This window comes from Desulfobacter vibrioformis DSM 8776 (genome assembly GCF_000745975.1).
In the GTDB taxonomy this organism is placed as follows: domain Bacteria; phylum Desulfobacterota; class Desulfobacteria; order Desulfobacterales; family Desulfobacteraceae; genus Desulfobacter; species Desulfobacter vibrioformis.
The window spans coordinates 1-57,671 of the sequence record NZ_JQKJ01000023.1; the positions used below are offsets into that span (position 1 = coordinate 1).

53 protein-coding genes and 1 pseudogene are annotated in these 57,671 nt (G+C 49.6%); 31 read left to right on the forward strand and 23 right to left on the reverse strand.

Annotation, left to right across the window (positions count from 1 at the left end; translation table 11 throughout):
* Window positions 1-154 (reverse strand): annotated as a pseudogene (locus tag Q366_RS21765) (IS4 family transposase); the annotation flags it as partial.
* Window positions 155-529: 375 nt separating this feature from the next.
* On the opposite strand from Q366_RS21765, the gene Q366_RS14215 reads away from it, so the two are divergent.
* The 14 genes from Q366_RS14215 (at window position 530) to Q366_RS14280 (ending at window position 15,066) form a co-directional block, all read left to right on the forward strand.
* Window positions 530-2,425: a polysaccharide biosynthesis protein gene (locus tag Q366_RS14215; RefSeq protein WP_035240160.1), complete on the forward strand. Its 1,896-nt coding sequence runs from the start codon at window positions 530-532 to the stop codon at window positions 2,423-2,425.
* 18 nt (window positions 2,426-2,443) lie between these two features.
* Window positions 2,444-2,854: a hypothetical protein gene (locus Q366_RS14220; protein WP_035240162.1), complete on the forward strand. Its 411-nt coding sequence runs from the start codon at window positions 2,444-2,446 to the stop codon at window positions 2,852-2,854.
* Window positions 2,844-3,257 carry a GxxExxY protein gene (locus Q366_RS14225; protein WP_245619972.1) on the forward strand — a complete coding sequence of 138 codons (414 nt, stop codon included), beginning with the start codon at window positions 2,844-2,846 and terminating at the stop codon, window positions 3,255-3,257. The genes Q366_RS14220 and Q366_RS14225 overlap by 11 nt, the downstream gene beginning before the upstream one ends.
* 83 nt (window positions 3,258-3,340) lie before the next feature.
* A complete protein-coding gene (locus tag Q366_RS14230; protein ID WP_035240164.1) occupies window positions 3,341-3,634 on the forward strand; it encodes a nucleotidyltransferase domain-containing protein in 294 nt (97 codons plus the stop codon).
* Window positions 3,631-4,035 (forward strand): HI0074 family nucleotidyltransferase substrate-binding subunit, encoded by a 405-nt coding sequence (locus Q366_RS14235; RefSeq protein WP_035240166.1) that lies wholly within the window; start codon window positions 3,631-3,633, stop codon window positions 4,033-4,035. Before Q366_RS14230 ends, Q366_RS14235 begins: the two co-directional genes overlap by 4 nt.
* Before the next feature lie 183 nt (window positions 4,036-4,218).
* A complete protein-coding gene (gene gmd / locus Q366_RS14240; protein ID WP_035240168.1) occupies window positions 4,219-5,304 on the forward strand; it encodes a GDP-mannose 4,6-dehydratase in 1,086 nt (361 codons plus the stop codon).
* Window positions 5,305-5,313: 9 nt separating this feature from the next.
* A complete protein-coding gene (locus Q366_RS14245; protein WP_035240170.1) occupies window positions 5,314-6,267 on the forward strand; it encodes a GDP-L-fucose synthase family protein in 954 nt (317 codons plus the stop codon).
* A gap of 606 nt (window positions 6,268-6,873) precedes the next feature.
* Window positions 6,874-7,410, forward strand: coding sequence for a hypothetical protein (locus tag Q366_RS14250; protein ID WP_156968183.1), 537 nt, complete (start codon window positions 6,874-6,876; stop codon window positions 7,408-7,410).
* Window positions 7,411-7,769: 359 nt separating this feature from the next.
* Window positions 7,770-9,743: a proton-conducting transporter transmembrane domain-containing protein gene (locus Q366_RS14255; protein WP_035240174.1), complete on the forward strand. Its 1,974-nt coding sequence runs from the start codon at window positions 7,770-7,772 to the stop codon at window positions 9,741-9,743.
* A gap of 36 nt (window positions 9,744-9,779) precedes the next feature.
* Window positions 9,780-10,700 carry a respiratory chain complex I subunit 1 family protein gene (locus Q366_RS14260; protein WP_035240176.1) on the forward strand — a complete coding sequence of 307 codons (921 nt, stop codon included), beginning with the start codon at window positions 9,780-9,782 and terminating at the stop codon, window positions 10,698-10,700.
* Window positions 10,697-11,350, forward strand: coding sequence for an NADH-quinone oxidoreductase subunit K (locus Q366_RS14265; RefSeq protein ID WP_035240178.1), 654 nt, complete (start codon window positions 10,697-10,699; stop codon window positions 11,348-11,350). The genes Q366_RS14260 and Q366_RS14265 overlap by 4 nt, the downstream gene beginning before the upstream one ends.
* 3 nt (window positions 11,351-11,353) lie before the next feature.
* Entirely contained in the window at window positions 11,354-12,796 is a 1,443-nt protein-coding gene (locus Q366_RS14270; protein ID WP_035240179.1) for a proton-conducting transporter transmembrane domain-containing protein, read from the forward strand.
* On the forward strand, window positions 12,793-14,307 hold the full coding sequence (locus Q366_RS14275; protein ID WP_035240181.1) for a hydrogenase large subunit: 1,515 nt from the start codon (window positions 12,793-12,795) through the stop codon (window positions 14,305-14,307). The genes Q366_RS14270 and Q366_RS14275 overlap by 4 nt, the downstream gene beginning before the upstream one ends.
* Before the next feature lie 18 nt (window positions 14,308-14,325).
* Window positions 14,326-15,066, forward strand: a complete 741-nt coding sequence (locus Q366_RS14280) for an NADH-quinone oxidoreductase subunit B family protein (protein WP_035240183.1) — start codon at window positions 14,326-14,328, stop codon at window positions 15,064-15,066.
* A 76-nt stretch (window positions 15,067-15,142) separates the two neighbouring features.
* On the opposite strand, the gene Q366_RS14285 is transcribed toward Q366_RS14280, so the two are convergent.
* Genes Q366_RS14285 through Q366_RS14320 form a run of 8 tightly spaced genes read right to left on the reverse strand, consistent with a single transcriptional unit; the run spans window position 15,143 to window position 20,992 of the window.
* A complete protein-coding gene (locus tag Q366_RS14285; protein ID WP_035240185.1) occupies window positions 15,143-15,910 on the reverse strand; it encodes a ComFC family protein in 768 nt (255 codons plus the stop codon).
* Window positions 15,910-16,737 carry a 23S rRNA (guanosine(2251)-2'-O)-methyltransferase RlmB gene (rlmB, locus tag Q366_RS14290; RefSeq protein WP_051958070.1) on the reverse strand — a complete coding sequence of 276 codons (828 nt, stop codon included), beginning with the start codon at window positions 16,735-16,737 and terminating at the stop codon, window positions 15,910-15,912. The genes Q366_RS14285 and rlmB overlap by 1 nt, the downstream gene beginning before the upstream one ends.
* Window positions 16,737-17,297 carry a guanylate kinase gene (gene gmk, locus Q366_RS14295; RefSeq protein ID WP_035240187.1) on the reverse strand — a complete coding sequence of 187 codons (561 nt, stop codon included), beginning with the start codon at window positions 17,295-17,297 and terminating at the stop codon, window positions 16,737-16,739. Before gmk ends, rlmB begins: the two co-directional genes overlap by 1 nt.
* Window positions 17,298-17,300: 3 nt before the next feature.
* A complete protein-coding gene (locus Q366_RS14300) occupies window positions 17,301-17,573 on the reverse strand; it encodes a DUF370 domain-containing protein (protein WP_035240189.1) in 273 nt (90 codons plus the stop codon).
* Window positions 17,574-17,591: 18 nt separating this feature from the next.
* Window positions 17,592-18,476 (reverse strand): YicC/YloC family endoribonuclease, encoded by an 885-nt coding sequence (locus tag Q366_RS14305; protein ID WP_035240190.1) that lies wholly within the window; start codon window positions 18,474-18,476, stop codon window positions 17,592-17,594.
* Between the two features lie 12 nt (window positions 18,477-18,488).
* Complete coding sequence (locus Q366_RS14310; protein WP_035240192.1) at window positions 18,489-19,028, reverse strand: DUF4416 family protein; 540 nt, start codon at window positions 19,026-19,028, stop codon at window positions 18,489-18,491.
* The gene (locus Q366_RS14315) at window positions 19,025-19,213 is read right to left on the reverse strand and encodes a Trm112 family protein (RefSeq protein ID WP_035240193.1); all 189 of its coding nucleotides are present in this window, start codon (window positions 19,211-19,213) and stop codon (window positions 19,025-19,027) included. The genes Q366_RS14310 and Q366_RS14315 overlap by 4 nt, the downstream gene beginning before the upstream one ends.
* Window positions 19,214-19,237: 24 nt before the next feature.
* On the reverse strand, window positions 19,238-20,992 hold the full coding sequence (locus Q366_RS14320; RefSeq protein ID WP_035240195.1) for an ABC transporter ATP-binding protein: 1,755 nt from the start codon (window positions 20,990-20,992) through the stop codon (window positions 19,238-19,240).
* Between the two features lie 66 nt (window positions 20,993-21,058).
* On the opposite strand from Q366_RS14320, the gene Q366_RS14325 reads away from it, so the two are divergent.
* Window positions 21,059-22,402: a 3-deoxy-D-manno-octulosonic acid transferase gene (locus Q366_RS14325; RefSeq protein ID WP_084691840.1), complete on the forward strand. Its 1,344-nt coding sequence runs from the start codon at window positions 21,059-21,061 to the stop codon at window positions 22,400-22,402.
* A 63-nt stretch (window positions 22,403-22,465) separates the two neighbouring features.
* Here the strand turns inward: Q366_RS14325 and Q366_RS21335 are convergent, their stop codons facing one another.
* Both Q366_RS21335 and Q366_RS14330 read right to left on the reverse strand, forming a co-directional pair.
* Window positions 22,466-22,567, reverse strand: a complete 102-nt coding sequence (locus Q366_RS21335) for a MetS family NSS transporter small subunit (protein WP_156968184.1) — start codon at window positions 22,565-22,567, stop codon at window positions 22,466-22,468.
* Complete coding sequence (locus tag Q366_RS14330; protein ID WP_035240196.1) at window positions 22,564-24,036, reverse strand: sodium-dependent transporter; 1,473 nt, start codon at window positions 24,034-24,036, stop codon at window positions 22,564-22,566. Before Q366_RS14330 ends, Q366_RS21335 begins: the two co-directional genes overlap by 4 nt.
* 101 nt (window positions 24,037-24,137) lie before the next feature.
* On the opposite strand from Q366_RS14330, the gene Q366_RS14335 reads away from it, so the two are divergent.
* From Q366_RS14335 to Q366_RS14350, 4 genes are all read left to right on the forward strand, one after another.
* Window positions 24,138-24,326, forward strand: a complete 189-nt coding sequence (locus Q366_RS14335; RefSeq protein WP_035240199.1) for a hypothetical protein — start codon at window positions 24,138-24,140, stop codon at window positions 24,324-24,326.
* Between the two features lie 323 nt (window positions 24,327-24,649).
* Entirely contained in the window at window positions 24,650-25,648 is a 999-nt protein-coding gene (locus Q366_RS14340) for an OmpP1/FadL family transporter (RefSeq protein WP_245619973.1), read from the forward strand.
* On the forward strand, window positions 25,645-25,872 hold the full coding sequence (locus Q366_RS22000; protein ID WP_245619974.1) for a hypothetical protein: 228 nt from the start codon (window positions 25,645-25,647) through the stop codon (window positions 25,870-25,872). Before Q366_RS14340 ends, Q366_RS22000 begins: the two co-directional genes overlap by 4 nt.
* Before the next feature lie 415 nt (window positions 25,873-26,287).
* The gene (locus Q366_RS14350; RefSeq protein ID WP_035240205.1) at window positions 26,288-27,073 is read left to right on the forward strand and encodes a hypothetical protein; all 786 of its coding nucleotides are present in this window, start codon (window positions 26,288-26,290) and stop codon (window positions 27,071-27,073) included.
* Between the two features lie 28 nt (window positions 27,074-27,101).
* Here Q366_RS14350 and Q366_RS14355 read toward each other — a convergent pair whose 3' ends face one another.
* From Q366_RS14355 to Q366_RS14390, 8 genes are all read right to left on the reverse strand, one after another.
* Window positions 27,102-28,400: a metallophosphoesterase family protein gene (locus Q366_RS14355; protein ID WP_035240208.1), complete on the reverse strand. Its 1,299-nt coding sequence runs from the start codon at window positions 28,398-28,400 to the stop codon at window positions 27,102-27,104.
* A 231-nt stretch (window positions 28,401-28,631) separates the two neighbouring features.
* Entirely contained in the window at window positions 28,632-29,678 is a 1,047-nt protein-coding gene (locus tag Q366_RS14360) for an ABC transporter permease (RefSeq protein ID WP_035240211.1), read from the reverse strand.
* Window positions 29,679-29,799: 121 nt separating this feature from the next.
* Window positions 29,800-30,828, reverse strand: coding sequence for an ABC transporter permease subunit (locus tag Q366_RS14365; RefSeq protein ID WP_035240214.1), 1,029 nt, complete (start codon window positions 30,826-30,828; stop codon window positions 29,800-29,802).
* Window positions 30,829-30,844: 16 nt separating this feature from the next.
* Window positions 30,845-33,490: an alanine--tRNA ligase gene (gene alaS / locus Q366_RS14370; protein ID WP_035240217.1), complete on the reverse strand. Its 2,646-nt coding sequence runs from the start codon at window positions 33,488-33,490 to the stop codon at window positions 30,845-30,847.
* Between the two features lie 30 nt (window positions 33,491-33,520).
* The gene (recA, locus tag Q366_RS14375) at window positions 33,521-34,573 is read right to left on the reverse strand and encodes a recombinase RecA (RefSeq protein ID WP_035240219.1); all 1,053 of its coding nucleotides are present in this window, start codon (window positions 34,571-34,573) and stop codon (window positions 33,521-33,523) included.
* A 17-nt stretch (window positions 34,574-34,590) separates the two neighbouring features.
* Window positions 34,591-35,055, reverse strand: coding sequence for a phosphatidylglycerophosphatase A family protein (locus tag Q366_RS14380; protein WP_035240221.1), 465 nt, complete (start codon window positions 35,053-35,055; stop codon window positions 34,591-34,593).
* A gap of 23 nt (window positions 35,056-35,078) precedes the next feature.
* Complete coding sequence (gene larC, locus Q366_RS14385; protein ID WP_035240223.1) at window positions 35,079-36,287, reverse strand: nickel pincer cofactor biosynthesis protein LarC; 1,209 nt, start codon at window positions 36,285-36,287, stop codon at window positions 35,079-35,081.
* Window positions 36,284-37,429 carry a M20/M25/M40 family metallo-hydrolase gene (locus Q366_RS14390; RefSeq protein ID WP_035240225.1) on the reverse strand — a complete coding sequence of 382 codons (1,146 nt, stop codon included), beginning with the start codon at window positions 37,427-37,429 and terminating at the stop codon, window positions 36,284-36,286. Before Q366_RS14390 ends, larC begins: the two co-directional genes overlap by 4 nt.
* A gap of 527 nt (window positions 37,430-37,956) precedes the next feature.
* On the opposite strand from Q366_RS14390, the gene Q366_RS14395 reads away from it, so the two are divergent.
* From Q366_RS14395 to Q366_RS14420, 6 genes are all read left to right on the forward strand, one after another.
* Window positions 37,957-38,493, forward strand: coding sequence for a DUF2975 domain-containing protein (locus Q366_RS14395; protein WP_035240227.1), 537 nt, complete (start codon window positions 37,957-37,959; stop codon window positions 38,491-38,493).
* Window positions 38,494-38,529: 36 nt separating this feature from the next.
* Window positions 38,530-38,757: a helix-turn-helix domain-containing protein gene (locus tag Q366_RS14400; RefSeq protein WP_035240229.1), complete on the forward strand. Its 228-nt coding sequence runs from the start codon at window positions 38,530-38,532 to the stop codon at window positions 38,755-38,757.
* Between the two features lie 613 nt (window positions 38,758-39,370).
* Window positions 39,371-39,895, forward strand: a complete 525-nt coding sequence (locus tag Q366_RS14405; protein ID WP_035240231.1) for an acyloxyacyl hydrolase — start codon at window positions 39,371-39,373, stop codon at window positions 39,893-39,895.
* Window positions 39,896-40,224: 329 nt separating this feature from the next.
* Window positions 40,225-42,237: an LTA synthase family protein gene (locus Q366_RS14410; protein WP_245619975.1), complete on the forward strand. Its 2,013-nt coding sequence runs from the start codon at window positions 40,225-40,227 to the stop codon at window positions 42,235-42,237.
* A gap of 13 nt (window positions 42,238-42,250) precedes the next feature.
* Window positions 42,251-42,928: a response regulator transcription factor gene (locus Q366_RS14415; RefSeq protein WP_035240233.1), complete on the forward strand. Its 678-nt coding sequence runs from the start codon at window positions 42,251-42,253 to the stop codon at window positions 42,926-42,928.
* On the forward strand, window positions 42,925-44,310 hold the full coding sequence (locus tag Q366_RS14420) for a sensor histidine kinase (protein ID WP_035240235.1): 1,386 nt from the start codon (window positions 42,925-42,927) through the stop codon (window positions 44,308-44,310). The genes Q366_RS14415 and Q366_RS14420 overlap by 4 nt, the downstream gene beginning before the upstream one ends.
* 431 nt (window positions 44,311-44,741) lie before the next feature.
* On the opposite strand, the gene modC is transcribed toward Q366_RS14420, so the two are convergent.
* From modC to modA, 3 genes are read right to left on the reverse strand one after another with little or no spacing between them, the layout of a single operon-like run.
* Window positions 44,742-45,476, reverse strand: coding sequence for a molybdenum ABC transporter ATP-binding protein (modC, locus tag Q366_RS14430; RefSeq protein ID WP_051958071.1), 735 nt, complete (start codon window positions 45,474-45,476; stop codon window positions 44,742-44,744).
* Complete coding sequence (modB, locus tag Q366_RS14435; protein WP_035240239.1) at window positions 45,476-46,174, reverse strand: molybdate ABC transporter permease subunit; 699 nt, start codon at window positions 46,172-46,174, stop codon at window positions 45,476-45,478. Before modB ends, modC begins: the two co-directional genes overlap by 1 nt.
* A gap of 6 nt (window positions 46,175-46,180) precedes the next feature.
* Window positions 46,181-46,960, reverse strand: coding sequence for a molybdate ABC transporter substrate-binding protein (gene modA / locus Q366_RS14440; protein ID WP_051958072.1), 780 nt, complete (start codon window positions 46,958-46,960; stop codon window positions 46,181-46,183).
* A 224-nt stretch (window positions 46,961-47,184) separates the two neighbouring features.
* On the opposite strand from modA, the gene Q366_RS14445 reads away from it, so the two are divergent.
* The 6 genes from Q366_RS14445 to Q366_RS14470 all read left to right on the forward strand — a co-directional run bounded on the left by Q366_RS14445 (window position 47,185) and on the right by Q366_RS14470 (window position 55,162).
* Entirely contained in the window at window positions 47,185-48,309 is a 1,125-nt protein-coding gene (locus Q366_RS14445; protein ID WP_035240241.1) for a substrate-binding domain-containing protein, read from the forward strand.
* 318 nt (window positions 48,310-48,627) lie between these two features.
* Window positions 48,628-50,067 carry a circularly permuted type 2 ATP-grasp protein gene (locus tag Q366_RS14450; protein ID WP_035240243.1) on the forward strand — a complete coding sequence of 480 codons (1,440 nt, stop codon included), beginning with the start codon at window positions 48,628-48,630 and terminating at the stop codon, window positions 50,065-50,067.
* Between the two features lie 104 nt (window positions 50,068-50,171).
* Complete coding sequence (locus tag Q366_RS14455) at window positions 50,172-51,155, forward strand: alpha-E domain-containing protein (RefSeq protein WP_035240244.1); 984 nt, start codon at window positions 50,172-50,174, stop codon at window positions 51,153-51,155.
* A gap of 38 nt (window positions 51,156-51,193) precedes the next feature.
* A complete protein-coding gene (locus Q366_RS14460) occupies window positions 51,194-54,604 on the forward strand; it encodes a transglutaminase family protein (RefSeq protein WP_035240246.1) in 3,411 nt (1,136 codons plus the stop codon).
* Between the two features lie 62 nt (window positions 54,605-54,666).
* Window positions 54,667-54,957 carry a BrnT family toxin gene (locus Q366_RS14465; protein WP_035240248.1) on the forward strand — a complete coding sequence of 97 codons (291 nt, stop codon included), beginning with the start codon at window positions 54,667-54,669 and terminating at the stop codon, window positions 54,955-54,957.
* Window positions 54,932-55,162: a CopG family transcriptional regulator gene (locus tag Q366_RS14470; protein WP_035240250.1), complete on the forward strand. Its 231-nt coding sequence runs from the start codon at window positions 54,932-54,934 to the stop codon at window positions 55,160-55,162. The genes Q366_RS14465 and Q366_RS14470 overlap by 26 nt, the downstream gene beginning before the upstream one ends.
* A gap of 71 nt (window positions 55,163-55,233) precedes the next feature.
* On the opposite strand, the gene priA is transcribed toward Q366_RS14470, so the two are convergent.
* Entirely contained in the window at window positions 55,234-57,663 is a 2,430-nt protein-coding gene (gene priA / locus Q366_RS14475; RefSeq protein WP_051958073.1) for a primosomal protein N', read from the reverse strand.
* Between the last annotated feature and the right edge of the window lie 8 nt (window positions 57,664-57,671).

The window sequence follows — 57,671 nt, forward strand, 5'->3', positions numbered from 1 at the left end:
CAACCTTTTTATTTTTCACAATGCCCTGGTATAAATTTTTGTTGTGAAATGCCAGGTTAAACAGGGCTGTAAAAATGGCAAGCGGTGATGCCCCTTTCGTTTTAACGATTCCTGATTGATTCAATAACGTACCGATTTTAAATTTTGAAAAGAAATCATTGAGTACGCCAATCTGTTCTGAATTTGTTATTTGATTTTGTAGGTCGGTAAGGGTAGTATTCATTTTGACGAATTTCCTTTGTCTGAAATGTTTGTTTAGTGGTAAATGAAGCATATCATATAAAGCAGAATTCGTCAATTTAAATTGTAAATTCAATTGGTTATAATTTTATTCACTGTTGTTTTTAAGCACCGAAAGTTGAGTTACTACTATTTCAAATAACTATTTGAAATAGTAGTAACTGTCCCGGCTTAAAACGATAGCCGGAGCATCCATGACCACCCAAAATTCAGGCCGTGTCATCCATACCATATTGGGGACATGTTTTTCGTCTTGTCATAGAAAATAGAATCAACAGGCTGGAAAAGAATGGAACAGAAATTATCAAAATATACGAATTTAGCGACCATTATTCTTATTGATGCTGTATTGATTAGTATGTCGTGGTACAGCGCTTTTTTGCTGCGGTTTAATTTTGATATTCCTATTGAAAGTTCCGGCATGGTCTTTCGGATGATGCCGGGGGTCGTCATGGTTAAGCTGATTATTTTTTATTTTTTCCATGCATACCAGGGGATGTGGCGGTACACGAGCATCACTGATTTGCTCAATGTCATCAAGGGGGCTGTTTTAAGCAGTTTGATTATTTTATCCCTTATGCTTTATACCCATTATCTGAGAGGATGGCCCCGATCTGTTTTTGTGGCAGATGTAGTGCTTACAATACTCTTTGTCTCCGGGGCAAGGGTCTGCCTGCGCCTGTATTTCGAGATGACAGGAGAAGACCACCTGAATGATAAAGTTGCAAGGTGGTTTACGGATAAAGCTAAAAAAAGAAAAAACAGCGTCAATTTGTTGATTATCGGTGCCGGAGACAGTGGAGAAAAATTATTCAGGGAGATCCGGGATAATCCGAGACTGAATTTCCATATTGTTGGATTTATTGATGATGACTATTTAAAACAGAATAAAATGATCCACGGAGTTCGGGTGTTGGGCCGGGTTGAAGAGTTGCCAGAGTTGGCAAAGAAAGTCAATGCTCAGGAACTTCTCATTGCCGTTCCTTCTGCAACTTCAGAGCAGATGCGAACCATTGTGGAATGCTGCAAAAAAACAAAACTTCCCTTTAAAACCCTGCCCGGGTTAGGGGAGCTGATTAATGGGAAAGTAACCCTTAATGCGGTCAGGGACGTGGCATACAGGGATCTGTTGGGCCGGGAGACGGTCCATCTTGAAGAAAATCTGATCGGTGAATATATCCGCCGTAAAACTGTTTTGGTCACCGGAGCCGGGGGGTCCATCGGTTCTGAACTATGTCGTCAGATCTGCCGGTTTAATCCGGAAAGACTTGTTTTGTTTGAACAGGCTGAAAGCCCTTTATATGATATTGATCTGGAGCTGAAGCGGGCCTTTCCTTATATTGAAATTGTTCCGGTGTTGGGTGATATCCGGAGCCTGAAACGGTTAACGAAAACATTTAAGTGGTTTAAGCCCCATAACGTATTTCATGCTGCCGCATACAAGCATGTCCCCATGCTGGAGATTCAGCCGTGGGAAGCGATTCTTAACAATATCGGCGGGACCCGGAATGTAGTTAATACAGCGTTGGCGTCCGGTGTGGAAAGATTTGTCATGGTGTCTACGGACAAGGCGGTCAGGCCGACAAATATCATGGGGACGACAAAACGTGTGGCAGAGCTTCTGGTTCAGGGTCAGAACTGCGATGACAGGGTGTCTACAAGGTTTATTACCGTCAGATTCGGAAACGTGGTCGGCAGTGTCGGCAGTGTTGTTCCTCTGTTCAAAAAGCAGATTGAGCAGGGCGGGCCTGTTACCATTACCCATCCTGAAGTGACCCGTTATTTTATGACCATACCCGAGGCCAGTCAGCTGATTCTCCAGGCAGGTGCCATGGGAAAGGGAGGCGAGACATTCATTCTTGAAATGGGGACTTCCGTAAAAATTTTAGACATGGCCAAAGATCTGATCAGGCTTTCCGGATTTGAGCCTGAAAAAGATATCCCCATTGAGTTCATCGGCCTGAGGCCGGGTGAAAAACTTTACGAGGAATTGATTACCCAAGGGGAAGATATTGTTCCGACAGCCCACAAAAAAATTATGGTGTTGTCCGGTACCAGCTGTGAGTTAGATCAATTGAATGAGGATATTGATCATATCCTTGATATGGCAAAAAAACAGGATGACAAGAAAATCAGAGTCATGTTAAAAAAAATTGTCCCGGAATATCAGCCCGCAGACAATTAACCAGGAGAATACAAAATCATGCTTCAGGCTAAAAAACATTTTGGGGTTGGACTGGTTGCAGGAATTATTTTAGCGACCTTGTTTTTTCAATTCTTTGCCCCACGGTATGAAATTCTTAAATTGGACCAGATGGTTATTAAACAGGATAAGTGGTCCGGGGATTCGTGGCGGCAGGAGGGGCACAAGTGGATAGAAATTGAAGATTCGGACCAGGACTGGAAACCGCTTGATATGGTGTTGATTGAAGCATTGAAACTATCCGATAATCATCAGTTAAATCCAATCGCATCTTTAAAAAAGAAATATCCTGTGTTAAAGGAATTCTCCGATCAAGATATTATGGAAAGGATTAAAACGATATACGCCCAGAAAATTATGGTGGATCTTTATTTTGACAAGATTGGGTCAGGGAGTACTGTTGAAAACTGAACCACGGAAAACACGGAAGAACACGGAAATGAGTTTACTTTTTGAAGAAGAAACTTATTTGATTCGTGGTGCTGTCTTTGAGGTCTACAAAGAAATGGACTGCGGGTTCCTGGAAGCAGTTTACCAGGAGTGTCTGGAAAAGGAGCTAAGCAAACGGGGCATCCCATTTGTTGCTCAGCAGGAGATCCAGTTGATGTACAAAGGCGAACCGCTTCATCAGACCTACAAGCCGGATTTGATTTGTTACAACAAAATCATAATGGAGTTGAAAGCGGTTAAGAATATTGTTCCCGAACATAAAGCACAGGTTATCAACTACCTGAAAGTAACGAACTTGAAATTAGGATTACTGATCAACTTTGGCAGTCACCCCAAAGTTGAGCTTGAGCGCTTTGCGCTCTAACTTTCAGTGCGTTCCGTATCTTCCGTGGTTAAAAGCCTGTTTACTTCCACCATGCCGGCACTGGACAGGAACTTGTATTTGAAGTGAGATTTGACGAAATTGTCGAACATGTTGCAGGGATAGTAAAAGAAGAATTGGACAGCAATTATAAACTGTTTTTATTCGGATCCCGCGCAAAAAATAAACATGATGAAAAATCAGATATAGACATTGGGATACTATCAGACAAACCGATCACAGCAAAGCAGATGCTGACGATACAGGAAAAACTGGAACAGATACCTACCTTATTAAAAATTGATTTTCTTGATTTTAATTCAGTAGGAGATGATTTCAAAAAAACAGCACTCAAACATATTCAGGAAATAAAAGGGTGAGTTCAGATAAACTGAATAGAAATCTAATAAATCTTAAAAAAGCGCTGAATCGTTTTGAAGAGGCAATACAGGAGTCTGAATCATCAATTGTCATGGATGCGACTGTCCAGCGGTTTGAATTTACATATGAATTGACATGGAAAACTTTAAAGACCTTTTTAGAAGATGTCCATGGAATTCGAACAGTTTCCCCAAGACAGGTGTTTAAAGAAGCATATGCACTTGACCTGATCAAAAAAGAAGAAGTATTTCTGGAAATGATTCAATCAAGAAATTTATTATCCCATACATATAATGAAGAGCAGGCAAAAGTTATATACGAAAAATGCCCGGCATATTTAATAGCCATGAAAAATCTATTTAAGCAAATTTACATTGATGACCCCGGACAATACAGCTAAAAATATTTATAAGAAACTAGAGACAAGATACAGGAAACAAGAAGGAGAAGCGCCTAGGGGCGCCCTTTTTAGCCCTGCATTGTTGCTGTTTTTAGTTTCATTGTTCGTTGTGGGCCTTACGCCCATGACTGTTATTAGGTATTTTCCTGCTTTGTGCGTTGTCTGTAACAGGAGGAGTAACCATTGAAACGAGCATTAATAACAGGAATAACAGGTCAGGATGGCGCATATCTGGCTGAATTTCTTTTAAAAAAAGGATATGAAGTCCACGGTATCAAGAGAAGAGCCTCTCTTTTTAATACCGACAGGATAGATCATCTGTATCAAGACCCCCATGATCCGGATAGGAGGTTTTTTCTCCATTATGGGGATTTAACAGACTCCACAAATTTGATCAGGATTATTCAACAGGTTCAACCGGATGAAATTTACAACCTGGCTGCCCAGAGCCATGTGGCGGTTTCTTTTGAATCTCCGGAATACACAGCAGATACCGATGCACTTGGAACCCTGCGTATTCTTGAAGGCATTCGCCTGCTGGGGTTGGAAAGAAAAACCCGTTTTTACCAGGCATCCACCTCTGAGTTATTTGGCGAGGTGCAGGAAATTCCCCAGACAGAACAGACGCCGTTTTATCCCAGAAGCCCTTATGCTGTTGCCAAGATGTATGCGTACTGGATAACGGTTAATTACCGGGAAGCCTATGGGATTTATGCCTGTAACGGGATTCTGTTCAACCATGAATCTCCCCTGCGGGGTGAAACCTTTGTGACACGTAAGATAACAAGGGCCATGGCAAGAATAAGCCTTAATCTTCAGGACTGTCTCTATCTTGGGAATTTAGATGCAAAACGGGACTGGGGCCATGCAAAGGATTATGTCAAAATGCAGTGGCTGATGCTCCAGCAGGAAGAGCCGGATGATTTTGTCATTGCAACGGGTGAGCAGCATTCTGTAAGGGAATTTGTAACACTGGCAGCAAAGGAACTTGGTATTGAGATTGTATGGAAAGGCAGCGGTATTGATGAAAAAGGCTATGATGCAGCATCCGGTAAGGTGATCGTTGTAGTTGATCCTAAATATTTCAGGCCCACAGAGGTTGAAACGCTCCTGGGTGATCCGTCAAAAGCTGAAAGAATACTGGGCTGGACACCTAAGATACCATTTGAGAAACTTGTTGCTGAAATGGTACGCCAGGATTTGACGGAAGCTCAAAAAGATGATCTATGCAAAAAAGCTGGATTTGAAATATTTGATTATAATGAATAGGCAGCACTAATGGATACGCATTCAAAAATATTGATCACAGGCCCACGTGGACTTGTGGGGTCGGCTATTGTTCGCAGATTGAAAAAGGAAGGATATGCCAATCTTCTTACACCGGTCCATTCAGATTTGGAGCTGTTGGATCAAGGGGCTGTGAGTGATTATTTTGAAAGTGAAAAACCGGAATATGTTTTTCTTGCAGCCGCAAAGGTGGGGGGGATCCTGGCCAACAATACCTATCCGGCGGATTTTATATATGAAAATCTGATGATTCAGAATAATATCCTGCATCAGAGTTATCTCCACCAGGTAAAAAAATTAATCTTTCTTGGATCCTCCTGTATTTATCCTAAGCTTTGTCCCCAGCCCATGAAAGAAGCGTATTTAATGACAGGGCCGTTGGAACCTACCAATTCTGCCTATGCAGTTGCCAAAATCGCAGGCATTGAAATGTGCTGGGCCTATAACAGACAATATGGAACCTGTTTCCTTCCGGTGATGCCCACAAACTTATATGGTCCCAATGATAATTTTGATCTGGATACCTCCCATGTTCTCCCTGCCCTGCTCAGGAAATTCCATGAGGCAAAATTGGAGAACAGAAATTCTGTAACCATTTGGGGGACGGGTCATCCAAAAAGAGAATTTCTCCATGTGGATGATCTGGCTGATGCCTGTGTGTTCCTTGCAAACAGCGATTCCGGACAGGTGGATTATGCTGAAAAGCCATTGTTCAATATTGGAACAGGTAAGGATTTGAGTATATTTGAGCTTTCTCAATTGATAAAAGATATCACAGGATTCAATGGAAAGATTGTTTTTGATCCTTCAAAACCAGATGGTACACCAAGGAAGTTACTCGATATTTCAAAAGTGAATACTTTGGGCTGGAATGCGGATATCTCGTTGAAAGATGGATTGGAAAGCGTTTATCAGTGGTACATAAAAGAACATTGCCAATCATGAAAGGCGTCCTGAGTCAATGCCATAAACTTAAGTATTCAGATTTTATTTTACCACGAAGAACACGAAGTTCACGAAGATATTAGAGAACTAAACTTCGTGAACTTCGTGGTTTTAATCTGAAAAGTTTCTTAACTTTATGACATTGCGTCCTGAGTGTATAGGCAAATTTATATTGATGACCCCGGACAAAACAGCTAAATTGGATTTTGCTGTGAGTAACCGAAAAAAAACTCCCTGTCGGCATACAGGAGGAGAACTATCTATACGCGATTTTTTAAAACTCAGGTACATTAAGAGGGAATAGTGTCTAAAATATTATTAGGTGTTTTCATGCTTTTTGCGTTGTCTGTAACGGGATGCAGTTCTTCAAAGGTAACCTGGTATAAAGCCGGATCCGGACAGGCTGATTTTAATGTTGATCATGCAGAATGCAGGATCATAGCCGAACAGATGGGAAGGGACGCAACCCTTACGGGGAAAAAAATCAGCATCAAAGCTTATGCAGAAGCGTATGAAGAATGTATTTATAACCGGGGATGGTCAAAGGAACCGCCTGCCGTAAAAAAAAATAACACTGCAGCGGAAAAAATAACACTGCTGGCTGAATTGGAGGATGACAGGGTTTCAGCGTTTAACAGACAGTTTGCAGTTCCGGAAGGATTTTTTAACACAGGCAACACAATTGCAGCAGCACAAGGTCTGAAAAATCAATTTCTGACATTCCGGAACAGTCAGGGGATGGCGTTGAATCTAACGTTCCAGCAGACTGAGAATAGAATGTTTAAAAAAAACGATTTCCCTGTGAATGATCCTTTCTTTATTTATGATAAGGGGGGAGAGCCCAAAGAAGGGGAAAAAATCAGATGGACTGTTTTTGCCGGTGAATTTCAAAACAGCTGGTTAACTGGAATCGGCTGCTATTTATTACTTGATCCGGCAAATCGCGTCACGATAATTTTAACTTCTGAAATAAGTGGTCCTGATGGTATTCCGCCCGAAGGGTTGAGGCTGACTGAAAATCAGAAAAATGACGTGAATGCATTTCAGGAAAAATGGATTCACAATTTTAAAACAGCTTTTGGCGGATGTCCGGACTGTGAAAAGAAACATACAAAATTCTGGTGGAATATGTTTCTGAGATGAACAGCCCATCGAATTTTGTCATGAATTCAAATAAAAAAGCCGCTGTAAACCACTAACTCCATGTGCTTCAATGCGTTGACCACGAGTTCGGAATTAGAGGTCATGCAGACCGAATTGACCGCCGTTACGCAAACCATGCGAATCGGCGGTTTTTTTTTGCGTTTAAAATGTCTTTCCCACACAGGGCATCAGGTTGGAAATTAAATTCCAATTCCATTAGCTTTTAAATAGCCGCCGCTCTGCCTGTTACAATTTTCTTGACAAATCGGAAAAACAGCATGTACATATCAATGGTTTTTTCCCGGCAGGGACCTTGACGATCGAAATCTGAAATTCGAATAGAAAAAATTGGGGAAAGTATGTGTCAATTATTTAGTTCCACATGCATCATTCTGCTCGGCGGTTTTTTATCTTTGTTTTTTGCCCGGCAGAAGAAATTTTCAAAGGGCATTGCCGTGTTGTTTCTTAGCGGGGGATGTCTTTTAGGGCTGATTGATGCCGCAGGCAAACTTTTAGATCCAGCAGGGGCCGGGGCCTCGGCCTCTTTCAGGTATTTGGATCTGTTTTCTCTTTCCTTTCATGTTGACGGCCTTGCCGCCTTTTTCCTGACCGCCATATTTGCCGTTTCCCTGATGGCCGCCATTTACAGTTTCCACTACATGGGAAATGAAGAGAACGGCATTAAAACCGGTGTTAATTACTTTTTCTTCAGTGTCCTGATCGCCGCCATGGCCCTGGTAGTAACCGCCGCCAATATCCTTACCTTCATGATTTCATGGGAAATCATGTCCCTGTCCTCCTTTTTTCTGGTGATTTACAGCCATGAGTCAGCCGAAAACAGAAAGGCCGGTTATCTTTATTTTGTCTTTTCCCATGTGGGTGCCATGTTTATCCTTGCCGCATTTGGGTTGATCTATGGTCACACCGGCAATTTTGACTTCGCGTCCCTGGCTGATGTGCCTGAAACAGTGAAAATATTGATCTTCGTGTTCTCCTTTATCGGATTCGGCTCCAAGGCCGGCGTGTTTCCCTTTCATGTCTGGTTGCCCCATGCCCATCCGGCGGCCCCCAGCCATATCTCAGCGGTGATGTCCGGGGTGATGATCAAAACCGGCATTTACGGGATACTGCGGATTTACGCGATTCTGGATTTCCACACCCCTGTTTTCGGGTATATCACCCTGATTGCCGGCGTGATTTCCGGGATTCTGGGGGTGGTTTATGCCCTGGGCCAGCACGATATCAAGCGGCTTTTAGCCTACCACAGTGTGGAGAATATCGGAATTATCCTCATCGGCCTGGGCGTCGGGATGATTGGTGCGGCAACCGGCAATCCTCTGGTAGCTGTCCTGGGCTTTGCCGGCGGCATTCTCCATGTTCTCAACCACTCGGTGTTTAAATCCCTGCTGTTCATGGGGGCGGGCATGGTGCTGCACCAGACCGGCACCCGGTCCATTGACGCCCTGGGCGGACTGCTCAAAGGCATGAAGATTACCGGAACAACATTTATCATGGGCTCTTTGGCCATCTGCGGCCTGCCGCCCTTTAATGGATTTGTCAGTGAATTCTTCATATATATGGGCAGTTTCAAGACCATCGCCCTGGGGTCGTCCATCAGCTTTTCCATGAGTGTGTTTGCAATTATCAGCCTGGCCGTTATCGGCGGACTGGCCCTGGCCTGTTTTACCAAGGTGGTGGGGGTGGTTTTCCAGGGAGAACCCCGGACCCTGGCCGCCGAAAATGTCAAAGAAAAAGGCTGGGCCATGATGGTTCCCATGGGGCTACTTGCCGCAGCCTGCGTGATCATCGGTGTATTCCCAAAGATGTTCATCCATATGGCCCTGAAGGCAGTGCAGGCTTTGGGCCTCGACTACGGCCGGGTTCCTGTTGAGCCCTTTGGCCAGATATCCTGTAACATCACCTTTGCGGCCCTGCTGTTCCTTGTTATGGCCCTGATTATCATGGGTATCCGGTCAACCTGCTACAAGAACAAGACCGATAAGAACACAACATCCGGAACATGGGGATGCGGCTTTTCCCAGCCAACGGTTAAGATGCAGTATACAGGATCATCCTATGCCGGGTCCATTTTGGCGTTTTTCAGTGCTGCAGCCCCGCTTTCCGAGGATCATCCACCCATCAAGGGACGGTTCCCCCTAAAAACCCATTACCACAGCCATGTCAACGATATTGCGGAACTTTACATGAAAAATGTGGTTGTCCGTCCTGTTTTTTACCTGTTTGACAAGCTCAGGTGGATGCAGCACGGAGATATTCATCTTTACATCGGATATATTTTGCTGGCAATTGTGTTGCTGCTGTTTTTTATATGAAAGCAACCAGAAGCTAATAGCTTTAAGGACTATTCCATGATTCAATCCATTTTACTCTGGCTTGCAGCCATTCTGGCGGCACCGTTTTTTTCGGGCCTGATTCTCAAAATCAAGGCGTTTTTCGGTGGAAAAAAGGGGCCGCCCATTTTGATCAATTACTACACCCTGATCAAGCTGTTTAAAAAGGGATCGGTTTACAGCAACAGCACCACCATTGTGTTTAAGCTGGGTCCGGTCATCTCCCTTGCCGCGTCAATTACGGTTCTCATGTTTCTGCCCATTGCAGGGTTCAATCCTGTGTTCTCCTTTAACGGGGATGTGATTTTTGTCCTGTATGTTCTGGGACTTGGCCGGTTTTTCACCATTGCGGCGGCCATGGATACGGCATCTCCCTTTGAAGGCATGGGCGCGGCCAGGGAAGCGTATTTCCCCATTATCTGCGAGGCGGCCATGTTCATGATCCTGATCTTTTTTTACCGGATCACCGGAGAACTGCAATTGTCCGCCTATTTTACGGGCAGCAACACCCTGAACATGTGGAGTTTAGCAGGCGCGCCGCTGCTGTTCATTGTGATCTCGTTTTTTATCATCCTGTTGACCGAAAATTCCAGGGTCCCGGTGGATGACCCGGCCACCCACCTTGAACTGACCATGATCCATGAAGTCATGGTCCTGGATCACAGCGGCCCGGATTTTGCGCTTATTGAACTTGGCTCTTTCTGCAAACTCATGTTCTATTCCACCATTATTTCAAGGATGATTCTTCCCTTTGAATCCGCCATTTTCGGATTCCCGATAGTGATGTATCTGGCAGGTCTTCTGGCCGTCTACGTTGCCGTGGGCGTCACAGAGTCGGTGACTGCCAGGTATAGAATGGACAAGGTGCCCCAGTTTGTGCTGACATCCTTTGCCCTGGCTTTTTTTGCAACCATCATCACCTTGGAGTTTGTAAAATGATGTTCAATCCCGTTGACATAATTCTATCCTTTGTGCTGTTGTCGGTTCTGTTTTCATTCGGTGCCGACCGGGTACTGACATTGATCAAACTGGTGGGGTTCCAGGGCGTCGTAGTTTCCATTATTCCCTTTTTCATCGGTGATCATATGAGTACCGGCGGCACGGTGTTTACCCTGGCCACCCTGGTCATCCGGGGGGTTATTATCCCTTTGAGTATTTTTGTGGCCATCAGAAAGGGGGCTATCCGGAGGGTGGTTGAACCCATTGTGGGGTATCATGCCTCCATTTTGTGCGGCCTGGCAGTGATCATCGGCACGACCTATCTGTCCGGACGCCTGGATATCGGTTCCGTGAGCGGGTTTAAACTCCTGGAGCCTACGGCCATTGCCCTTCTGGCAACGGGAATGTTTCTGCTTATGGCCCGGAGAAACGCCATTGCCATGGTTATCGGCTACATCATGATGGAAAACGGGATTTACTTAGTCGGATCAGGCTTGTCCGTCAGTACCCGCCATATTGTTGAATTCGGTATTTTGCTGGACGTACTGGCCGGAGTCATGATCATGATGATCATGGCCGTGATCCTCCGTAATATTAAACAGACCTTTGACGACGTGGATACGGCGTTGCTCAGAACCTTAAAGGATTAGGGTATGGTTGAAATAATAATTCTGACCCCGTTTATTGCCGGTCTTATCGTATTTTTCGTATTTTCAGCATTTTCCCTGCCAAAAAGTATTGGCCGGTTCCTGCTGGTGCTGACCGGAGCAGTTCACCTGACACTTTCGTTTATGCTGTGGAGGAATCATCCCCAGGCGATTTTCGATCAATATTTTGCAGTGACACCCGAAGGCATGCTTTCCCTGCTGGTGATTTCCCTGCTCTTCTTTTTGATCTCCGTTTACACCGTGGGCTTTCTCAAAGAAAGCCAGATCCCGTCCGAAAGCCTTTTTACCGGCTCCATGCTGGTGTTCCTGTCCACCATGACCATGGTCACCCTGTCCAACCATATCATGGTCATGTGGATCGCCATTGAAGCCACCACCCTGGCAAGCGCCCCTTTGATTTACACCCATCGCTCCGCCGCCTCCCTTGAGGCGACCTGGAAATATGTTCTCATCTGTTCGGTGGGTATTGCCATGGCCCTTCTGGGGTCTGTTCTGGTGGTCTTTTCCATGGGCCAGGCAAATGCAGGCACGCCCATCTCTTTTTCCGCCCTGACCGGGGTGGCCAAAACCCTGGATCCCCTGTGGCTCAAGGCCGGCTTCGTCTTTATCCTGGTGGGATACGGTACAAAAATGGGGCTTGCGCCCATGCACACCTGGCTGCCAGATGCCCACAGTGAGGCCCCAAGTCCTGCATCTGCCCTTTTATCAGGGGTCTTGCTCAACTGCGCTTATCTTGGGATTTTCAAAACCAATAAAATTATGGTGGCGGCAGGGCTGCAGGATTTTTCAGGCGGGATTCTCATGGTGTTTGGCCTGTTATCCATTCTGGCCGCAGCCACCTTTATCCTTAAACAAAACGAATACAAACGGATGCTGGCCTACTCCAGCATCGAAAATATGGGCATTATTGCATTTGGAACCGGTGTGGGCGGCTTAGGGGTATACGGCGCGGTGATCTGCATGATCCACCACAGCCTGATCAAATCCTCTTTGTTTCTTTCATCGGGAAACATTCTTCTGGGATACGGAGACCGGCTGATCAAGAATACCGGGAACCTGGTCAAGGGCATGCCCCGGACCTTTGTGGCCTTTTTTGCAGGATTTGCCGGGATTGCCGGGTTTCCCCCTTTCGGCCTTTTTATCGGGGAACTTTGCATTATTCTCGCGGCGTTCAGGGCCGGTTTCCACGTGGCTGTCACTGTTTTCATCCTGAGCCTGTGCGTCATTTTTGCAGGGTTTGGCAACCAGGTCATGAAAATTTGTTTTGAAGACTGTAATACCGCTATCAAAATTAAAGAAAAGGCCTGTATGGTCTGGCCCCAGTATCTATTACTCCTGACTTCACTGATCTTGTGTTTCTATATCCCGGATTCATTGAATCAAACCATATCCGATGCAGTAACAGCCATTGGCGGAGGACTTAGATGAGCAACGCTTTTTTACAGATTTCAAATGCCGAAAAAGTCTCTCGTGAGGCCATTCCCCACCTTTCTTTTGATGAATTCCGAAGCCAGGCCCTGGGATTGGTAACCGACGGAGGCAAAATTGTCCACTATTTTGCCTACCCGGACAAGGACCGTTTAAAACTTCTGGCGGTGTTGCGCACCGACAAACTTTTTGTGGCCGGCTGTGATGTGCCGGACCCCTACCCTTCATTCACCCGAATCTGCGAACCCTTTCATCTGTTTGAGCGGGAAATGGCAGAGCAGTACGGTATCCGTCCCCATGGCCATCCCTGGCTGAAAATGGTCCGATATCATCCCAGCTACGCTGAAGGGGCAGCGGACGTGTTCGGCAATGACTATTCCCAGGACATCCCGGGAAATTATAAGTATTACCAGGTGGAAGGCGAGGAAATCCACGAGGTGGCTGTAGGGCCGGTCCATGCCGGGGTAATTGAGCCGGGCCATTTCAGGTTCAACTGCATCGGAGAGCGAGTCCTGCACCTGGAAATCCAACTGGGATACCAGCACCGGGGCATTGAAAAACAGCTTCTGGAGGTCCCGGCCAAGCGGCTTTCCATCCTTGGTGAAAATATTGCAGGCGATACGACCATCGGCCACAGCCTGTGTATGGCCCAGAACCTGGAAGCACTGACCGGGGTTCAACCGGACCAAGGTGCCCGGGTTATCCGGACCATTGCCCTGGAACTGGAGCGTCTGGCCAACCACATCGGTGATCTCGGGGCCCTGAGCGGCGACGTTGCATTTCTGCCGCCGGCCAACTATTTTGGCAGGATCAGAGGAGATTTTCTCAACCTTTCCCTCTTGATTTGCGGCAACCGGTTCGGCAAGGGTCTGGTCAGGCCCGGCGGGGTCCGGTTTTCCCTGTCCGATGATATTAGAACAGTATTCAATGAACGCCTGGCAGCGCTTCGGCCCGAAGTGACACACGTCCTGGCGCTTCTGTTCAACGCCGTCACCGTCCGGGCCCGGTTTGATGGATGCGGGGCGGTGAGCCATGAAGATGCCGATCATCTCGGACTGGTGGGCCCGGCTGGCCGGGCCAGCGGAATGGCCTATGACGTGAGACGGTGTTTCCCCACGGAACACTACCCGCACCTGGACATCCCGGAAAATAAAAAAGCCACGGGGGACGTCTATGCCAGGGCCCGGGTCAGGTATGACGAGATCCTCCAGTCCCTCCAGATTGTTGAATCCCTGGCCGCCACCCCTGTGGAAACCCGGTGTGTAACTGAAGGCATGGCCTACGACCTGCCGGCTTCAAGCTTTTCCGTGGCCCTGAACGAAGCCTGGCGGGGGGAAGTCTCCCATGCCGTCCTGACCGATGAAAAGGGGAAAATACTAAGGTACAAGATCAAGGATCCCTCTTTTCACAACTGGAATGGGCTGGCCATGGCGCTCAGAGATACCGAAATATCGGATTTCCCCCTGAATAACAAGAGTTTCAATCTATCCTATTGCGGATTTGATCTATAGAAAAGCGGAGAATATCATATGCTCAGTATACTGAAAAACAGATTTGAACAAGGATACAAGACCAACCGGTATCCCGAAGAACAGGTCAAGATATTTCCCCGCTACCGAGGCAAACCCGTTATCCAGAATAATATTCATAGGGAGACCCTTGAAACCTGTGCCGCATCCTGCCCCCAGGATGCCATAGATGTGCAGAATCAAAAGATCGACATGGGTCGGTGCGTATTTTGCGGGACCTGCGAGAATATCTCCAACGGGCAGATCCGGTTTACCAATGACTATGAAATTGCCACATCCAAGCGGGCAGACCTGATAACATCAGGCGATCTTCCGGCCCTGGCCGAGCACGCCAAACAGCACTTCAAAAAACTGTTTGGACGCTCCCTGCAATTGCGCCAGGTGTCGGCGGCTGGCTGCAATGCCTGTGAAGCAGACCTCAACGTTCTGGCTACCCCGTTTTTTGACCTGGCCAGATTTGGCATCAACTTTGTCGCCTCCCCCCGTCATGCCGACGGGATTGTGGTCACAGGCCCGGTATCCAGGAACATGAAAACAGCCCTGCTCCAGACCTATGAGGCCACACCGGCGCCAAAGGTGGTCATTGCCGTGGGCTCATGCACCATCAGCGGCGGTCCTTTCACCGGAAGCCCTGAGATCACCGAAGGTCTGGACAAAATCCTGCCGGTAGATCTGTTTATCCCGGGGTGCCCGCCCCACCCCATGACCAACCTTCACGCGCTGCTTTCCTTTTTTAAATAATTCGAGGGGGGATGAACCACAAAATTTCTTCTATGCTTTTTGCTCGTTCTCATACTGTTTTCCTGTTTCAGGAGAATTAAGCCCTGGCCAGAACAAGGACGGATACACTGGCAGCCCCGGCATCCACAAGGGTCTGGGCCGCGGCATTGCAGGTAGATCCAGTGGTGAACACATCATCCACCAAAAGGATGTTTTTACCTTTGATAAGGCCAGGCTCAGGGCAGGCAAAGGCCCGGGCCAGATTCTTTTTCCGGGCCGTGTGGTCAAGGCCGGTCTGGCTGACCGTTGCCCGGACCCTGGCAAGACAGCGGATGTCAATGCGCCATGGTGCTGGCCGGCCACAGGCATCCTTGTACAGCCGGGAAAAATTTCGGACAAGGAGATAGGACTGGTTGAATCCGCGCTTTCTGGCCTTTGAGATATGAAGGGGAATGGGCAGGACCAGATGAAAACGATTCATGTCAAAATGGGTGGCAAAGGCCTGGAACAGGTGGCGTTCAAGGGGACGGGCCAGGCTGAGCTTTGACTGGTATTTAAACAATCCCAGGGCTTTTTGTATTAAATCCTTATAGATAAATGCGGCCCGGACCCTCTCCATGACCATGGGGGTTTTCAGGCAGGCTTCACACAGATGGTCAGGCCCGGATTCAAAACCCCGGCCGCAGGCAGGGCAGAAGGGATGATCAAACACCGGCAGCGTCTGCCCCAGGCACCCGTGGCAAAAGCATACGCTTAACGGGTTATCAGTGTTTTTTTTAATATATTTGCCGCATCCCAGGCATTTGTCCGGAAATACCAGGGCGCAAAACCTCAGCCCCATGGCTTTGACCAATTTTTTTATCATCAGGCATTGAGACCCAGGCGCTGGCGCCGGGCCTCGAACATGGCAATACCGCCTGCCACAGACGCATTCAGGGAGGTAATATGGGTTTCCATGGGAATGGACAAAATAAAATCACAGGCTTTTCTGACCCCGGGCCGCAGCCCGGTGTGCTCCCCCCCCACCACAAGGACCAGGTTACCGGTAAGATCTGCCTCAAAAAGGCCTTTATCCGCACCGGCATCCAGGCCGGACACCCAGGCCCCATATTTTTGAAGGTCCCGGATCAGAACGGAAATATTGGTGGTTAAAAAAATGGGAGCATGCTCCATGGCCCCGGCTGAACTGCGCGAGACACCCGCAGACGGCAGGGCACAGCGGTCTTTTGGCATCACAATGTAATCAACACCGGCACACAGGGCCGTGCGGATCAATGCACCGGTATTCTGGGGATCTTCAATGCTTTCAAGAATAAGCGCAAAAAACGGATCTGTCCGGGTTTCAATCTGTGTGAGCAGGGTGGATGCCGGTTGAACCGGAAAGGAAGAGGCCCTGGCGGCAATGCCCTGGTGACGGCCCAAACCCGCCAGCCGGTCCAGTTCCCCACCGGCCAGGGTTTGGATTGGCACTCGTTTTTCACCGGCCAGGTCTGCCACGGCTTGTACACGTTTATCAGACCGGTTTTCATGCACCATGATGGATTCAAATTTGCGGCGGCCGGCTTTCAGGGCTTCAAATACCGAATGATATCCGTAAAGGATCTCTTTGTCCCCGGAATTCCGGTTTTCACTTTTTCGGCCCTGGCCACGGGGGGTGCGGCCCCGGCCCTGGGAATCGGGTTTGCCGGCCATCAGTTTGCAGTCTCCCTGTCAATAATGTCAATGAGTTCGGCAACCGCCTCATCCAGTACATCATTGACCACCACATGGGCGTAAAAGGATTTCTGGTCTATTTCCCCTTTTGCGTTATCCAAGCGCTTGCGGATCACCTCTTCGGCATCGGTTCCCCTGCCCCGCAGCCGCTGCTCAAGAATCTCTAAAGACGGAGGCATAATGAATATGGAAACCGGATTCAGGCCGGAATCCATAATCTGACGTCCCCCCTGGACATCGATATCCAATAGAACGCTTTGGCCTGCGGCAAGCTGGTTTTGAACAAAAAGTCCGGAAGTGCCGTAACAATTTTCGTGGACTTGTGCCCATTCCAGCATCTGGCCGGATGCCACCATTTCCATGAACTGTGCCTTATCCGTAAAAAAATAATCTCTTCCGTGGACCTCGCCCTGCCGGGGTTTCCGGGTGGTATGGGAAATGGAATATACCAGGCCGTGACACCGTTTCAGAACTGCGTTGACAAGGGTTGTTTTACCGGCTCCGGACGGTGCGGAAACAATGAAAAGTTTTGCCGCCATGTACTATTCCTCCTGGGGTGCTCCGGGATTTTGAATCAGGGATTCAAAGCGTGCGGAAACAGTTTCCGCCTGGATCGCGGACAGAATCACGTGGTTGGAGTCTGTCACAATGATGGCCCGGGTTTTTCTGCCATGGGTCGCGTCAATGAGGCGCCGGTCCTCCCGGGCTTCATCCTTGATCCGTTTCATGGGCGCCGAGTTCGGGGATAAAATCGCCACCACCCGGTCAGCCACCACAGTATTGCCAAAACCGATGCTTAAAAGTGGCTGTTCCATAGTTTTCCTTTTTTAATTTTATTCGATGTTCTGCACCTGCTCCCGTATTTTTTCCAACTCGGATTTCAGGTCTACCACGGCATGGGACAGGGTTGCATTACCGGCTTTGGAACCAATGGTGTTAAATTCCCGGTTAAACTCCTGGATCAGGAAATTAAGCTTTCTGCCCTGGGACTCATTTTCATCCATGACTTCCCGGAACATTTTAATGTGGCTGTGTACCCGGACAATCTCCTCGGACACATCACTTCTGTCCGCAAGAAGCGCTGTTTCCTGGGCCAGACGGACCGGATCAAAGCACTCCCCGTCCTCGGAGGTCAGCACGGCCAGGCGTTCCTTAAGCCGGGCCTTGTAAACTTCCGGTATGGTTCTGGCCTGTTCTTCAACGCCTTGCATGCGCTGTTCAATTCCTGAAATACGACGGGCTAAATCCTGGTACAGATTTTCCCCCTCGCTTTTTCGCATGCGGTCAAGGGCCTCAGCTGCGGTCCGGGCCGTGTCACCCAGGGCGGAGCGGATAAGTTCCAGGTTGATTTCAGGTTTTGCAGCCACAATGACCTGCTTTGCCCCGAGTACGGTTTCCAAAGCAATGCCACCGGAAAGGGAGAGGGTCTCCTGGACCGTCTTCAATGCGTTATAATAGGCTTTGGCCTTGATAATGTCCACCTCAAACAGGTCCTGCTCCAGGGACTGGTCCTCCAGATTCACCCGGATCTCTATTCTGCCCCGGGTATGGAACTGCCCCATGATTTTCTTAATTTCCTCTTCAAAGGGCTGGCAGACCTCGGGCAGATAAATCGAAAAATCAAGGGAACGGGAATTATAGGCGCGAACGGTCATGTCCACGGTCAGGGCATCCAGAGAGTGAGACACTTTGGCAAAAGCGGTCATGCTTTTTATCATACAATTATCCTTTTATGGCGTTTGATCATGCGCCTTAAGATCAACAAGATATTTCTGCCTCACCTGGCCTAAAAAATTCAGCACCGCATGGGAGGCATAATCCGGGTAAGTCCACTCCAGGGTTTTAAACCCCTTTTTGGTGTACATTAATGTCAAGTCTGCATAAATTTGCTGGCCAATGTAAATCCTGTGGGAATACTCCTTTCCCGTGGCCAGGATAAACCGGGAAGCCAGAAGATACCCCGGGTCAATGTTGATGGTTCTGTTGTTTTGCTCCAGGCAGTCGGATTCAATCCTGTTGGTGTCAAGTTTGATCGAAGCCAGGGCATCCTGTTCCATGAGCGGCTTGAATGCAATAAGTCTGCGAAACAAAGGTTCCCCCATTTCCCTGTAATAATAATCTGTGAAATCAAAATCCAGCCAGGGGGAGATCATGTCCACGGGACCGCCCACCCCTTCAAGGCGGGAAAAGACCGATTCGAAGACCCTCTTATCTTTCATGAAAACCGACATCACAAGCTTGGCCGGTGCAGGTTTTTTAGGCGTACTCATGGGTTAACGGGAATTTGTTTAACAGGGATTGCCTCGTCAATGAGCATAATGGGAATATCATCCCTGATTTCGTATTTAAGGGCACAGGCATTACAGACCAGCCCATCCTCGGCCGGAGTCAGTGCCACCGGGCCTTTGCATTTGGGGCAGACAAGAATTTCGAGCAGTTCCTTTGATACAGCCATGGCAGTATTTCCTTAGAAAATATATCAGATTTTTGAAGCCTGCATGGATTGCAGTTTATAATACGGGCCTTTTGCAGCCATCAGGTCATCATGGCCACCTTGTTCAACAATGGTGCCGTTTTTGAGCACAATGATCCGGGAGGCGTAATTTATGGTGGACAGCCTGTGGGCAATGACAAAGGAAGTACGGCCTGTCATCAGATTTTCCAAAGCCTTTTGCACAACTTGCTCTGCCTGGGAATCCAGGGCCGAGGTTGCCTCGTCCAGAATCAGCACCGGCGCATTTTTTAAAAGCGCCCTTGCAATGCAGATCCGCTGTTTTTCCCCCCCGGACAACCGGGAACCCAGCTCTCCGATTACGGTATCATATCCCCTGGGAAACCCGCAGATAAAATCATGGGCAAAGGCTGACTTTGCTGCCGCTTCAACAGCGTCATCATCTGCATCCATTTTTCCATACCGGATGTTGTCCCGCACGGTCTCGTTGAATAAAATAGGCTCCTGGGTCACAATGGAAATATGGTCCCTAAGGGAAGCTATGGTCAGGTCCCGGACATCGTGGCCGCCGACGGAAACACAGCCCCCGGTCACATCATAAAGCCTTGGGATCAGGTTCACCAGGCTGGTTTTTCCCCCCCCGCTCATGCCGACTAACGCCAGGGTCTCTCCGGGTGCAGCCTTTAAATTAATGTTCTTCAGGGCCAAAGACTCTTCAGGCCCGTAGGCAAAGGAGACGTTTTCAAACACCACCTCGCAGGATGATGCCTTAAGGGGCCGGGCATCGGCCTTGTCCACCACATCGTTCCGGGTTTCCAGCACATCAAACACCCTGGATGCGGCAGCCATCCCCTCCTGAATGGTATTATTCAGGGAGGACAATTTCTTCACCGGATCATAAAGCATCATCACGGCAGTCAAAAAAGAGAAAAACACACCGGGTGTGGATGTGCCGTTGACCACCCGCATCCCGCCGAACCAGACAACAAAAGCAATGCCCAACCCGCCTAAAAATTCCATAACCGGGGAGGACAACGCCCGTGTGATCACCTTTTTCATCTCCAGGCGGAACAGTTCTCCGGTCTTTTCCCTGAACCTGGCCGTTTCAAAGGCCTGAAGATTGAATATTTTGATGATCTTTACCCCGGAAAAGGTTTCATGCAGAAAGGAATTCAGATCTGCCATGGTTTCCTGGGACCCTGTGGAAAACCGCCGGATTCTTTTACCAAACAGGACAATGGGATAAAAGGCAATGGGCAGTACAATAAAGGCGCCCAAGGCAAGTTTCCAGTCCCGGTAAAAAATAACAAACAAAAACGCCACAACGGAAAAAGAATCCCGGAACAAACTGATGACGGCAGTGGACACCATGCCTTTAATCACATTGACATCATTGGTGATCCGGGACATGAGCACCCCGGTTTTTTCCTTGTGGATATATGCAATGGGCAAATTCATGATTTTTTCATAAAGGCGGTCCTGGAAATCGCGGATAATACGCTGTCCCACATGATTCATCAGGTATTCCGACCCGTATGAACCAGCACCTTTCAGAAAAAACACCAGGATGGCAAGACCTGGGATAAGCAATAACTTGGTACTGTCCTTGGCAATGAAAATATCATCAAGCACCGGTTTAACCAGCAGGGCCATGGTACCGTTGGCGCCTGCCACCACCACCATGCAGAACGCGGCCAGGGCAATTTTTTTCCAGTGTGCAGACACCATCCGGATAATCTTTTGCCTGCGTTCCTTGGACAATTCGTTTTTTATTGATTTCATGGGCAGGGACAATTGCTTTACAGATTTTGTTGTCAAGTATCAAAAAACATGAGAGCATAGCCTCCCATGACAAAGTGTGCTTTTATACCCAATATTTTCAGATTTTACAATATCCTGTGGGATGCGGCCCTGCCTTTTTTAAAACAGCACCCAAGGCTTGCACCAACCTTTGACAGGCGCATCAATCCGGTTCACCTTCAACCGGCAGATATCTGGATCCAGGCAGCATCGGCCGGGGAGGCTTACCTTGCCGTATCCATCATAAAGGCACTTAACCCGGACAGGCCGGTCACCATGCTTTTGACCACAACCACGGATCAGGGCATGAAAATTCTGACACAAGAGCTGTTGCCAGAAGAATTTTCACACCATATCCGCCTGTGCTTTGATATATTCCCCTTTGACAGCCCAAAGGCCATGAACAACGCAGTGCAACGGGTTAATCCTGCGGTTATGGTTCTGCTGGAGACAGAATTGTGGCCGGCACATCTTTATGCCTTAAAAAGAAATCACACCAGTGTATTGATCATCAACGGCAGGTTATCCAGGAAAAGCGGCCGGAATTACCGGCTCACCAAAGCGTTCTGGCAATCTTTTGCCCCGGAGCGCATCCTGGCCATCTCTGCCAAAGACGCCCAAAGATTTTCCCAGGTATTTCCCCACACCTGTATTGGGACCATGGACAACATCAAATTTGACCGTATGACGGTTCAAAAAACGCCCGGTAAAGTTTCCGCTTTAGCTGCAATTGTGCCCAGGGAACTGCCCCTGTCTGTTTTTGCCTCCTTCCGCCGCCAGGAAGAACCGCAGATCCTTGACATGGTAAAAACCTTGTTAGAAGAGGTGCCCAACCAGGTCATCGCCCTGTTTCCCCGGCATATGCACCGGATAGCCCCATTTTTAAAAAAACTGAATAAAACCGGCCTCAATGTTTACCAAGGCTCACAGATATCATCGGTTCTAACCGGCCCGGCCATTATCCTGTGGGACAGATTCGGAGATCTTCACCAGGCATACAGCCATGCCGACGTGGTCTTTGTCGGCGGAAGTCTTGCGCCCCTGGGGGGGCAGAATTTCATGGAACCCGCAGCCTTAGGCATTCCCACAATCACAGGCCCCCACTGGCAGGATTTTGCCTGGGTGGGAAAAGAAATATTCAGGACTGGTGCCGTAACCCGGTGTAACAACTGGCAGCATGCGGTTAAAACCATGTGCAGCCACCTGGTAAACTCCGGAAGCAGAAAAACCCGTATTGACGCGGTGAGCCGTTATATTTCACAAAAACAGGGCGGGGCACAGACCGCTGCAGACGCAATTCTGACGTCATGGGAGGCAAAACAGCCTGGCGCCGTGGCTGGCCGGAAAAAATCACGCCGGTCATCCGGGGATACTCTCCCCCTGACATACTGAATGAAGGCAGGGGCTGAAAAAAAGCTGCAATGCCCCGCACAGGCCAGAAAACCCGCTTTCGCCTTAAAGCTGTTTTTTCTTGATGGCGATGGCGATGCAGACACCGGCCCCGATCCAGGTAACACCGAGGCCCAGCACCATCATGACAATGGCGGAAGTCGTCATTTTTCTCCTCCTTGGACGGTAAGGTTGATAATGATGCTGAGGAGGATGATACCGCCCACCATGCACCAGCCAAATACGAACAAGGCCAAAGACGGATATCCTCCGTATGGGGTTTTAATGTCCCCGATAAGATTGGAGATGCTCATATAACCGAGAACGGCCGGGGTGATGATCTTAAGACAAAAGGCCCATAACGTCCCGACTTTGAAATCACTGGTCAGGTTGATGATTCCCTTAAACCCGTCAAGGCCGCAGATCCAGGCCAGGAATATGATCTCCACAAGCCCCCCGGCCAGCACACCGAAATTATTGATGAACCGGTCCACGATATCCAGAACCAGCAGTCCCGAATGTGAGGCAAACACGATCCCGCACAGGATGCCGATGCCGCAATAAAGACTGGCCGCAATTTTGCGGCTGATGCCAAAACGGTCAATGAGCGCTGAAACCGAGACCTCACAGACGGATACCATGGAACTTAAGCCTGCAAAAAGCAGGGCTGCAAAGAACAGGGTACCGAAAAATACCGGACCGGGCAGGCTGTTAATGGCCGTGGGAATGGTGACAAAAGCCAGGCCCACACCCGAGCTGACCACTTTATCAACCCCCACGCCCTGTTGGAAAGCCATGTTCCCCAGGACCGAGAAGACCATGATTCCGCAAAGGATGCTGAATCCGCAATTGCAGAACGCCGTGATAAAACCGTTGTTGGCCATGTCCGAATCCTCGGGCAGGTAGCTTGCATAGGTGAGCATGATGGCAAAGCCAATGGAAAGACTGAAAAAAAGCTGGCCATAGGCCGCGATCCATACCTTGAAGTTCAAAAGCGCCGAGAAATCGGGTTTAAACATCCAGTTCAAGCCTTCTTTCGCCCCGTCCAGGGTTACGGCCCGGGCTGTGATGATCAGAACCATGATAAAAAGCAGGGGCATAAAAATTTTGCTGGCCGATTCAATCCCTTTTTTCACACCACTGAAAAGCACCCCCCAACAAATAAACCAGGCGCAAAGAATAGCCCCGAATATGGGCCATCGGATGCCATTAAAGGCAAAGGGTGTGTCTGAAAGCTGAAGATAGGTTTTAAAAAAGAAATTTGCAGGATCCGCTCCCCAGCCCCGGGTAAAGGCCAGGACAAAATAGGAGATAGACCAGCCCACGACCGCCACATAATAAATGGATATAATAAAGGCGACCAGAAGCTGCCACCAGCCCAGCCATTCCCAGCGACCTGACAGGCTCCTGAAGATATTGGGAACCGAGGTCTTGAATTTATGCCCCACGCCGAATTCCAGAATCAGGAAAGGAATGCCTGCTGTGAGCATGGCAAAAAGATAAGGGATAAAAAAGGCGCCGCCTCCGTTTTCATAAGCAACATAAGGAAACCGCCAGATATTCCCTAAACCGATGGCCGACCCGATAGCCGCGAGGATAAAGCCGGCCCGTGTTCCCCATTGTTCTCTTTTGTGCATACATCAACTTCTGTTTGTAAAATAATTAATTAATAAAACAAGTTAAAAGACTTGGGGTAAATACAAATTTTAAACCCTGAAGTCAAAGAAAAATTCAGACCTTGAACTATTTTATCAAGTCCCAAATCCAGCACCTGGGAAATCTGGCTGATCCCCCCCTGGAAAAGAAGCGAAAAACGCTGGCACGTTATTTCACCAAGACGAAAAACGGGCTGAATTATGCGGAAACGCATCTTGACAAGCGCAGCCACAGTCCGTCCCGGCATGACATGGCAATATCGCCTGTCTGAAATCCATTCGCGATCTTTTCGCAAAGCTTCCCGTCCTGACAAAAAAATTCAAGGCCGGGTACAGGCGCATGAAAAAAAGAATTGGGCTGGCCTTAGAGCTGCAATCTCATTATCATGAAATTTCGCTTCGATTCCCTAATTACCAAACAGGCTCTTAACCAACCCGCTGTCGATTCCGGATCTTTCGTGTTGACAAGCGTTTAAACAAATCGTATGCATTTGCCAAAATTAAAAATCGGTTTCCAGGTATATGGGCATAAAGCTGGGCAAAAAGCCGGTTTGGTAACCCTTGAAATCAATTAACCACAAAAGGAGAAACAGAGATGATGAGAAGATGGTTTTTGGCCGTATTAATTCTGGGAACAACCGTTCCCGCATTTGGCGGCGGTATTGACAACAAGCAGAACTTTTCAGCGGCATATGTCGGCAGCCTCAGCCGCAATGCCGCAACAGACGGTGCGGATGCCGCAGCGTACAACCCAGCCGGCCTGATGCAGCTCAAAAACGGGACCTACCTGGAAGTCGATCTCCAGCCATTTACCTTTGACTATGACCATGAATTCAACGGGGAAACCCAAACCGCCAGTCCCAACCTGATCGCCCCCATGGCCTTCGGGGTTCACAAACGGGAAAAATGGGCCGTCTGGGGGGCTTTTACCATTAACGGCGGTGGCGGGGAGACCGAATACGAGCACGGTAATATCATCACCCAAACCGTTGAGAACCGCCTAGGAGGGACGATTTCCCAGCCCTATGCCTACGCCAAAAGCTATGACTACACCTTCACGGCAGGCGTTTCCTACGATTTTCACCCCATGGTCTCCGTTGCCGCCGGGGCCAGGTATGTGATCACCGACAAGGAAGTGGAACTCCACGGCACCCATTCCGGCTTAGGTTATATCCTGGCCAAATACGAGCAGGAAGCCGACGGTTTCGGCGGGGTGATCGGTATCGACATCCACCCTTCTGACAAGCTCAACATCGGTATCCGGTATGAATCAAAGGTCAAACTGGACTGGGACACGGATACGGGCGGATCAACCCCATTCGGTAGCGTCCTTCTCGGACAATTTGGCCGGGTAAACGGCCAAAGCTATGCCAGGGATCTTCCGGCTGTGCTGGCCCTCGGTCTTGAGTGGAAAATCCTTCCCAAGCTCACCCTCAAACCCTCATTCACCCTCTACTTTGAAAAAGATGCGGACTGGGATACCCAGAATGACGCCGTGGACGGCAACTCCTTTGATCTGGCCCTGGCCCTTCAATATGATGTCAACGCGGACTGGTCCCTGACAGCGGGTTATTTTATATCGACGTGGACATGAAGCCTGAAAACTTCGGCATCATTGAGCAGATGAGTCCGCCCCTTGACTGCCATGCCTTTGCCCTGGGGGCAAAATACAGGATGACGGAGCAAATCACCCTGACCCTGAGCGCTGCCGGATACTTCTACCAGGATGCCACCGCTCCCGCAACCCTTGTAAGGCCCGAAGTCACCTACGACAAAACCCTGTACCAGGGAGGTATCGGTATCCAGTATCGATTCTAATCGGCCGGGAGTCCACAGGAGGCCGTTGTCCTATAACGGCCATGACCTGGCGAACACAACAGACTATGAAAAACATTTTAACCACAGAACACGCGGAAATCACAGAACTCTATCTTCAGTGCCTTCTGTGATTTTCGTGGTTAAAATTTTTCATACAAAAAAACAAAAAAGCGACGGCCTCAACCTTCTGACGCAAGCCATCCCCAATTCACCCCTTGACCAGTATTTGACACGTCATGGCGTATGACAGTAAAAAACCACATGCGGTCCGGGTACGAACCATGACAAGATTAATAAATTGACAGGGTCGCTGAGACGGGTTAATTTCTATACAATTATAGTGGTTGAATTTAAGGCTTTCCGGAAACTGAAGGAAGCTTTTTTGTGAAGAATCAGAATCAAAACAAGGCAGCCTATGAACATTACAAATTCCATCGTCCAAAACAAGGTTCTGCTGATTACCGTTGCCATGCTGCTGGTTTTAGTAGAACTCGAAATTTTCTTCGTTTTTTCTGCAAAATCCGGAGCAAAACATACCCTGCAGGTTCTGAATGATTCGGGAGCAGTCATTTACGAAACTGATGGAAAGAATTTAACCCAGTTTAAAAAGTATTATTTTGAATCAACTTTCGGTCCCTTTGAAAATTATAAAAAAAAGCTGATCACCCGGACAGTGCCTTTTCCGTTCAGGGCCTGGTTTGCCACGGCTATTGGCCTCCCCTTGGGATTTACGCTTTTGTTTGCCTTTATTATATCAGCCTTCACAACGCTTTTCGGCAAAAAGCAAAATGAGCCCCCGGAAACCAAGAAGGCGGACGATGCACCCAAGGGGAAAATGGATCAATTTTTAGCCCATATCAACCGTATGAATATTTTTATGATTGGTCTAGGCATTTTTTTGGTTGTTCTTGCCTCCTGGGTGCTGCCCAATCTGGTTTCCATCATCGGTAAAACCGGTCTTGAAATCATTGACCGGTACCGATGGTTTTTTGCCGTTTCCGGCATTGCAGTTCTTTTGATTTTTGCCTGGTTTCTTTACTTACGATATCTTCTGGCCAAAAAGGCCCTGGAAGCAGAAACCCATATCCGGGAGTATCAGTTAAACCTGAGCAGATTGCCCGGACCTGAACCGTCCATCCTTGAAATCGAAAATAAATCTGATCCAGATATGCTGAAGAAGGTCTTTGATCCAGATGATTAACATATGATCTGTTTTGCTTTTAGCTTCTTCAAAGAATGTTAATCGGCGTTATTACCCCGCTTGTGGAAACCGCTAAAGGCACGGGATAATTGTATTCTCCAATATCGACCCATCCACCGGTATTATATATTTCCATGTTTTCATCGATTTCTTTATTGATAAAAGGGGTTGATGCAGGTGCATGGGTATGGCCGAAGATAAGCTTGGAAAACCGCTCTACCGAGGGCTGTTCTTTTGCTATGGATGCCACTGACATGGCGATAAAATCTTTCAATTTATTTACACGCGCATTGATAAATTTTATGTCATAGTCAGGATAATATTGGTTGCTGAACGCTTTTTTCAAAATTACGTTGATAATCAAATCACATAATCCATCTGCTAAATCTTCCGTCCACCCTTTGACGCCAATTTTCGCAAACAACTCTTTAAGCAGTTTGTCTATCATAGGTTTAAGTCCGGTGAAAAGTTTGGCTTTCAATGAAGAGTCATAAAGCTTATCAACCAGGTTATATCTGCCCATCTGGGACCATTGGTAGTTCCAGAATTCCGTCACTGTTGAATTCAATTTTTCAAGGTCACCAAGATTCATCGTATATCCCACCGTCTCAAAGATGAATCCCATATAATCCGTTACCAGCAGCCAATCGTCATCAAATAAATGGCCGTGGGTTGCCAGTATGGTTTCTCTATTGTTATCAACACCTTCTTCGTAGAAAAGATAAAGATTGGGATAAACAGTGGAAATAGGTATGCGAGCCGATGCCGTCAGGCCTGAGACAATATCGTTTGGACCAGAAAAAATGGGATCGCCTCCCATCTTAAGCGTCGAGGAGGCAAGATCCAGATACCCGGGTATCACTTGCGGATAAGGTATAATCTTGTTCGGGATTGTTTCCGGTTGTTGAGCTTTTTCAAAAATTTTTTTTAAAGGTTCCTCAACACATTTATTGCTTTGAAGCATTCGCCATATATGATGATCATGGTTGCCCGGTATATAAATAATTTCCTCAAAATATTTCTCAAGTCCAATCGAATTGAAAAATTTAAAGGAAAGGTCGAAAGAATACTCCATGGGTTGAACAGCAAGATCCCAATTATCACCCATAATAATCAGGTATTTAATTTTATTGTCGCCGTTTTTAACGTCATATTGTTCTTCCAATTTGCCCAGGAAGGTTAAAAACTCCTTGCGAACATATACATTCTCAGCAATATTTTTATAAAATCCTAAGTCATTGATATCAACTTTTCCACTCACGCCACCAAGATTCTCACCAATGTGAAAGTCAGAAATACAAACTGCAACGGCCTTGTTATTTCCCATGATACTCCTCCTTTGTATTTAAAAGATTGGCTGAAAACCACATTGAGACGCGTTAACAGACGGATAATTAGGATAAGAAAACGAACAAGTTGATCTGTGATTTTCGTTTATGTTTGTATCATTGAGCTGAACAGATATCTATCGGGGAAACCCTTAATTTTTGATGTTTTTTTTTATGTTGCTCAAGAATCAATTTAACAAGAGATCAAACATCCCGGGTCTTGTAGAGGGCTACTCATACACCGTATGGCGCCGGGGATCAAAGGCTTCCCGGATGCCTTCGCCGATAAAGGTGACAGCCATCAGCGTCACCACAAGGGCGGACACCACGGCAGCGGAAATCCACCAGGCATCCATGTTCTGCCAGCCCTGGGATAAAAGTTCTCCCCAGGAGGGCGTGGGCGCAGGCAGGCCGAACCCCAGGTAGTCCAGGGAGGTTAAGGCCACAATGCCGCCGGAAATGGCAAAGGGCGCATAGGTAACGATCACGGATATGGTGTTGGGAATAATATGCCTGAAAATAATTCTCATGTGCGAAGCGCCCAGGGACCGGACCGCAAGAATATATTCGCGTTCCTTTTCCCGGTAGGTCATGGTGCGCATTACCCAGGTAATGGAAATCCAGCCGAAAAAAGCCATGATCAGAATCAGGATCATGAAACTTGGCACCACAATGGAGGAGATGATGATGATCACGTACAGAAACGGGATATTGCTCCAGATCTCAATGACCCGCTGGAAAAACAGGTCAAATTTTCCCCCGAAATAGCCCATGGCACAGCCCAGGGATATCCCCACAGTATAGTTAAAAAACAGCAGGCCCAGGGAAAAAAGAATGGCCGTGCGAAACCCGTACACAAGACGGGCCAGCACATCGCGGCCCACATTGTCCGTGCCCAGGAAATGCCGGAGGGAAAACGAAGGCGGAAACGGGGGGTATTCATTGAGGCGCAGGTCATTTTCATAGGGATTATACGGCACCGGCGGCATAATCACATAGCCTGCCCCCCCTTCCCTGTCCATTTTCTGTTTCAGTTCCCGGTAATTGGTCTCATAGGAATAATCCAGGCCAAAGGTTGTCCCCGGGATCATATCTCTATAGGTGGGAAAATAAAACTCGCCCTGGTAACAGACAACGAGGGCTTTGGAATTAATAAACACTTCGGCAAAAAAAGAGATAAACATCAGGACCAGAAGAATCACAAGGGACCAGAACCCCCTTTTAACACTGCAAAAGCGCCGGAACTGTGCCTTTGTCACCGGGTTCAATAATGCCATACCATACGCCTTAAGTTCGTGCCTGAGTGAAAACCCGTGTTCAGGCGGCTCGTTAGATAGATGTTTGGACGAAAAGTTGCCCAGATGCAACGCGGCAGATGGGTGACTTTTCGTTCAAACACTATTTAAATCTAACCCGTGGGTCTACCAGGGCCACACACACATCAGACAAAATATTTCCCACCATGAACAGCAGGGATGAAATCACAAGTATCCCCATCACCACCGGGTAATCCCGGTCCAGAATGGACTCATACCCGAGAAGGCCCATGCCGTCGATATTAAACACCTTTTCAATGAGAAACGATCCCATCAGAAGAATGGAAATATTGTTGCCGAAACTGGTGGCAACGGGGATCAGGCTGTTGCGGAGGGCATGGCGGAAGATGGCCTGTTTAAAGCTCAAGCCCTTGGCAATGGCCGTGCGCACATAATCGGCAGACAGGTTGTCCATGAGCGTATTTTTCATCAAAAGGGTCATCACGGTAAAGGAGCCCATCACATAGGAGAGAAGCGGCAACACAGTATGCCATGCCACATCCCTTATTTTTTCCCCAAGCGTCATATCGGTGAAATAATCGGAGGCCAGCCCGCCCAGGGGAAACAGATCCATGCGGGAGGCAAAAAGCACCAGCATGATGACACCGGCCACCCAGCCCGGGATGGCGTAGCCTGTAAAAATAATCCCCGAGGTTATATTGTCAAACCCGCTGTTGTGGCGCACAGCCTTGGCCACACCCAGGGGAATACAGACGCCGTAGATGAGTACCATGCTCAATACCCCGAAATAAAGTGATATGGGAATGCGCACTTTAATCATGTCCCACACCGGGTCCTGGTACCGGGTGGACCGGCCCAGATCTCCCTTGAGCACCTTGAAAAGCCAGAGCCCATAGCTTTGGAGCACAGGCTTGTCAAATCCGTAATAGGCTTCAAGTTTTTTGATCTGGTCATCGGACAAAGGCTGGCCCTGGCCCACCATGGCCCTGGAACGGCCCCCCTGCTCACCTGTCTGCATGGCCCTGGTTTCGGCAATGATGCGATCAATGGGACCGCCGGGCACAAAGCGGGTGATGGTGAACACCATAATGGTGATGCCGATGAAGGTGGGGATCACTAAAAGGAGCCGTCTGATAAAATACGCTGTCACAGAATAGAAACACCCTCTATTTTCCAGTTTCCAGGTGCTTGCCCGACACCGTGTCAAAAACAGATGCCAGGGCCTTGTCCAGAAACTCGGGGTTGGTGCCGCCGGCCTGGGCCATGTCCGGCCGCCCGCCGCCACCGCCACCCACGATACCGGCAGCGGTTTTAACAATATCACCGGCCTTGAAGGTCTTGGTCAAATCGCTGGTGACCATGGAAATAAGCAATGCCTTGCCGTTGGATTCAGTACCCAGCAGCAGCACGCCCGAGCCCAGTCTGGTTTTGAATTTGTCCGCCAGATCCCGAAGCTGGGATGGATTTTCAATGTCCACCCGTTTGGACAGAACCTTGACCCCGTTGATCTCCTTGATATTGTCATCAATGTCTTCAACGGATTTAGACGCAATTTTGGCCTTGAGCGCAGCCAGCTCCTTTTCCACGGCCTTTTTCTCAGCCACAAAAGTTTCAAGCCGCTCCGCCACATCGTCCCTGGCACTTTTCAGGACACCTGCCACCTTTTCCAAGGCAGATTGATCGGCATGGACTGTTTCAAGGGCAGCAAGCCCTGTCACCGCCTCAATACGGCGCACACCCGAGGCAATCCCCCCCTCGGACAGGATGCGGAACAACCCGATGTCGCCGGTGGCGCGGGTATGGGTTCCCCCGCACAGTTCCTGGGAAAAATCCCCCTGGGAAACCACCCGGACCACATCCCCGTATTTTTCCTCAAACAGGGCTGTAGCACCGGCCCGGACCGCTTCGTCCATGCCCATCTCCTTTGTTGTGACCGCATGGTTCTCAATGATATGGGTGTTGACGTATGTTTCAATGGCAGCAAGCTCTTCGGGCGTAACAGCGCTGAAATGGGTGAAGTCGAACCGCAGCCTGTCCGGCGTCACCAGGGAGCCTGCCTGCTTGACGTGGTCGCCTAAAACATTGCGAAGCGCTGCATGCAGGATATGGGTGGCTGAATGGTTTGCAGCCGTGGTCCGGCGAAGTCCTGCATCCACCTTGAGGGTAAATGTATCGCCTTTTTTGCAGGTCCCCTTGACGACCTTTCCCTTGTGGATAAAAAGACCTGAAGGATCTTTGACCGTATCTGTGATCTCAATGGTGCAGGCTTCATTTTCAAACAGGCCCCGGTCCCCTGCCTGGCCCCCGGATTCAGCATAAAATACGGTTTCAGGGGTGACCACTTCAATTTCGTCACCGGCATTTGCCGTCTCAAGTTCAGCATCATTCTTGACCATGATGAGCAGATCGCTTTGCATCTCAATGGCGTCATAGCCTTTGAATACGGTTTTCACACCTGCCGAGGTCAAGGGTTTATAGGCTTCGCCCACACCTGCAAATTTTTTCTTGGACTTGGACCTGGCTTTCTGTTCAGCCATGGCCGCATCAAACCCGTCCAGATCCAGGCCAAGATCCATCTCCTTGACATGGTCCTGGATAATGTCCACAGGAAACCCAAAAGTATCGTAAAGCTTGAAGATCACCCCGCCCGGGATAATTTTCTCATTTTTCTTTCCAAGATCCTCAATCGTTGCCTCCAAAAGCTTCATGCCGGTTTCAAGGGTTTCAAGGAATTTTTCCTCTTCGTTTTTCACCACGTTGAGGATAAAGGCGGCAGAGTCTTTCAGTTCCGGATAGGCTTGGTCCATAATGGAGAACACGGTCTGAACGGTTTTGTGTAAAAAGGGTTGGGTCAGCCCGATGCTGCGCCCGTACCGGATGGCCCGGCGCATGATCCGGCGAAGCACATAACCGCGGCCCTCGTTGGAAGGCAGCACCCCGTCACAGATCAAAAAAGCACAAGATCTTGAGTGGTCGGCAATCACCTTCATGGCCACTTCCACTTCCTTGGATTCCCCCCGTTTTTTACCTGCCAGCTCCCCTACCCGCTCCATGATGGGAACAAAAAGGTCAGTATCATAATTTGTGGGTACGTTCTGGAGTACGGAGATAATGCGCTCAAGGCCCATGCCCGTATCAATACTGGGTTGGGGCAACGCCGTCCTGGTGCCGTCTTCACTTCTGTCAAACTGCATGAACACCAGGTTCCACAACTCCAGCCACCGGTCGCAGTCACAGCCCACAGCGCAGTTGGGATCATCACACCCGAATTCTTTGCCCCGGTCAATGTGGATCTCGGAACAGGGGCCGCAGGGCCCGGTGTCACCCATGGCCCAGAAATTATCCTCGTCACCTAACCGGGAGATACGTTCGGCAGGCACGCCAACCTGCTTATGCCAGATTTCAAAGGCCTGGTCATCATCTTTATAAATAGATACATGGAGTTTATCCGCATCAAACCCATACCCGTTGGTGAGCAGGTCCCAGGCAAAGGCAATGGCCTTTTCCTTGAAATATTCGCCAAAGGAAAAATTGCCCAGCATCTCAAAAAAGGTATGGTGGCGCGCCGTGTATCCCACATTCTCAAGGTCATTGTGCTTGCCCCCGGCCCGCACGCATTTCTGGGCAGTGACCGCCGTTGAATAATCGCGTTTTTCATCGCCTGTAAAAACACGCTTGAACTGCACCATACCGGCGTTGACGAACAACAGGGTGGGATCATCCTGGGGTACCAGGGACGACGAGCGCACATGGCGGTGGTTATGTTTTTTAAAATATTCAAGGAAAAGTTTCCTGGCTTCATTACCTGTCATAGTAGTATTGGCTCCTGCTAACTGTACCGGTTAGGCTTCCGGCACACTGTCCTTTCCGGTGTCGGCTGCAGTTTTGGCTGCATCGGATCCGGCAATTCCAAGTTCGGTTCTCACCTTAAGTTCAATGGCATCAAAAATATCGGGATTATCAATTAAAAAGGCCTTTACGTTTTCCCGTCCCTGTCCGATGCGTTCTCCGTCAAAAGAATACCAGGACCCGCTCTTGTTCACGATATTCAGATCAACCCCCATGTCCAGAAGGTCACCGGTCCTGGAAATACCCTCCCCGTACATGAGGTCGAATTCAACATTTTTAAACGGGGGGGCCAGTTTATTTTTCACCACCTTGACCTTGGTCCGGGAGCCGATCACATCCTCGCCGTTTTTGATTGCAGTGGCCCTTCTGATCTCAAGGCGCATGGATGCGTAAAATTTCAAGGCATTGCCGCCGGTGGTGGTTTCCGGGTTCCCGTAGACCACGCCGATCTTCATACGGATCTGGTTGATAAAGATCAGGGTGGTGGCGGTTCTTCCTATTGTTGCGGTCAATTTACGCAATGCCTGGGACATCAGCCTTGCCTGCAGTCCCATGTGGGAGTCGCCCATTTCGCCTTCGATTTCCGATCTGGGCACAAGGGCGGCCACCGAATCCACGACCATGATATCAATGCCGCCGCTTCGCACCATCATATCGACAATTTCAAGGGCCTGCTCACCGTTATCGGGCTGGGAAACCAGAAGCTCGTCACAGTCCACACCCAGCCGCTTGGCATAGGCCACATCCAGGGCGTGCTCGGCATCGATGAACGCGGCAATACCGCCCTTTTTCTGGGCCTGGGCCACGGCATGGAGCGCAAGGGTTGTTTTGCCGGAAGATTCCGGGCCGTAAATCTCAATGACCCGGCCCCTGGGATATCCGCCCACACCCAGAGCCTTGTCCAGGGCAAGGGAACCGGACCGGATCACAGGCACGGCTTCCACCTCCCGGCCACCCAGCTTCATGATTGAGCCTTTGCCGAACTGGCGCTCAATCTGAGTCATGACGGTCTGGACAGCTTTTTCCTTTTCCTTGTTTTTTTCCATCGCGTTTTCCTCCTAAATCACACCATAAGGCAGATTGCTTTAAGCAGGAAAGCAGCCAGCACTCCTGCCATTAAATCATCCAGCACAATACCGGCCCCGCCGGAAAAAGTTTTTTCAAACCAGCGGACCGGAAAAGGCTTTACTATATCAAAACATCTGAAGGCGATAAAGCCTGCGGTCAACGTGAACAGGGTCACAGGCACCAGGGTCATGGTCACACAAAAACCGGCCATCTCATCAATGACCACAGCACCCGGATCTTTACCGCCAATCAGGATTTCAGCCTCCTGGGAGATCCAGACCGAGAAAAGTATCACGCCCACCAGAAACAGGGCCGCAGCACCGGGCGGACACACCGTTGCCAGCCACGCCGTGATGCCGATCAGCGGCAGGCCCCCAAGGGTGCCAAAGGTCCCGGGGGCAACAGATATACGTCCCAGGCCAAACCCCGTGGCAATGAAAAGTATGACTTTTTTCCCCATCAGATGTATCCTTTCCCGGTCTTTTATAACCGCCCTGTTTGTCTGTCAAGGGGATTTGATTCAGCCAGGATCCGCTCATATACCTGATAAAAGGGCAATTCATGTTCCCGGGCAATGCGTTTGCAGTCATCGTATTCCGGCATGATCCGGGCCTGGCCGTCCGGATCTGTGATCTTTTTGGCGGCAATTTTGCCAAGACTTGTCTCAACCACCACAGGTTCGCGTCTTAAAATCATCCGGTCGCAAAGATGGTACCGCACCCCGATGGTTGTGGTCTCGGACAGCAGGACAGCTGCAAGCGCCTGGTGCTGCTTCTCTCGGCAAATCACCTCAATGCGGGTGGCGGGCCGGTTTTTTTTCATGAATGCCGGTGTAAAACTGACATCCAGCGCCCCTTTGTCCATGAGGAGGTCCATGACAAAGCCAAGACTCTCCGGACTCATGTCATCCACATTGGTATACAGCACATAAACCTGGTCTGACAGGATGTTCTCCCCGCAATTTTTTACGGCAGCAACACAGGGAGCGCCCAGCACCAGGCGCAGAAGATTGGGAACAGATGCGCCGGTGTCGCGTTTGCCGGCCCCGTACCCGACCTTTTCAATCTGCATGTCCGGCATAGCCCCGAACTGCGGGGCCAGGGTTGCCACAATGGCTGCGCCCGTGGGCGTGACAATCTCGGTTTTGGCGTCAGATCCTGTCACTTCAAGGCCCTTGAGTATGGCCACCGTGGCCGGAACCGGCACGGGAATGGTGCCATGGGCGCATGTAATGGTCCCTGATCCCAGGGGAACCGGCGTTGCCGCCACCTGGTCCACCCCCAGGTAATCCAGGGCCAGAAAGCTGCCAATGATGTCCACCAGACTGTCAATACCGCCGATTTCATGGAAATGGACGGTTTCAATGTCCTTTCCGTGGATATGGGCTTCGGCCCGGGCAATGTGTTGAAAGGCTGTCAGGGCATTGGCCCGGACAGGTTCCGGCAGGTCCGCAGATTCGATCATCTGCCGGATGTGGGTATAATGGCGATGGGTGACATGATCGGTCACATCCACATACAGGTTGACGGCCCGCAGATGGTGCCGGAACACAATTTCAGTACGCAGGTCAAACCCGTCCAGAACAACTGACAGTTTTTTCTTGAGCCAGTCCACGGGCACACCAAGATCCACCATGGCCCCTAAAAACATGTCCCCGGCAATGCCTGCCATCATATCAAGATAAAGAATCATTTCGCCGCCTTTCCCGTTGCATGGATTTGAAGGATCTCAAGGACCAGTTCGGCACAACTGACCATATCTTTAAGTGCAATGGATTCTTTAAGGGTGTGCACATCTGTCATGCCTGTGCCGATAACGCCTGCGGCAATACCTTTGCCGAAAAAGACATTGGCATCAGCCGCACCGCCGCTTGTTTTACAGGCCAGGTTTCGGCCCAGGTTTTCAGCAGCTTTCTGGGCAAGCTTGATCATCACATGATCTTCGGGGATGTTGGTATGGGGAAAGTCATTTTCCACAATCATTTCCACCCGGGGGAGTGCGTCTCCATCGGCCTGAAGTTCAGCCATGGTATTTTTAAAGGTGGAGACAATGGTGTGTGTGACCTTGTCGAGTTTTCCAGGATCATGGGACCGGGCTTCGCCGTGAATTTCCACATATTCAGGCACGATATTGGTGGCAGCCCCGCCGGAAATAAGCCCAAGGTTGCAGGTGGTTTCCCCGTCAATGCGGCCAAGCTCAAGTTTGGCAATGGCGCAGGAAGCCGCATAAATGGCAGAGATTCCGTTTTCCGGAGAACTTCCGGCATGGGCGGCCCGGCCGTAAATTTTTGCACTGATCTTGTTGGCCGCAGGTGCCCGGTTCACAATACCCTGGGTGTCCACGGCATCCAGAATGTATCCGAATTTTGATTTGAGCAGGGTGCAGTCAAGGTGCTTGGCCCCTAAAAGCCCCTGCTCCTCACCCACCGTCATGACCACCTCAACAGGGGGGCACGGCAGGTTATTCTCTTTGACAACCTGCATCACCTCAAGGATGATGGCAAGGGCGGACTTATCATCGGAACCCAGGATGGTGGTGCCGTCACTTCTGAACACCCCGTCCTCAAACATGACGTTAACCCCTTTGCCCGGCACCACCGTGTCCATATGTCCGGAGAGCATCACCGGATCAACCTCTGTATTGCCTTGAAATGCAGCCAAAAGGTTGCCGCAGTCACCGTTGACTTTAGCACCAGCGTCATCAAACACCACGATTGCCCCAAGGTCTGTCAGTTCCTTTTCAAGCACCCTTGCGATCAGGGCCTCGCTGCCGGATTCGGAATCAATCCGGGCAAAGGCTTCAAACCGCTGCCCCAGTCGTTCTTCATCAATCATCTTTCATCCTTTATAGATTTAAGGCCCACCAAGACCATTTAAACAAATGGGGTAATATACTAGAATTTATTAGGGAATGCCAGTCCCTGTTCAATGTCATAAACTTAAGCATTGCGTATTTTATTTCACCATGAAGGACATGAAGAGCATGAAGAATATATGCCGGGAAATCAATCTTCATGTCCTTCATGCTCTTCATGGTTTTAATTCGGAAGCATCTTAACTTTATGACATTGAGTCCCTGTTAACAGATCCCCGGGGCTAACGCATGTAAGCATTCTGAATTTTTCGTCGGGATCCAGGGCATCAGGAACAATATGATTACGGAGCCCTGCCTTGAATACGAACAAAAATCCGGCGCACAATTCTGTGGCATTTATTTCTTCCGGGCTCCTATCGATTAAGCCATATTAATCAAAACACAACGATAATCGATAAATTTTTATTGACAAAACAGAACATTCTTATAGTATTGTCAGCAGCTATGGAAATGAACCTTCCGGTACTAGAGTCTGTGGAGTAAAACAATGAATAAAAATGATTCAACATATATCCGGCAACTCACTTTCTGGTTGCGCTTTTTAATTCTGGCAGCGAGCATCATGACAGTAGCCGAGGATACACTGAGTTTTTTCACTGATAAACCGATTGCCCTTTTTATCGATGACACGTTGTGGACCAAGCCGATTTCAAGTTTCGCCATCCAAGACCGATTGGTGCTTTTCGGCATCCTGAATGTAAAAACAATGATGTGGCTGATCGCTCTCTATCAAATCTGGAAGTTATGTCAGCTCTATCGCCACACCATTTTTTTCACGGTTCAAAATGCCCGTTGCTTCGCCAATATCGGCAGAGCACTGGTCGGAATGGCGGTATTGGACACACTGATTGTTCCCCTGTGTGGTGTTTTTATGAAATCCCAAGGTATTATAGCAAAAATGCCGGATATAAATATATTCATGCCAGAGATTGACCTGCTGGCCGCTGGCATTTTTTTTGGGTTAGTCTCTAAAATTATGGAACGTGCAGCTGTCATGCGGGAAGAGGCTGATTTTACAATTTGACGATGAACAGTAGATTGACAAGCTAAGGGGGCAGGCGTGCCGATTGTAGTCAATTTAGATATTATCTTGGCAAAAAGGAAAATGCGTGTTTCACAGTTGGCGGAACGGATCGGGATCGCTTTACCAAACCTTTCAATTTTAAAAACAGGGAAAGCAAAAGCCATTCGGTTTTCAACCCTTGAGGCCATATGCGAGGCCTTGGAATGTCAACCCGGAGATATCCTGGAATATGCCGGTAATGATTCTCTCCCGGATAAAAACTAAACAAAAAAATCAATTTTACAGGATGGGTACCTTGCCCCGGTATTTTTAAACGTGGTTAAAGTGAAGAAACGTTCAGATTAAAACCACGAAATATAGTACTCTAATATCTTCGTGAACTTCGTGTTCTTCGTGGTAAAATAAAATCTCAATGCTTAAAGTTTATGGCATTGCCTAATGAGGCTTCATGCAGATGTTTGTCCCGCCACATCACTTGATCAAAGCGATTTACGTCAAAGACTCCAGCGAATAGATGGCTTTATGACCTTCTTTTCCTGAACAGCATCCTGTCCCGTATTTCTGCATTCGACACCCTGAATTTAGTAATCAATGAGGTCAGTAAAGCCTTCCGAACCATATCCCAATCAGGATAAGCCATCTTGATCACCATCGTTCTGCCTATTGAGCCCATTAAAAAACATAATGATAATCGATAATTTTTTATTGACAAGCATAATATTTTTATAGTATTTTCCGCAGCTATAAAAAAGACAGCCCCTATGATTAGCGTATTTAGAATATCAACCGGGGGGCTCTAATGGAATTGCCGGCGATGATTTTCTCCCGGATAAACCCTGAACAGAAAAATTAATTTTAACAGAAGAGGAAAACACTGATGAAACATATGATACGGATACTGACTATGCTTATTCTGCTCAGCAGCGCTGCAGCGGCTAATGATCTGTCCGGATACGGCGTATCACTGGGATATGGCCCGTCCAAGGATGATATTGATATCTACAGGATCGGACTGCTGAAGGCGTGGGATGTCAGGTGGCTTGAAAATCCAACAGGATGTGTGACAGGCTATTTCGAGGTGTCTTACAACCGTTGGGAAGCCGACGGAGAAACAACCAACGGCGTCGCTTTTTCCCCTGTGTTGCAGTACACCTTCAACACCCGTATTTCACAATTTCATCCCTATGTGGAAGGTGGTATCGGCATCGCGTATATTGACGATTACGTCATAAAAAACAGGAATCTGTCTTCCAACCTGCATTTTGAGGACCGAATCGGGGCAGGGATCAGGTTTCGCCACCTGGACCTCAACTTCAGGTATCTGCACTATTCCAATGCAAGCCTCAAAGAACCCAATGATGGAATCGATATTTTTATGGGTACCTTGTCCTGGTATTTTTAACGTGATTAAGGCCCTGGACCGGAATAAAACCGTCCAAAATATAGCGCCGGATTTTAAGCCCTATGGACGGTTTTATTTAAATTGAAGTGATCAATATGCCCCCATAATATCTAAACGGTATCTAACCGGCAGAAACCACACGTTTGTTCTTCACACTTTCTTCATAATACCGATGCTATCGTGTCGCATAGCATATGAACGCATCAGAAAAGACGCCTTAACAAAAAGAAATACCGCAGACTTAAATCGGTTTGCCATGGTCATCAGCCGGTATTTCCACATGTTATTTTACGATCTGTTTTACCCCGATTGATGGAGCATATTATTCAATGGCACGTATAACTAATAAATCTGCCGGAACACGATTCATGATCGTGCTTCAATTGTCTTTAGTTTCTATTATCTGTTTTGCTTTAATACGTGGGGGGCTGCTGGTCCGGGCCTGGCCCCACATTGATCATTTTTCATCGGCCTGGCTCTACATTTTCGGCCAGGGCTTAATATATGATGTCTCTTTTATCAGTTATTTTTCTATTCCCTTTGTCCTTTTCTTCCTTTTTCTGCCCAATAGATGGTTACACTCAGGCACCGCAAGATATCTGACCCAGGGCGGTGTTTTTCTGATTCTTTATGGCCTTGGTTTTTGCATGGTTGCCGAATGGTATTTCTGGAGCGAATTTGGTGTGCGGTTCAATTTTATCTCCGTGGACTACCTGGTATACAGACGGGAAGTTACTGACAATATTTTACAATCCTATCCGGTTTTTACCATTCTGGCGGTTCTTTTCATCCTCACAGGCTTTGTGTTTTATTTCATTCGCCCTGCAATTGTAAAAAATCTCAGCGTAACAGAATCCTTTAAAAAAAGAGTGATCATCGCAGGGGGCCTGCTCATGCTTCCCTTGTTGTCCTTTTGCCTGATTGGCCAGTCCCTGCGGTGTGTTTCCGGCAACAACTATGTGAATGAACTGGCTTCCAACGGGCCCTACCAGCTCTTTGCCGCATTCCGGAACAACCGGTTGGATTACCGGCAGTTTTATGTGACCGGAAACGATCATGATCTGTCTGCACGATTGAAAAAACAAGTCATCAAGGCGGGTGAAAAAACCCAAAAGGACGACTATGACATCGGCAGATACATCAAGGCACAAGGTGCTGCCAATAAACTCAATGTCATGCTGGTAACCGTTGAAAGTCTGAGCGCAAAATTTCTGACCCGGTTCGGGCAGGCAAACAACATCACACCGTTCATGGACAAGTGGTTTGAACAGGGAATGCTTTTTACCCGTTTTTATGCTACGGGCACCCGCACCACCAGGGGGCTGGAGGCCATTACCCTGTCCATCCCCCCCACGCCGGGAAGATCCATTGTCAAACGCCCGAATAACAGCCGGATGTACAGTCTTGGAAAAGTATTCGAAGATTCAGGATATGATACGGCCTTTTTTTACGGTGGACGGGGCTTTTTTGACAACATGAACGCCTTTTTTTCGGGAAATGGCTATCGAATTGTGGATGAGCCGTGCCTGGGCAGCGAAGAAATCACATTTAAAAACGCCTGGGGGGTGTGCGACGAAGATATCTTCAACCGGGCCGTCCGCGAGGCCAACCAGGCATACACAGCACGAAAACCCTTTTTCTTTCATATCATGACAACCAGCAACCACCAGCCGTTCACTTTCCCTGAAGGCAAAATTGACCTGGCGCCCGGAGAAGGCCGGGGCGGCAGCGGGCGGTTCGGCGGGGTGAAATATACCGATTATGCCCTGGGACAGTTCATGAACCAGGCAAAACAACAGCCCTGGTTTGATAACACCATATTTATTGTTGTGGCGGATCACTGCGCCTCCAGCGCCGGCAAAGTCGGCCTGCCTGTGGAAAAATACCATATCCCGCTGTTTATCTATTCGCCAAAGCATATCCGGGCGATGGAGATCGATACCCTGGCCAGTCAGATAGACCTGGCGCCAACGCTTCTGGCCCTGTTAAATATCTCCTACCAGAGCTACTTTTTCGGAAAAAATATCCTTGGATCTGATTTCAAATTCAAAGGCCGTGCCCTGATCGCCAATTACCAGAAACTTGGGTTGCTGAAAAAAAATGAGTTGCTGTTTTTATCTCCAGGGAAACAGATTAACCGGGTTTTGCTTAATGATGAAGCGCCGGTCCTTGAAAAGGTTTCCATGGACTATCCCGGGGTCAGCGATTTAATGGCATATTACCAGGGGGCAGATTACGTATTTACACATCAGTTGAACCGGTGGGCGTTGCCTTCCAGTGAACGCAATATTTGTTATTTGTCTGATATCAGGTTATTCTCAAAAGCATCACACCGTAAATGAAAGAAAATTTGGGATGAACATACTCATTGTTGACGATGATACAGGGCTTTTAGCCCAGTTGAAAACCACCCTTCAAAGAAAGCATTATGGGGTAGATATCGCTGAAAATGGCGAGCAGGCCCTGGACAAGGTCTTTGATATCCCCTATGACCTTATCCTTTTGGATATCATGCTGCCCCGCATGGACGGCTTAAGCGTTCTCCAGGAAATCCGAAAAGCCGGGCTGGATATGCCCATACTTATGCTGACAGCACGAAGCGATGTTCAGGACAGGGTAAAAGGATTGGATTACGGTGCTGATGACTACCTTGCCAAGCCCTTTTCCATGGCAGAACTCATGGCCCGGATCAGGGCCATGCTGCGAAGAAAAGGAAATAAAACCCCCATCCTTGAAGTGGGGCCAGTTCGCCTGGATACGGTCAAACGAAGCGTGTTTGTGGATGGCGAGCAGATCCATTTAACCGCCAAAGAGTTTTCAATCCTTGAATTTCTTTTGCATAACAAGGGCAGTGTCGTTTCACGGTTCAATCTTGCCGAGCATATATGGGGGGAGGAGTTCGATCCATTTTCCATGTCCAATTACGTGGATGTCCATATTAAAAATCTTAGGAAGAAGCTTACGGCACACGAGGATGAACCCGTAATTAAAACCATCCGGGGCATCGGATTTATCATTGAAGAGCAGGTATGAAGATCCGCAAAAAAATAACCCTCTGGATTTCCGGGGCCGCCCTTTTTTCCACCATGGTCTTTTCATCTATTATTTTCTTTGAACTGACCCAGGAACCGTTCAAACTCATCGACAAAGAAATTCAGCATATGGCCACTGTTCTGGCCAAAAGGATAACAAAAGACACAAATAGAGGAGACGCGTTTGATCCGGACGGTATGCCGTATAATCCCGACGGATACTGGATTGTGGCCAAAGATGATCAAAAAAAAGTGATTTACCGGTCAAGGCTGACAAAATTTACCGATCTTTCCACACCAGCCGGAAAGACCAGGTTCCTGATCGAAAAACATATCCCAAGATCCGGTATCTGGCTGAAACAGGATCGCAATGATGATGTGATGTTCAGGGGAATGGTCGTCCAGCAAGAGATAAACGGCCGTTTTGTGGAAATTCGTATTGCAAAACCCATTGAAGACTTTGAGGAAGAATTGATCCGGCTTGGCATTAATATCGGGGTCAGTCTTTTTCTTTGTGCGCTGGTTATTTTTATTTTGAGTTATGTCCTGGCAGGCAGGATATTAAGGCCGATTTCAGCCATCATAAATCAATCCAGGGAGATCAGCGAAAAATCCCTGGATAAACGGATTCCTTTGGGTAAGACCCGGGATGAGCTCTATGAGTTGTCTGTGGCATTAAATAAGATGTTTGACAGAATCCAGCACTCTTTTATCCGCCAAAAGGAATTTATAGGCAATGCGGCCCACGAATTAAAGAGCCCCATCACCCTTCTGATGCTGGCCCAGGAGGATATGCTCATCAATGAGAATTTGTCTTTATCAGCAGAAGAAAGCCTGATAAAACAGCTTGAAACAAGCCGCCGCATGAGCCATCTGGTTAAAAACCTGCTGGACCTTTCCAGGATGGAACAGCAGGATATATTACACAGAGAAAAAACAGATCTGTCCGTACTGATCAAAAGGGTTCTTGATGATTATGGCGATGTGCTGGCTGAAAAACAGATTCATGTCCACAATCAAATTGACGCCCCCTGTCCGATTATAGGTGATCCTGAGAAATTATTTCGCCTTTTTGTCAATCTTGTTGATAACGCCATCCGGTACAACCTGCCTGAAAACGGCCTTATAAAAATCAGTCTGGCCCAATCCAGGACAACGGTCTGCATTGAAATTCTGAACGCCGGTCTTCAAATCCCGGAACAGGATCTTTCCCGCCTGTTTGAGCAGTTCTATCGTGTTGAAAAGTCGAGATCCCAGGCCCTGGGAGGATCAGGACTTGGCCTGGCCATTGCCAGAAAAATTGTCAGTCTCCATCACGGTACCATCTCTATCCGTAATGCCCCGAACCAAATGATTCAAACAAGGGTTGAACTGCCGGCTTAAATGTTAATAAGCGGATAAGATAATATGAACAATTATAAAAAAAACGATTGCCCCATGAATGCCATTCCAATAATGGGACGATACAATGGACACCCGGGCAAAGGGTTTGCCTTTGGCTTGTGAATTGACCTTCCGGAAATCTGTACTATTTTAAATATATTAATTCAGCATTTCACTTGGGAAGGGGGCTGCGGTATGGGAAAAAAGCTCAGGGCCTGTAAGGCGTGTAAAAAGAAAAAAGACCATTTGCGCAAATCATCTGGTGCATCGAAAGCGTTTGTCTGTAAAAATTGCGGTGCATCGGCAACTGAAGCCAAGCTGGTTTGCAAACCTGTCATGCAGAAATTGACCTATTCATGCCAAAAATGCAAACGGTTATCAAATAAGTCCGAACAGTTATGCCAGCCGGAAAAAATCATATAATGATTTGTTTAATTAGAGGACAGCACCGTAAAAGGAAGGTGTTCCTGCCGGCCCACAACCGCCTTGAAATCCTTGCGGATGGCCACAGTTTCCACAGGCCCTGATGCCCGGGTGGAACCGTCCACAAGGAAGACCAGGTTGTCGGCCAGGCTCCGGATTTCATCCACAGAGTGGCTGACGTAGAGAATGGGAATATCAAACTGCCCGGGCAGTTTGTTTATAAAAGGAAGCACTTCGGCTTTTCTGGCCGCATCAAGGGAGGCCAATGGCTCATCCATGAGCAGGAGTCTCGGGCTTGCCAGAAGGGCCCGGCCAATGGCGACCCGCTGTTTTTCCCCGCCGGAAAGGGTGGCCGGGCGCCGGTCCAGAAGGTGGCCGATCCCTAGAAGGTCCACCACTTTGTTAAAATCAATATAACGCCTGGCACCCTTTATCCGTTTCATTCCATAGGTCAGATTGGATTTCACGCTGAAATGGGGAAAAAGCCGGCCCTCCTGGAACACATACCCCACCCGGCGTTTGTAAGGACGCAGGTTGATGCGTTTTTCGGAATCAAACAGGATTGTATCGTGAATGCGAATCAATCCGGTGTCAGGCCGGGACAGCCCTGCAATCATATTGATCACCGAGGTTTTTCCGGCACCGGACCGCCCGAACAATGCGGTTATCCCGGTCGTATGTGTGCTGAAGGCCGTATCCACCAGGAAATCCCCCTGTTTTTTCTTTAGCTTGACTTCAAACATCAGTGGTCTCCTTTCAGGGTGCGGTTCAATCTGCGGCTCATCATTTCCGAGGCCACCAAGGCAGCCAGGGCAACCGTTGCACAGATGATGCACAGCCGCAGGGCACCTGCCTCACCATCAGGCATCTGGGTCAGGGTATAAAGAGCCAGGGGCAAGGTCCGGGTTTCCCCGGGAATATTGGATACAAAGGTGATGGTGGCCCCGAATTCACTTAAGCTTCTGGCAAAGGCCAGGATAATGCCGGTGAGAATACCGGGCAGGGTCAAAGGCAGGGTCACGGTGAAAAACTGGTCCAAAGGAGAGGCCCCAAGGGTCTGGGCCGCCTGTTCCAGGCGATGGTCCACGCTTTCCATGGAGAGCCGTATGGCCCGGACCAGCAAGGGAAACGCCATTATGGCCGAGGCCAGAGCCGCCCCTTTCCAGTTAAAGGCAAAACACAAACCCGTATGTTCAAATAACCAGTGCCCCACCACCCCCTGCTTGCCCATGACCAGCAGCAACATATAGCCGGTCACCACAGGGGGCATCACCAGGGGCAGATGGATCAGACCGTCCACCAGGGTTTTGCCCCAGAAATTTTTCCGGGCCAGCAGCCAGGCCACCAAGATACCTGGACCAATACTGCCGGTTACAGCCCAGAAGCCCACCCACAGGCTGAGCTTCAGGGCTTCAATTTCAATGGGAGTCAGATTCAGCATAAAAGACTATCTGATGGAAAACCCATAGGTTTTAAAAATTTCTGCCGCTTTCGGGCTTTTAAGGAATTCAAAAAAGGCCTTGGCATCGTCATTGGCTTTGCCCTTGATGATGCAGGCCGGATAGATGATGGGCGGATGGGTATGTTCAGGGAAAACAGCCACAACCTTAATTTTTTTGGAAATGGCTGCGTCCGTGGCATAGACAATGCCCAGAGGGGCTTCGGCCCGTTCAACCAGGGCCAGGGCAGCACGCACATCCTTAGCCCGGGCAACCTTGGGAGAGACGGACTCCCAAAGCCCCAGGGACTCAAGGGCCTTGCGGCCATAAATACCTGCAGGCACATGATCCGGGTCCCCCATGGCCAGCTTGTCATCACCCAGAATCCCGGCCAGATCCATATCCTTGGAAATTTCAATGTCCAGTTCTCCGGACAGGGGCTGAATCAGGGTGATCCGGTTACCCAGCAAATTGGTGCGGGTACCGGGTTCCACCAGGTCTTTTCCCTCAATAAAATCCATCCATTTGGGGTTTGCGGACAGGTACATGTCCGCAGGTGCGCCCTGGTCGATCTGCTTGGCCAGGGTGGAGGACGAGGCAAATGAGGGAACAACCGCTTTGCCTGTTTCAGCCGTGTACGCGTTGATAATGTCGCCCACGGCATTGGTGGTGGACGCTGCGGCAAAAATCCGGATGGACTCAGCCTGGGCCAAAGCCAGGGGGCTTAACATAAGGGCTGAAAAAATAAGGCAGAAAAAAACTGACCAGCGGGTGTGTTTCATTTTCATAATTTAGATCCTTTACGTATGTTCAATTTGTTTTCAAAGCCGGTCAGGTTCGGATTGGGTTGAATTGCCACCGGACCGGTAAAGTTCCCTCATAATAAATAATCCCATACACGTCAATATAATTTTACTAACGACATCAATGTTCTATTTTTTTCATTTATATTCTATGGTATAGTGCGTGAGCCTAAAATAATCTTATGAAGCAATCTTAAGTGAGTCATACCATGGCCAAAACATCAGACAGTACATTAAACATTTCCTGCCGTCTCAAGGAGCTGCGTACACAAAAAAAAATGACCCAGTCCGAACTTGCCGGTCTTGTGGGCATTAAGCGCCAGGCTGTTTACGATATTGAAACCGGTCGTTATCTGCCCAATACCGGCGTTGCCCTTGCAATGGCCCAGATACTGGGCTGCCGGGTGGAGGATATCTTTTACCAGACCCCGGACCAGGCCAGGGACGTGGTCCTGGTGGACAAGGAATTTGCCTGGGGGCAGCGGGTCAACATCGCCAAGGTGCGGGAGCGGCACTTTGCCTATCCCCTTGTGGGCACCCATGCCAGGATGGAGGACATGGGGGCTGCGGACGGCCTGCTCGAACCGTGTCAGTCCCGGGCTAAAATATTAATGTCCGAGGAACGGGTTGCTTCCACGGCCCTGCTTCTGGGCTGTGATCCTGCCTTTTCCATCCTGGGCTACCGGGTCCGTGAAACCCCCGGACATGCAGGCCTGAATGTCAGGTTTGCGTCCAGTCAAACAGCGGTCACTCGGGTGGCCCTGGGCCAGGCCCATATCGCAGGGACCCACATGCATAACCGGGGAGATGGTGACGGAAACAAATTTCTGGTCACCCAGAAAATGAAAGATATCTCAGGGGTCCTGATTGCGTTCTCCTCCTTTGAGGAAGGACTGCTGGTGGCCCCCGGCAACCCCAAGGGGATTAAGGGCGTTGCCGACCTGGCACGCAGGGATGTCCGGCTTGCCAACCGGGAGGAAGGCGCTGCCCTTCGCAGTCTTCTGGATGATCTGCTCAAAGAGGGCAAAATTCCTGCAACGGCAATCCTGGGATACGAATACCTGGTCCACAGCCATGCCCAGGGTGCCCAGGCCGTATGCCATCACGTCTGCGATGTTGCCCTGGGGCTACGGACCGTGGCTGTGACCTATGGGTTGGATTTCCTCCCCCTTTCCCATGTCCGCTGCGATCTTGTCATCCCTTCGGACCTGATGACCCATCCCGGTGTTGCAACAGCCCTGGATATTATCCAGACCCGGGCATTCAGGGAGGAACTTGCCTGCCTGCCCGGCTATGACACCTCGGACACCGGCCGAATTGTTGCGGAATTGTAACACCTGCGATTGATTAACTTTTAAATATTTTTTTTCGGATCCTAATAATTACGTTTTTGATTCTATCTTCTTACAAAAAAACACAAAAATGTCATCCGTTTCAATTCAGGTTGTATCTGGACCATCTTTATTCCTTGCGTTTGCTTAATAAACAACCCTTTGTTTTTTAAATGAGTTTTTGAAGCGGTTGTTAAAATTATTTTAAAGGGCACGTTTTATGCTTTGGCATAGCGCAGACAAACAGGATAAAAATCCCGGTCCGTAAATGCTGCGCCGGTATTTCCATAACAGATGGCAAAAAGAGTGTTGGAGCTGATCATGAAATTTTCAAATTATAATCCAGCAGAATACTATGACGAACTCTTCCACAAGGACGGCAGCGTCAGAGATGGTGCCAGAAAGCTGATCGACAAAATTGAATCCCTGCCGGAAGATGCGCTGCTGATCAAGCAGCAGTCTGCGGAAACCTCTCTTCTACAGTTGGGCAACACATTTAATGTCTATGGCAGCGAGGAAGGAACGGAAAAAATCCTGCCCTTTGATATTATCCCCAGGATCATTGAGGACAGGGAGTGGCAGCGCATTGAAAAGGGGCTGCAGCAGCGCATCCATGCCCTGAATCTGTTTCTTGAAGATATCTATCATGATAAAAAAATCATTAAGGACAAGGTGATTCCCAAAGACCTGATCATGTCCTGCACCGCTTACCGCAAGCAGATGGAAGGGTTTACCCCGCCCAAAGGCATCTGGTGCCATGTCACGGGCACGGACCTGATCCGGGATGCCAGCGGCGAGTTTTATGTGCTTGAGGACAATCTGCGCTGCCCGTCCGGTGTTTCCTATGTGCTTGAAAACCGCCAGGTCCTGAAACGCACCTTTCCCGAAGTTTTTGTCAGCTCCCGGGTCCGGGCCGTGGATGAATATCCCCACAAGCTTCTGGCCACCCTTGAACATCTTTTGCCTGCCACAGCCTCCAACCCCAAAATCGGCGTACTGACCCCGGGCCGGTACAATTCCGCCTATTTTGAGCATTCATTCCTTGCCCAGCAGATGGGCATTGAACTGGTGGAGGGCCAGGACCTCGTAGTATCCAGTGACCGGCTGTATATGCGGACCACCAAGGGTCTTTGCCCCATTGACGTCCTTTACCGCCGCATTGATGATGATTTCATCGATCCAAACGTGTTCCGGCCCGATTCCATGCTCGGGATTCCGGGTATTATGTCTGCCTATTTCAAGGGCCGGGTGGCCATGGCCAATGCACCGGGCACAGGCGTGGCTGACGACAAGGCCGTATACGCCTATGTGCCGAAAATTATTTCATACTACCTGGGGGAAGATCCCATTTTGCCCAATGTACCCACCTATGTGTGCTGGGATGACAAGGACCGGGCCCATGTGCTTGACAACCTGGACAAATTTGTGGTCAAGGCAGCCAATGAAAGCGGCGGATACGGCATGATGATCGGCCCCCATGCAGACCAGGCCGAGCGCGAGGAGTTTGCCCGGCGGATCAAGGCCAGTCCCAGGACCTATATTGCCCAGCCCACCATCAGTCTTTCCCAGGTTCCCACCATTGTCGGGGATCATTTTGAAGGGCGGCATGTGGACCTTCGGCCCTACATCCTGTACGGCGAGGATATCTATGTGCTTCCCGGCGGGCTGACACGGGTGGCCTTGAGAAAAGGCTCCCTGGTGGTGAACTCGTCCCAGGGCGGCGGAACAAAGGACACATGGGTGCTAAATGGAACAGATTAACTTGAAAGTACAGGAATTCCCATTTCCTAAAACCTAACACCTAAAACTGAACAACCCGCCCAAAGGGCGATAAGTTCTGTTCGGACAAAAATTAGGGAGATACCATGCTTAGCCGCGTTGCAGATTCCATCTACTGGATGACCCGATATATTGAAAGGGCAGAAAACATAGCCCGTTTTATTAATGTAAACCTTAACCTTTCCCTGGACATGACCTCGGGAATGGCCGGGGCATGGCAACCTCTGGTGATGACCACAGGCGACCATGAAGTGTTTGAAAAACGCTACGGGATGGATTATTCCAGGGAGAATGTAATCCAGTTCCTGGCTCTGGACAGGGAGTACGGCAACTCCATTATCTCCTGTGTGGCCGCTGCCAGGGAAAACGCCCGAAGCGTCAGGGAGATTATTCCATCGGTCATGTGGGAACAGATTAACCGCTCCTATCTTCTGCTCAAGGATGCAGCCCAAAACCGCCTGGCCAGCAGGGAACCCCACCGCTTTTTTAAAGACATCACCATGCTCAGCCACATGTTTACAGGTCTTTTGCATACCACCATGTCCCGGGGGGAGGCCTGTCATTTTGCCTTGCTCGGCCAGCTTTTGGAACGGGCGGATAAGACCTCCCGGATTCTGGACGTAAAATACTTTATGCTGTTGCCCAAGCCCGAAGATGTAAACTCCCCCTACGATGTGATCCAGTGGGGCGCTGTGCTTAAATCCACCTCGGGATTTGAAACCTATCGAAAACAATTTCACCGGATTGTTCCCAAACAGGTCTGCAATTTTCTTATTTTTGACTCCAACTTCCCAAGAGCCATCCGCTGTTGCCTGACAAGTGCCCAATGCGCCCTGCACAAAATTACAGGCACCCCCAGGGGCACGGTGTCCAACCAGGCGGAAAAAAGCCTGGGCCGGCTGTGTGCGGACCTGGATTATTCGGATATTGATGACGTGATTTCCGCAGGCATGCACGAGTACCTTGATGATCTGCAGACAAAGATTAACCTGGTGGGGCTTGACATCCGCGAGGCATTTTTCAGAATCCCGGACAATCTGACGGAACAGGTGTCTGTATCAGTCCAGTAAAACTTACCTGACCTATCCTTTAAGGAGCATTTTTATCCATGGCAATTCAAGTGGCCTTGTATCACAAGACCGATTATACATATGACCGCAAAATCCAGTTAGGCCCCCAGGTCATCCGGCTGCGGCCTGCCCCCCACTGCCGGACCCCGATTTTGAGCTACAATCAGACCGTTTCACCGGACGACCACTGGATCAACTGGCAGCAGGACCCTTTTTCCAACTATCTGTCCAGGCTTAATTTCCATGAAAAAACCGATCATTTTTCCATCGTGGTGGATCTTGTGGCGGAAATGGTCACCATCAACCCCTTTGATTTTTTTCTGGAGGAATATGCCCGGGAGTATCCATTTAACTATTCATCGGAAGTCAGAAAAGACCTGGGCCCCTTTTTACAGAAAAACCGCGTGGGGAGCAAATTTACTGCCTATCTTTCCCGCATCAGCCGCAAAAAGGAGAACACCATTGATTTCCTGGTCCGCGTGAACCAGGATCTGCAAAGGGCCATTCGCTATAACATCCGCATGGAGCCCAACGTCCAGTCCTGTGAGGAGACACTGACCAAACAATCCGGTTCCTGCAGGGATTCGGCCTGGCTGCTGGTCAATATTCTGCGTCATCTGGGACTGGCGGCGCGGTTTGTCTCCGGATACCTGATTCAGCTCACCGCTGATGTCAAATCCCTTGAAGGGCCTTCCGGACCGGAACAGGATTTCACGGATCTGCATGCCTGGGTGGAGGTGTTCCTGCCCGGGGCCGGCTGGGTGGGGCTCGACCCCACATCCGGACTTTTAGCCGGTGAAGGCCATATCCCCCTTGCCTGCACCCCGTTTCCCAAAAGCGCGGCACCTGTCACAGGGGGACTTGAAATGTGCGAGGTCACGTTTTCCCACACAATGCAGGTTACACGCATCCACGAAGACCCCCGGTCCACTAAGCCCTATCCCGAGGAGATCTGGACAAAAATTCATGATCTTGGATTCCGGGTGGATGAAGAGATTAAAAAGGAAAACATCACCCTGACCATGGGCGGAGAACCCACATTTGTGTCAGCCACGGACATGGACGCCGATGAATGGAACACCGCAGCCGTGGGGCCCACCAAAAAAATCAAGGCCATGGAACTGCTCCAGCGCCTGCGCGGCAAATGGGCCCCGGGCAGCCTTGTGCATATTGGCCAGGGCAAATGGTACCCGGGCGAGTCCCTGCCCCGCTGGGCCCTGGGCTGTTACTGGCGAAAGGACGGCAAGCCCCTTTGGCAGGATCCGTCCCTTCTGGCGGACGACACCCTGGACTACGGATTTGGCCCGGCCCAGGCAAACGCCTTGATGCAGACCATCACCCGGGTCCTGGGCGTGGATGAAACATACATCATACCTGCCTATGAAGATGTATTCCACTGGCTGTTAAAGGAACAACGCCTGCCGGCGAACGTTACCCCCGAAGACTCCCGGCTGAAAGACCCCGAAGAGCGCGCCCGGATGGCCCGGGTATTTGAGCAGGGCATCGGTGCGGTCACAGGCTTTGTGCTGCCCATCAAAAAAGGGTCATGGAAAAGCTGTGTCTGGGAATTGCGCGCCGGCAATTTGTTTCTGGTTCCGGGAGATTCGCCCATGGGGCTTCGCCTGCCCCTGGACAGCCTGCCCTGGGTATCATCCAGGCAATATCCCCATGTGGTGGAAGAGGATCCCATGGGCATCCACGGCCCGTTCCCGGACCCGCTGACCCCGGATCCGGACAAGGAACGGTTGCGCCGGACGGAAGAGGCAAAGGAAAGTCAATTTCATATCCCGGGACAACCCGAGACAGAAACCCGGGATGATGTTGTATCACAGCGTCTTGGTCCCGCCTCCCCTGGGGCGTATTCCACCAGCATCCCCGAACCGGTCATCCGTACAGCACTGTGTATCCAGCCCAGGGACGGACGGCTGTATGTGTTCATGCCCCCCATGGCCAGTGCGTCCGATTATTTCGAACTGATTGCCGCTGTGGAACAGGCTGCCCGGGCCACAGGCTTTCCCGTGGTCATTGAAGGCTACACCCCGCCCTTTGACCACCGGATCAATGTTCTCAATATTACCCCGGATCCCGGGGTGATTGAAGTGAACATCCACCCGGCCGCCACCTGGGGCCAGATGGTGGCAGTGACCTGTGATCTTTACGAAGAGGCAAGACTGTCAGGCCTTGGCACGGAAAAATTCATGCTGGACGGCCGGCATTCCGGCACCGGCGGCGGCAACCACATTGTCATGGGCGGTCCCAGCCCCGGCCAAAGCCCCTGGCTTGCCCGGCCAGACCTGCTGCGCAGTTTTTTAACGTTCTGGAATAACCATCCATCCCTGTCTTTTCTTTTTTCAGGGTTGTTCATGGGGCCCACCAGCCAGTCCCCGAGAATTGATGAAGCCCGCCACGACACCCTGGATGAACTGGACATTGCCTTTGCCGAACTTGACAACCAGACCGCATCCTGTCAATCCTGCTTCCTGCCCGGATCAGGTCCTGAATCAGACAAAGGACTGCCATGTCCGCCCTGGCTGGTGGACCGGTTGTTCCGCCACCTGCTCACGGATCTCACCGGCAACACCCACCGGGCTGAATTCTGCATTGATAAATTGTACTCCCCGGACTCTGCCTCCGGGCGGCTGGGGCTGCTGGAGTTCCGTTCCTTTGAGATGCCGCCCCATGCCCGGATGAGCCTTGCCCAGCAGCTGCTGCTGCGCATATTCATGCTCAAATTCTGGAAAACACCATACCGGGAAAAGCTGGTGCGTTGGGGCACGGCCCTGCACGACAAGTTCATGCTTCCCTTTTATGTGTGGCAGGATTTCTGCGATGTGCTGGATATTCTGGGCCGGGACGGATATGACCTGACGCCTGCGTGTTTTCATCCCCACTTTGAGTTCCGGTTTCCCTTTATCGGAAAAGTCTGCCATGCGGGTATGGAAATGGAACTGCGCACAGCCATTGAACCCTGGCATGTCCTGGGTGAAGAGCCCGGCGGCGGCGGTACGGCCAGGTATGTGGACTCATCGCTGGAACGCATCCAGATCAAGGTGAGCGGCATGGCAGATGTCCGCTACCAGGTGCTTTGCAATGGACGGCCCCTGCCCTTACATCCCACAGATGTCAATACCCGGTTTGTGGCCGGCATCCGGTACCGGGCCTGGCAGCCCCCGTCCTGCCTGCACCCCACCATTGGCGTGCATACCCCGCTGGTCTTTGATCTGGTGGATACCTGGAGCATGCGATCCGTGGGCGGATGCACCTATCATGCAGCCCATCCGGGGGGCCGGAATTACGAGACCTTTCCGATTAATTCCCTGGAAGCAGAAGGCCGGCGAATTTCCCGGTTCAGGGATATCGGCCACACCCCCGGTCCCATGAAGCAGATACCCCATGAACCCTTGAACCCGAGGTTTCCACACACCTTGGACTTAAGAACCCGGCCTTGATTCCATATATTTAGCCATATCATTATATTGACATTCAAAAGGAATGGATCTACCATATCAACATGATTAATGATTCAAATTTTGAGTGGGATGACAATAAGGACAAAATCAACCAAAAGAAACACGGTGTGTCATTTGCACTATCTCAATTGGCTTTTTTAGACCACAATCGTATCATTTTAAAAGACTTGAATCATAGCACGGAAGAGGAACGATTCTATTGCTTAGGCAAAGTTTCCGGAGAAATCCTTACTGTAAGATTTACATACCGCTTAAACAAAATCAGAATATTTGGCGCTGGTTACTGGCGGAAAGGTAAAAAGATCTATGAAACAGAAAATAGAATATACTGATGAGCCAATGGGAGAGGTAAAAATCGTTTCTGATTTTCTTCCTTCTCCTGAAGAGTTGGTTTTAAAAGACGAAACCGTCAAGGTCACCATTGCACTTAGCAAAGTAAGTGTAGATTTTTTTAAAAAAGAAGCAAAAAAGCACAATACCCAATACCAAAAGATGATACGCCGCCTTTTGGATGAATATGCAGCTCATCAGGCATAATTTTATAAGAAACTAGAGACAAGATACAGGAAACAAGAAGGTGATGCGCATGGGGAAGAACCCGGCCCTGATTAAAGCAGGGAATAGGGATCCACATCTATGGCAATGGAGACGGATTTCACCTTGTGAATGGCCGGGTCCTGAACCATGGCCGATACCATTCTGCTCAAATTGCCCGATGAAACCCCTTTGATAAGAATCTGCCACCTGTACCGGGAGGAAATCTTCTGGATGGCCGCTTCAATGGGCCCCAGGATCCGGGCTTTGGGTTCCCGGGTATTGAGCTGTTCAAGGATATCTGCGGCAAGCCGGGCATGGTCCCTTGTCTTATCTGCATTTTTTCCTGAAATCTTAAGCTGGATCATCCGGGAATACGGCGGATACATCAGGGCCTTTCTAAAAGGGGTTTCCTGATTGAAAAATTCCACGTAATCCTGGTTGCGGGCCGCTTTTATGGTGAAGTGATCCGGGCTAAAGGTCTGCATGATCACCCGGCCCGGGGCCTCTCCCCTGCCGGCCCGGCCCGCCACCTGGGCCAGCAGCTGGAAGGTGCGTTCACTTGCCCTGAAATCGGGCAGGCTTAAACTTAAATCCGCACAGATCACCCCCACCAGGGTAATGGCCGGGAAATCATGGCCCTTGGCCAGCATCTGGGTGCCCACGATAATATCCACGGTACGGTTGCGGATCTGGCGCAAAATTGCCAGGGTGCTGCCCTTTTTCGCCGTGGAGTCCTGGTCCATCCTGGCCACCCGGGCATCGGGAAACAGGGTTTTGAGCATGGATTCAATCTTTTCCGTACCAAACCCAAGGTTCTTGATTTTTCCGGTGCCACAGTCAGGGCAGCGAATGCCGGAATTCAGGACATGACCACACAAATGGCACTTATAATGATCTGCGCCCTTATGCAGGGTCATGGTCACATCACAATGGGGACAGCCCAGGGTTTTGCCGCAGGAGGCACATACGGGAAAGGTGGAAAATCCCCGGCGGTTTAAAAAGATCAGGGCCTGGTTACCCTTTTCCAGGCAGGCACGGATGGCCCGGCCAAGCTCCGGGGTAATGATGCTGTCTGTTCCCCAGGTTCCCTGGTACTTTTTCATATCCACCAGGGTGATGTCCGGCAACCTCTGGTTCTTCACCCGCCGGGTCAGTTCCAGTTTAAAAAATTTTTCCGACACCACATTCAGGCAGGACTGCACCGAAGGCGTGGCAGAGCCCAGCACCACAGGACAGTTGTGCATTTTTGCCCGGACCACGGCAAGGTCCCGGGCATTATAGCGCAGGCCCGATTCCTGTTTGTAGGAATAGTCATGTTCCTCATCCACAATGATGAGGCCGATGTTCCGGACCGGCGCAAAAATTGCGGACCGGGCACCAATGACGATATGAACCTTGCCAAGGCCGATTTTCCGCCACTGATCCAGGCGCTCGCCCTGGGACAGCATGGAGTGGATCACGGCAATTTTGTCACCAAACCTTGCCCTGAAACGCCGTTCGGTCTGGGAAATCAGGGCAATTTCCGGCACCAGGACAATGGCTCCCCTGCCCTTTTCCACGGCATCCGCCACCAGGCGCATGTACACCTCGGTCTTGCCGGAACCGGTCACGCCCACCAGCAGACAGGGAGAGAACACATCCCGGCGGTCCTGGATCTCTTTGACAACGGCAGCCTGTTCACCGGTAAGTTCAGGCGGGGTATCCGGTGTCACCGGGTCTCCTAAAGGGTCTCTGAACACCCGGCGGCTGGCCACCTTCAGCCACCCGGCTTCGGCCATGGGTTTGATCAGACTGGGTGCGGTGGGCACATGACGCTTAAGGCTTGTCAAAGAAATTTCCCCTGCCTCCCGGACAATGGCAAGGATTTTCTGGCGTTTGGCTGACATCCGGATCTGGTGGGCCGGAGTCTGCCCGGGCAGGGAGATAAATTTTTCGGTTTTAATCCCGGCGGTTTCCTTTTGGAGCACGGCGGCCACCTGGACCAGGTCTTTTTTTTCAAGCCGGCGCAGGACTGCCGCGCCGGCAGGATCCCGGCGGGAAAGGGCTTTTAAAGCGATCCCGTCCTTTTCAGCGGCCAGGCCCAGGACCCTGGCCTCTTCATGGGGCAGGTCCCCGGTTTCAAGGGCCTGGGCCCCCGTAACTGTGACAAAGGCCCGGGAGACATCCATGCAGTCCAGACCGGCGGGCATTGCCGCTTTAATGGTCTCCCCCAAAGGATAAATATAATAGCCTGCCACCCATTTGAAAAACGCAATGTCAGATTCGGGAAACAGGGGGTAATCATCCAGCAGATCCAGCACATCTTTGGTCTTATATGGACCGCTTTCCGTTTTTGCCGCCAGAATATAGCCGGTGACCCTGCGCCGTCCAAAGGGCACCAGCACGCGCATGCCGGGACAGGCATCAGCCCGGAACGCATCGGGAATTGCGTAAACATAAGTCTGGTTCACAGGCAGGGTAACAGCAACCTCAATGTAGTCCGTGGAAATCATGGGGGGCATTGTGCAGG

Excerpts from the sequence above, each read along its gene's own strand:
- Q366_RS14215 (WP_035240160.1), top strand. The coding sequence starts at position 530 with ATGGAACAGAAATTATCAAAATATACGAATTTAGCGACCATTATTCTT.
- Q366_RS14220 (WP_035240162.1), top strand. The coding sequence starts at position 2,444 with ATGCTTCAGGCTAAAAAACATTTTGGGGTTGGACTGGTTGCAGGAATT.
- Q366_RS14245 (WP_035240170.1), top strand. The coding sequence starts at position 5,314 with ATGGATACGCATTCAAAAATATTGATCACAGGCCCACGTGGACTTGTG.
- Q366_RS14255 (WP_035240174.1), top strand. The coding sequence starts at position 7,770 with ATGTGTCAATTATTTAGTTCCACATGCATCATTCTGCTCGGCGGTTTT.
- Q366_RS14260 (WP_035240176.1), top strand. The coding sequence starts at position 9,780 with ATGATTCAATCCATTTTACTCTGGCTTGCAGCCATTCTGGCGGCACCG.
- Q366_RS14265 (WP_035240178.1), top strand. The coding sequence starts at position 10,697 with ATGATGTTCAATCCCGTTGACATAATTCTATCCTTTGTGCTGTTGTCG.
- Q366_RS14270 (WP_035240179.1), top strand. The coding sequence starts at position 11,354 with ATGGTTGAAATAATAATTCTGACCCCGTTTATTGCCGGTCTTATCGTA.
- Q366_RS14275 (WP_035240181.1), top strand. The coding sequence starts at position 12,793 with ATGAGCAACGCTTTTTTACAGATTTCAAATGCCGAAAAAGTCTCTCGT.
- Q366_RS14280 (WP_035240183.1), top strand. The coding sequence starts at position 14,326 with ATGCTCAGTATACTGAAAAACAGATTTGAACAAGGATACAAGACCAAC.
- Q366_RS14285 (WP_035240185.1), bottom strand. The coding sequence starts at position 15,910 with ATGATAAAAAAATTGGTCAAAGCCATGGGGCTGAGGTTTTGCGCCCTG.
- rlmB (WP_051958070.1), bottom strand. The coding sequence starts at position 16,737 with ATGGCCGGCAAACCCGATTCCCAGGGCCGGGGCCGCACCCCCCGTGGC.
- gmk (WP_035240187.1), bottom strand. The coding sequence starts at position 17,297 with ATGGCGGCAAAACTTTTCATTGTTTCCGCACCGTCCGGAGCCGGTAAA.
- Q366_RS14300 (WP_035240189.1), bottom strand. The coding sequence starts at position 17,573 with ATGGAACAGCCACTTTTAAGCATCGGTTTTGGCAATACTGTGGTGGCT.
- Q366_RS14305 (WP_035240190.1), bottom strand. The coding sequence starts at position 18,476 with ATGATAAAAAGCATGACCGCTTTTGCCAAAGTGTCTCACTCTCTGGAT.
- Q366_RS14310 (WP_035240192.1), bottom strand. The coding sequence starts at position 19,028 with ATGAGTACGCCTAAAAAACCTGCACCGGCCAAGCTTGTGATGTCGGTT.
- Q366_RS14315 (WP_035240193.1), bottom strand. The coding sequence starts at position 19,213 with ATGGCTGTATCAAAGGAACTGCTCGAAATTCTTGTCTGCCCCAAATGC.
- Q366_RS14320 (WP_035240195.1), bottom strand. The coding sequence starts at position 20,992 with ATGAAATCAATAAAAAACGAATTGTCCAAGGAACGCAGGCAAAAGATT.
- Q366_RS14325 (WP_084691840.1), top strand. The coding sequence starts at position 21,059 with ATGACAAAGTGTGCTTTTATACCCAATATTTTCAGATTTTACAATATC.
- Q366_RS21335 (WP_156968184.1), bottom strand. The coding sequence starts at position 22,567 with ATGACGACTTCCGCCATTGTCATGATGGTGCTGGGCCTCGGTGTTACC.
- Q366_RS14330 (WP_035240196.1), bottom strand. The coding sequence starts at position 24,036 with ATGCACAAAAGAGAACAATGGGGAACACGGGCCGGCTTTATCCTCGCG.
- Q366_RS14340 (WP_245619973.1), top strand. The coding sequence starts at position 24,650 with ATGATGAGAAGATGGTTTTTGGCCGTATTAATTCTGGGAACAACCGTT.
- Q366_RS22000 (WP_245619974.1), top strand. The coding sequence starts at position 25,645 with ATGAAGCCTGAAAACTTCGGCATCATTGAGCAGATGAGTCCGCCCCTT.
- Q366_RS14350 (WP_035240205.1), top strand. The coding sequence starts at position 26,288 with ATGAACATTACAAATTCCATCGTCCAAAACAAGGTTCTGCTGATTACC.
- Q366_RS14355 (WP_035240208.1), bottom strand. The coding sequence starts at position 28,400 with ATGGGAAATAACAAGGCCGTTGCAGTTTGTATTTCTGACTTTCACATT.
- Q366_RS14360 (WP_035240211.1), bottom strand. The coding sequence starts at position 29,678 with ATGGCATTATTGAACCCGGTGACAAAGGCACAGTTCCGGCGCTTTTGC.
- alaS (WP_035240217.1), bottom strand. The coding sequence starts at position 33,490 with ATGACAGGTAATGAAGCCAGGAAACTTTTCCTTGAATATTTTAAAAAA.
- recA (WP_035240219.1), bottom strand. The coding sequence starts at position 34,573 with ATGGAAAAAAACAAGGAAAAGGAAAAAGCTGTCCAGACCGTCATGACT.
- Q366_RS14380 (WP_035240221.1), bottom strand. The coding sequence starts at position 35,055 with ATGGGGAAAAAAGTCATACTTTTCATTGCCACGGGGTTTGGCCTGGGA.
- larC (WP_035240223.1), bottom strand. The coding sequence starts at position 36,287 with ATGATTCTTTATCTTGATATGATGGCAGGCATTGCCGGGGACATGTTT.
- Q366_RS14390 (WP_035240225.1), bottom strand. The coding sequence starts at position 37,429 with ATGATTGATGAAGAACGACTGGGGCAGCGGTTTGAAGCCTTTGCCCGG.
- Q366_RS14395 (WP_035240227.1), top strand. The coding sequence starts at position 37,957 with ATGAATAAAAATGATTCAACATATATCCGGCAACTCACTTTCTGGTTG.
- Q366_RS14405 (WP_035240231.1), top strand. The coding sequence starts at position 39,371 with ATGAAACATATGATACGGATACTGACTATGCTTATTCTGCTCAGCAGC.
- Q366_RS14410 (WP_245619975.1), top strand. The coding sequence starts at position 40,225 with ATGGCACGTATAACTAATAAATCTGCCGGAACACGATTCATGATCGTG.
- Q366_RS14415 (WP_035240233.1), top strand. The coding sequence starts at position 42,251 with ATGAACATACTCATTGTTGACGATGATACAGGGCTTTTAGCCCAGTTG.
- Q366_RS14420 (WP_035240235.1), top strand. The coding sequence starts at position 42,925 with ATGAAGATCCGCAAAAAAATAACCCTCTGGATTTCCGGGGCCGCCCTT.
- modC (WP_051958071.1), bottom strand. The coding sequence starts at position 45,476 with ATGTTTGAAGTCAAGCTAAAGAAAAAACAGGGGGATTTCCTGGTGGAT.
- modB (WP_035240239.1), bottom strand. The coding sequence starts at position 46,174 with ATGCTGAATCTGACTCCCATTGAAATTGAAGCCCTGAAGCTCAGCCTG.
- modA (WP_051958072.1), bottom strand. The coding sequence starts at position 46,960 with ATGAAAATGAAACACACCCGCTGGTCAGTTTTTTTCTGCCTTATTTTT.
- Q366_RS14445 (WP_035240241.1), top strand. The coding sequence starts at position 47,185 with ATGGCCAAAACATCAGACAGTACATTAAACATTTCCTGCCGTCTCAAG.
- Q366_RS14450 (WP_035240243.1), top strand. The coding sequence starts at position 48,628 with ATGAAATTTTCAAATTATAATCCAGCAGAATACTATGACGAACTCTTC.
- Q366_RS14455 (WP_035240244.1), top strand. The coding sequence starts at position 50,172 with ATGCTTAGCCGCGTTGCAGATTCCATCTACTGGATGACCCGATATATT.
- Q366_RS14460 (WP_035240246.1), top strand. The coding sequence starts at position 51,194 with ATGGCAATTCAAGTGGCCTTGTATCACAAGACCGATTATACATATGAC.
- Q366_RS14465 (WP_035240248.1), top strand. The coding sequence starts at position 54,667 with ATGATTAATGATTCAAATTTTGAGTGGGATGACAATAAGGACAAAATC.
- Q366_RS14470 (WP_035240250.1), top strand. The coding sequence starts at position 54,932 with ATGAAACAGAAAATAGAATATACTGATGAGCCAATGGGAGAGGTAAAA.
- priA (WP_051958073.1), bottom strand. The coding sequence starts at position 57,663 with ATGCCCCCCATGATTTCCACGGACTACATTGAGGTTGCTGTTACCCTG.